Source organism: Streptomyces sp. NPDC028419 (assembly GCF_055565515.1).
This window is the reverse complement of record NZ_JBVHUE010000002.1, coordinates 134946-191206: the sequence shown is the minus strand read 5'-3', so window position 1 is coordinate 191206 and position 56261 is coordinate 134946. Positions and strand designations below refer to the sequence as shown.

50 protein-coding genes (1 of these 50 only partly in view) are annotated in these 56261 nt (G+C 74.7%); 29 read left to right on the top strand and 21 right to left on the bottom strand.

Translation table 11 applies throughout. The annotated features are described in order from the left end of the window. A protein-coding gene (locus ACZ4UB_RS03225) for a phosphonate degradation HD-domain oxygenase (protein ID WP_468067917.1) crosses the window boundary here: on the top strand, positions 1 to 90 show its 3' portion. 486 nt of this gene lie to the left of the window's left edge; only the last 90 of its 576 coding nucleotides appear in the window; its start codon lies off the left edge, out of view; the stop codon is at positions 88 to 90. A 25-nt stretch (positions 91 to 115) separates the two neighbouring features. Here the strand turns inward: ACZ4UB_RS03225 and ACZ4UB_RS03220 are convergent, their stop codons facing one another. The 7 genes from ACZ4UB_RS03220 to ACZ4UB_RS03190 all read right to left on the bottom strand — a co-directional run bounded on the left by ACZ4UB_RS03220 (position 116) and on the right by ACZ4UB_RS03190 (position 7357). Then, the gene (locus ACZ4UB_RS03220; protein ID WP_468067916.1) at positions 116 to 868 is read right to left on the bottom strand and encodes a GntR family transcriptional regulator; all 753 of its coding nucleotides are present in this window, start codon (positions 866 to 868) and stop codon (positions 116 to 118) included. A 58-nt stretch (positions 869 to 926) separates the two neighbouring features. Beyond that, positions 927 to 1568 (bottom strand): HAD family hydrolase, encoded by a 642-nt coding sequence (locus ACZ4UB_RS03215; RefSeq protein ID WP_468067915.1) that lies wholly within the window; start codon positions 1566 to 1568, stop codon positions 927 to 929. Then, positions 1565 to 2689 (bottom strand): ABC transporter ATP-binding protein, encoded by a 1125-nt coding sequence (locus ACZ4UB_RS03210; protein ID WP_468067914.1) that lies wholly within the window; start codon positions 2687 to 2689, stop codon positions 1565 to 1567. The genes ACZ4UB_RS03215 and ACZ4UB_RS03210 overlap by 4 nt, the downstream gene beginning before the upstream one ends. Continuing rightward, a complete protein-coding gene (locus ACZ4UB_RS03205; RefSeq protein ID WP_468067912.1) occupies positions 2689 to 3555 on the bottom strand; it encodes an ABC transporter permease in 867 nt (288 codons plus the stop codon). The genes ACZ4UB_RS03210 and ACZ4UB_RS03205 overlap by 1 nt, the downstream gene beginning before the upstream one ends. After that, positions 3543 to 4532, bottom strand: a complete 990-nt coding sequence (locus ACZ4UB_RS03200; RefSeq protein ID WP_468067911.1) for an ABC transporter permease — start codon at positions 4530 to 4532, stop codon at positions 3543 to 3545. The genes ACZ4UB_RS03205 and ACZ4UB_RS03200 overlap by 13 nt, the downstream gene beginning before the upstream one ends. 7 nt (positions 4533 to 4539) lie before the next feature. After that, positions 4540 to 5697, bottom strand: a complete 1158-nt coding sequence (locus tag ACZ4UB_RS03195; RefSeq protein WP_468067910.1) for an ABC transporter substrate-binding protein — start codon at positions 5695 to 5697, stop codon at positions 4540 to 4542. Positions 5698 to 5827: 130 nt separating this feature from the next. Continuing rightward, the gene (locus tag ACZ4UB_RS03190) at positions 5828 to 7357 is read right to left on the bottom strand and encodes a vWA domain-containing protein (RefSeq protein ID WP_468067909.1); all 1530 of its coding nucleotides are present in this window, start codon (positions 7355 to 7357) and stop codon (positions 5828 to 5830) included. Positions 7358 to 7667: 310 nt separating this feature from the next. Here ACZ4UB_RS03190 and ACZ4UB_RS03185 point away from each other — a divergent pair, with 310 nt between their 5' ends. From ACZ4UB_RS03185 to ACZ4UB_RS03125, 13 genes are all read left to right on the top strand, one after another. Then, positions 7668 to 8633, top strand: coding sequence for an urea transporter (locus ACZ4UB_RS03185; RefSeq protein WP_468067908.1), 966 nt, complete (start codon positions 7668 to 7670; stop codon positions 8631 to 8633). A gap of 70 nt (positions 8634 to 8703) precedes the next feature. Continuing rightward, positions 8704 to 9009 (top strand): urease subunit gamma, encoded by a 306-nt coding sequence (locus ACZ4UB_RS03180; RefSeq protein WP_399257094.1) that lies wholly within the window; start codon positions 8704 to 8706, stop codon positions 9007 to 9009. Between the two features lie 2 nt (positions 9010 to 9011). Then, on the top strand, positions 9012 to 9845 hold the full coding sequence (locus ACZ4UB_RS03175) for a sirohydrochlorin chelatase (RefSeq protein ID WP_468067907.1): 834 nt from the start codon (positions 9012 to 9014) through the stop codon (positions 9843 to 9845). 14 nt (positions 9846 to 9859) lie between these two features. Further along, complete coding sequence (locus tag ACZ4UB_RS03170; RefSeq protein ID WP_468067906.1) at positions 9860 to 10369, top strand: urease subunit beta; 510 nt, start codon at positions 9860 to 9862, stop codon at positions 10367 to 10369. Further along, the gene (gene ureC / locus ACZ4UB_RS03165) at positions 10369 to 12093 is read left to right on the top strand and encodes an urease subunit alpha (protein ID WP_467956287.1); all 1725 of its coding nucleotides are present in this window, start codon (positions 10369 to 10371) and stop codon (positions 12091 to 12093) included. The genes ACZ4UB_RS03170 and ureC overlap by 1 nt, the downstream gene beginning before the upstream one ends. Then, positions 12090 to 12848 carry an urease accessory protein UreF gene (locus ACZ4UB_RS03160; protein WP_468067905.1) on the top strand — a complete coding sequence of 253 codons (759 nt, stop codon included), beginning with the start codon at positions 12090 to 12092 and terminating at the stop codon, positions 12846 to 12848. The genes ureC and ACZ4UB_RS03160 overlap by 4 nt, the downstream gene beginning before the upstream one ends. 32 nt (positions 12849 to 12880) lie before the next feature. Continuing rightward, complete coding sequence (gene ureG, locus ACZ4UB_RS03155; protein WP_385784049.1) at positions 12881 to 13504, top strand: urease accessory protein UreG; 624 nt, start codon at positions 12881 to 12883, stop codon at positions 13502 to 13504. A 107-nt stretch (positions 13505 to 13611) separates the two neighbouring features. Further along, positions 13612 to 14529, top strand: coding sequence for an urease accessory protein UreD (locus ACZ4UB_RS03150; RefSeq protein WP_468068176.1), 918 nt, complete (start codon positions 13612 to 13614; stop codon positions 14527 to 14529). Between the two features lie 60 nt (positions 14530 to 14589). Then, entirely contained in the window at positions 14590 to 15990 is a 1401-nt protein-coding gene (locus ACZ4UB_RS03145) for an ammonium transporter (protein WP_468067904.1), read from the top strand. Further along, positions 15987 to 17321 carry an ammonium transporter gene (locus tag ACZ4UB_RS03140; RefSeq protein ID WP_468067903.1) on the top strand — a complete coding sequence of 445 codons (1335 nt, stop codon included), beginning with the start codon at positions 15987 to 15989 and terminating at the stop codon, positions 17319 to 17321. Before ACZ4UB_RS03145 ends, ACZ4UB_RS03140 begins: the two co-directional genes overlap by 4 nt. Positions 17322 to 17406: 85 nt before the next feature. Then, positions 17407 to 17775: a PadR family transcriptional regulator gene (locus tag ACZ4UB_RS03135; protein ID WP_468067902.1), complete on the top strand. Its 369-nt coding sequence runs from the start codon at positions 17407 to 17409 to the stop codon at positions 17773 to 17775. Continuing rightward, positions 17772 to 18371 (top strand): HAAS signaling domain-containing protein, encoded by a 600-nt coding sequence (locus ACZ4UB_RS03130; protein WP_468067901.1) that lies wholly within the window; start codon positions 17772 to 17774, stop codon positions 18369 to 18371. Before ACZ4UB_RS03135 ends, ACZ4UB_RS03130 begins: the two co-directional genes overlap by 4 nt. 147 nt (positions 18372 to 18518) lie before the next feature. Beyond that, positions 18519 to 19154 (top strand): GNAT family N-acetyltransferase, encoded by a 636-nt coding sequence (locus ACZ4UB_RS03125; protein WP_468067900.1) that lies wholly within the window; start codon positions 18519 to 18521, stop codon positions 19152 to 19154. 31 nt (positions 19155 to 19185) lie between these two features. Here the strand turns inward: ACZ4UB_RS03125 and ACZ4UB_RS03120 are convergent, their stop codons facing one another. Continuing rightward, positions 19186 to 20625 carry a cellulose binding domain-containing protein gene (locus tag ACZ4UB_RS03120; RefSeq protein ID WP_468067899.1) on the bottom strand — a complete coding sequence of 480 codons (1440 nt, stop codon included), beginning with the start codon at positions 20623 to 20625 and terminating at the stop codon, positions 19186 to 19188. Positions 20626 to 20685: 60 nt separating this feature from the next. After that, positions 20686 to 22260: a beta-N-acetylhexosaminidase gene (locus ACZ4UB_RS03115; protein WP_468067897.1), complete on the bottom strand. Its 1575-nt coding sequence runs from the start codon at positions 22258 to 22260 to the stop codon at positions 20686 to 20688. Between the two features lie 190 nt (positions 22261 to 22450). Between ACZ4UB_RS03115 and ACZ4UB_RS03110 the strand changes: the two genes are divergently transcribed. Further along, positions 22451 to 23281 (top strand): GntR family transcriptional regulator, encoded by an 831-nt coding sequence (locus tag ACZ4UB_RS03110; protein WP_468067896.1) that lies wholly within the window; start codon positions 22451 to 22453, stop codon positions 23279 to 23281. Positions 23282 to 23299: 18 nt separating this feature from the next. Here the strand turns inward: ACZ4UB_RS03110 and ACZ4UB_RS03105 are convergent, their stop codons facing one another. After that, positions 23300 to 24871 carry an IucA/IucC family protein gene (locus tag ACZ4UB_RS03105; RefSeq protein WP_468067895.1) on the bottom strand — a complete coding sequence of 524 codons (1572 nt, stop codon included), beginning with the start codon at positions 24869 to 24871 and terminating at the stop codon, positions 23300 to 23302. Between the two features lie 81 nt (positions 24872 to 24952). Between ACZ4UB_RS03105 and ACZ4UB_RS03100 the strand changes: the two genes are divergently transcribed. The 3 genes from ACZ4UB_RS03100 (at position 24953) to ACZ4UB_RS03090 (ending at position 29242) form a co-directional block, all read left to right on the top strand. Further along, the gene (locus ACZ4UB_RS03100; RefSeq protein WP_468068175.1) at positions 24953 to 26644 is read left to right on the top strand and encodes an IucA/IucC family protein; all 1692 of its coding nucleotides are present in this window, start codon (positions 24953 to 24955) and stop codon (positions 26642 to 26644) included. A 106-nt stretch (positions 26645 to 26750) separates the two neighbouring features. Continuing rightward, a complete protein-coding gene (locus tag ACZ4UB_RS03095; RefSeq protein ID WP_468067894.1) occupies positions 26751 to 28283 on the top strand; it encodes an FAD-binding oxidoreductase in 1533 nt (510 codons plus the stop codon). A gap of 56 nt (positions 28284 to 28339) precedes the next feature. Then, entirely contained in the window at positions 28340 to 29242 is a 903-nt protein-coding gene (locus ACZ4UB_RS03090; protein WP_468067893.1) for a serine protease family protein, read from the top strand. Here ACZ4UB_RS03090 and ACZ4UB_RS03085 read toward each other — a convergent pair. Then, positions 29202 to 29570, bottom strand: a complete 369-nt coding sequence (locus ACZ4UB_RS03085; RefSeq protein WP_468067892.1) for a hypothetical protein — start codon at positions 29568 to 29570, stop codon at positions 29202 to 29204. The genes ACZ4UB_RS03090 and ACZ4UB_RS03085 overlap by 41 nt on opposite strands. Positions 29571 to 29719: 149 nt before the next feature. Between ACZ4UB_RS03085 and ACZ4UB_RS03080 the strand changes: the two genes are divergently transcribed. Then, entirely contained in the window at positions 29720 to 30787 is a 1068-nt protein-coding gene (locus tag ACZ4UB_RS03080; protein ID WP_468067891.1) for an aminoglycoside phosphotransferase family protein, read from the top strand. 4 nt (positions 30788 to 30791) lie between these two features. Here the strand turns inward: ACZ4UB_RS03080 and ACZ4UB_RS03075 are convergent, their stop codons facing one another. Continuing rightward, positions 30792 to 31379, bottom strand: a complete 588-nt coding sequence (locus ACZ4UB_RS03075; RefSeq protein ID WP_468067889.1) for a hypothetical protein — start codon at positions 31377 to 31379, stop codon at positions 30792 to 30794. Between the two features lie 148 nt (positions 31380 to 31527). Here ACZ4UB_RS03075 and ACZ4UB_RS03070 point away from each other — a divergent pair, with 148 nt between their 5' ends. After that, positions 31528 to 32364 (top strand): undecaprenyl-diphosphate phosphatase, encoded by an 837-nt coding sequence (locus ACZ4UB_RS03070; protein ID WP_468067888.1) that lies wholly within the window; start codon positions 31528 to 31530, stop codon positions 32362 to 32364. 15 nt (positions 32365 to 32379) lie between these two features. Here the strand turns inward: ACZ4UB_RS03070 and ACZ4UB_RS03065 are convergent, their stop codons facing one another. Continuing rightward, positions 32380 to 33369, bottom strand: coding sequence for an AEC family transporter (locus ACZ4UB_RS03065; RefSeq protein WP_468067887.1), 990 nt, complete (start codon positions 33367 to 33369; stop codon positions 32380 to 32382). Positions 33370 to 33497: 128 nt separating this feature from the next. Here ACZ4UB_RS03065 and ACZ4UB_RS03060 point away from each other — a divergent pair, with 128 nt between their 5' ends. Then, the gene (locus ACZ4UB_RS03060; protein WP_468067886.1) at positions 33498 to 34790 is read left to right on the top strand and encodes a sensor histidine kinase; all 1293 of its coding nucleotides are present in this window, start codon (positions 33498 to 33500) and stop codon (positions 34788 to 34790) included. Further along, the gene (locus ACZ4UB_RS03055) at positions 34787 to 35467 is read left to right on the top strand and encodes a response regulator (protein WP_399257049.1); all 681 of its coding nucleotides are present in this window, start codon (positions 34787 to 34789) and stop codon (positions 35465 to 35467) included. Before ACZ4UB_RS03060 ends, ACZ4UB_RS03055 begins: the two co-directional genes overlap by 4 nt. 24 nt (positions 35468 to 35491) lie before the next feature. Here ACZ4UB_RS03055 and ACZ4UB_RS03050 read toward each other — a convergent pair whose 3' ends face one another. Next, on the bottom strand, positions 35492 to 36226 hold the full coding sequence (locus tag ACZ4UB_RS03050; RefSeq protein WP_468067884.1) for a DUF6193 family natural product biosynthesis protein: 735 nt from the start codon (positions 36224 to 36226) through the stop codon (positions 35492 to 35494). A 182-nt stretch (positions 36227 to 36408) separates the two neighbouring features. On the opposite strand from ACZ4UB_RS03050, the gene ACZ4UB_RS03045 reads away from it, so the two are divergent. Then, positions 36409 to 37440 (top strand): alpha/beta hydrolase, encoded by a 1032-nt coding sequence (locus ACZ4UB_RS03045; protein WP_468067883.1) that lies wholly within the window; start codon positions 36409 to 36411, stop codon positions 37438 to 37440. After that, a complete protein-coding gene (locus tag ACZ4UB_RS03040; protein ID WP_468067881.1) occupies positions 37437 to 38681 on the top strand; it encodes an acyltransferase family protein in 1245 nt (414 codons plus the stop codon). Before ACZ4UB_RS03045 ends, ACZ4UB_RS03040 begins: the two co-directional genes overlap by 4 nt. An 11-nt stretch (positions 38682 to 38692) precedes the next feature. Here ACZ4UB_RS03040 and ACZ4UB_RS03035 read toward each other — a convergent pair whose 3' ends face one another. Further along, entirely contained in the window at positions 38693 to 39115 is a 423-nt protein-coding gene (locus ACZ4UB_RS03035) for a DUF350 domain-containing protein (protein WP_468067880.1), read from the bottom strand. 103 nt (positions 39116 to 39218) lie between these two features. Between ACZ4UB_RS03035 and ACZ4UB_RS03030 the strand changes: the two genes are divergently transcribed. Next, positions 39219 to 41039 carry a GNAT family N-acetyltransferase gene (locus ACZ4UB_RS03030; protein WP_468067879.1) on the top strand — a complete coding sequence of 607 codons (1821 nt, stop codon included), beginning with the start codon at positions 39219 to 39221 and terminating at the stop codon, positions 41037 to 41039. Here the strand turns inward: ACZ4UB_RS03030 and ACZ4UB_RS03025 are convergent. Further along, on the bottom strand, positions 40994 to 43012 hold the full coding sequence (locus ACZ4UB_RS03025; RefSeq protein ID WP_468067878.1) for an AMP-binding protein: 2019 nt from the start codon (positions 43010 to 43012) through the stop codon (positions 40994 to 40996). The two genes, ACZ4UB_RS03030 and ACZ4UB_RS03025, sit on opposite strands and share 46 nt — an antisense overlap. Before the next feature lie 104 nt (positions 43013 to 43116). Here ACZ4UB_RS03025 and ACZ4UB_RS03020 point away from each other — a divergent pair, with 104 nt between their 5' ends. Next, positions 43117 to 45009, top strand: a complete 1893-nt coding sequence (locus ACZ4UB_RS03020; RefSeq protein ID WP_468067876.1) for an ABC transporter ATP-binding protein — start codon at positions 43117 to 43119, stop codon at positions 45007 to 45009. A 69-nt stretch (positions 45010 to 45078) separates the two neighbouring features. Here the strand turns inward: ACZ4UB_RS03020 and ACZ4UB_RS03015 are convergent, their stop codons facing one another. The 4 genes from ACZ4UB_RS03015 to ACZ4UB_RS03000 all read right to left on the bottom strand — a co-directional run bounded on the left by ACZ4UB_RS03015 (position 45079) and on the right by ACZ4UB_RS03000 (position 50055). After that, the gene (locus ACZ4UB_RS03015) at positions 45079 to 45723 is read right to left on the bottom strand and encodes a hypothetical protein (protein WP_468067875.1); all 645 of its coding nucleotides are present in this window, start codon (positions 45721 to 45723) and stop codon (positions 45079 to 45081) included. 233 nt (positions 45724 to 45956) lie between these two features. After that, entirely contained in the window at positions 45957 to 48173 is a 2217-nt protein-coding gene (locus ACZ4UB_RS03010) for an ATP-binding protein (RefSeq protein WP_468067874.1), read from the bottom strand. A gap of 101 nt (positions 48174 to 48274) precedes the next feature. After that, on the bottom strand, positions 48275 to 49165 hold the full coding sequence (locus ACZ4UB_RS03005) for a hypothetical protein (RefSeq protein WP_468067873.1): 891 nt from the start codon (positions 49163 to 49165) through the stop codon (positions 48275 to 48277). Between the two features lie 179 nt (positions 49166 to 49344). Beyond that, the gene (locus ACZ4UB_RS03000) at positions 49345 to 50055 is read right to left on the bottom strand and encodes a FadR/GntR family transcriptional regulator (protein ID WP_468067872.1); all 711 of its coding nucleotides are present in this window, start codon (positions 50053 to 50055) and stop codon (positions 49345 to 49347) included. Positions 50056 to 50227: 172 nt separating this feature from the next. On the opposite strand from ACZ4UB_RS03000, the gene ACZ4UB_RS02995 reads away from it, so the two are divergent. The 3 genes from ACZ4UB_RS02995 (at position 50228) to ACZ4UB_RS02985 (ending at position 55198) form a co-directional block, all read left to right on the top strand. Further along, positions 50228 to 50767, top strand: coding sequence for a gluconokinase (locus tag ACZ4UB_RS02995; RefSeq protein ID WP_467956317.1), 540 nt, complete (start codon positions 50228 to 50230; stop codon positions 50765 to 50767). A 12-nt stretch (positions 50768 to 50779) separates the two neighbouring features. Beyond that, a complete protein-coding gene (locus ACZ4UB_RS02990; protein WP_468067871.1) occupies positions 50780 to 52180 on the top strand; it encodes a GntT/GntP/DsdX family permease in 1401 nt (466 codons plus the stop codon). 102 nt (positions 52181 to 52282) lie between these two features. Beyond that, on the top strand, positions 52283 to 55198 hold the full coding sequence (locus ACZ4UB_RS02985; RefSeq protein WP_468067870.1) for a tetratricopeptide repeat protein: 2916 nt from the start codon (positions 52283 to 52285) through the stop codon (positions 55196 to 55198). Between the two features lie 50 nt (positions 55199 to 55248). Here ACZ4UB_RS02985 and ACZ4UB_RS02980 read toward each other — a convergent pair whose 3' ends face one another. Further along, positions 55249 to 56040 (bottom strand): serine hydrolase, encoded by a 792-nt coding sequence (locus ACZ4UB_RS02980; RefSeq protein ID WP_468067869.1) that lies wholly within the window; start codon positions 56038 to 56040, stop codon positions 55249 to 55251. Positions 56041 to 56261 lie beyond the last annotated feature (221 nt).

The following is a 56261-nucleotide window of genomic DNA, read 5'->3' as shown; positions in this document are numbered from 1 at the left end:
TGGGACGACCTCGCGAAGGATCCGGAGCGGGCCACCCCGGACTTCGAGCACTTCCGGCCGCTGCTCGCGGCGCTGCTCCTGGCCCCCTGAGCCGCCCGGCGCGGCCGCCGCCCGGTCAGGGACCGAGGCGGCGGCCCAGGGCGCTGGCCGCCGTCGTGTGCACCGTGAACGACACCGTTCCCGGCAGGTAGCGGTCCTGCGACCACTCCACCGGGGCCCCCGCCGGGTCGGTGGAGCGCCGCCGCTCGCGCAGCAGCGCCTCCCCGGCCCGGCAGCCGAGCAGCTCCGCGTCGTCGGCGTCCGCCCGCGCGAGGTCGATGGTGTGGTGGCCGTCCATGAACAGCACGCCGTGCCGGGCGAGTTCCTCGGAGTACGAGACGGTGTCCAGCGGCATGCCGGCGACGAGGGCGCCGACGGCCTCCGGGTACGTGGTGCGTTCCACCATCACCGGCGCCCCGGCCAGCGTGCGCAGCCGCCGCACCCGGTAGACGGGGCCCCCGGGGGCGATCCGCAGGTGCTCGGCCTCTTCGGCGTCGGCCGCCACCCGCTCGACCGCGACCGTCCGCCCGCCCGGTTCCCGGCCCAGCGAGCGCGCCCACCGGGTGAAGCTGCGCAGTTCCGCGGAGCCCGCGTCGCCCGGGGCGGCCAGCACCACGCGGCGGGTGCCGCGGCGCGAGGTGATCAGTCCGTCGGCGCGCAGCGCGGCGAGCGCCTGACGGACCGTGCCCCGGGACACGCCGTGGCGGCGGGCGAGTTCGTCCTCCGCGGGCAGCCTGGCCCCGGATCCGTACTCGCCCGCCGTGATGGCGGTCCGCAGGTCGGCGGCGACGCGGAGGTACAACGGGGTCCTGCGCGATGCCTCGTTCACGGACCCAGCTTGTCATGTTCGCCCGCGCCGACCACCGCGGGCCGGTGCTCCGGCCCGCTCAGGCGCACAGCGCGTGCAGCAGGTCGGGATCCGCGTCGACGAGCGAGTCGAGCAGGGTCAACCCGGGTGCGGGGAGCAGGGGTTCGGTGGAGGGGACCCCGAGCACCCGACAGCCCGCGGCGAGCGCCGAGGCGACGCCCGTGGGGCTGTCCTCCACCGCGACGCAGCGCTCGGGCGCCGCGCCGAGCGCGAGCGCGGCGGCGAGGTACGGGTCCGGCTCGGGCTTGGTCCGTACGGTGTCCTCCGCGCCGAACAGGACGTCGAAGCGGTGCCCGTCCAGGGTGCCCGCGACCTGGTCGACCACGGCCCGCGGCGAGGCGGAGACCAGCCCGGTGGGGACGGACTCGGCGCGCAGCGCGGCCAGCAGCCGCAGGGCGCCGGGGCGCGGGACGGTTCCGGCGGCGAGCCGCGCGGCGAAGCCCCGCCCCAGCTCGGCGGCGAGCTCCGCCTGCGCCGCGTCCAGGTGCCGCGCCAGCAGCGCGGCGGCGTCCTCGACGGAGCGCCCGGTCACCGCGGTGCGGCGGACGGGGTCCAGCGCGCGCCCCCGGCGTACGGCGGCGGCCTCGACGACCTCCAGCCAGACGCCCTCGGTGTCGACCAGCGTGCCGTCCATGTCGAAGAGGACCGCTTGCAGGCTCATGCCGGTCCGTCCTGGGGCGCGAGCAGCACGGGACGCGGCTGCGGCCGTACCGCGACGCGCGCGCCCGGCAGCAGGGCGGCGGCCGCGTGCGTGGGGACGTCCGCCTTGACCTCGCTCACCCGGCCCGCGGCGTCGGTCAGCGCGATGCGCACCCGGACGGTCGGGCCGTGGAAGGCGGTGCCGAGGACGCGGCCCGGGCCGTCGTCCTCGGCGGTGACCTCCAGCCCCTCGGGGCGCAGCAGCGCCTCGACCGGCCCGGGGGCCGGCGCCGGGCCGTCGACGGGCAGTCGGACGCCGAGCACGTCGACGGTCCCGTCGGCGGTGGCCAGCGCGGGGACCCGGTTCATCGCGCCGATGAAGTCGGCGACGAATCCGGTGGCGGGGCGGGCGTACAACTCGGTCGGGGTGGCGCACTGTTCGAGGCGCCCGCCGCGCATGACCGCGACCCGGTCGGCCATCGAGAGGGCCTCCTCCTGGTCGTGGGTGACGAAGACGGTGGTGATGCCGAGCTCCAGCTGGAGGCGGCGGATCTCCTCGCGCAGGGTCACGCGCACCTGGGCGTCGAGGGCGGAGAGCGGTTCGTCGAGGAGGAGCAGCCGGGGCCGCAGGGCGAGCGCCCGGGCGAGGGCGACGCGCTGCTGCTGGCCGCCGGAGAGCTGGTGCGGGTAGCGGTCGCCGTGGCCGGGCAGGCCGACCAGTTCCAGGAGTTCGGCGGCGCGGGTGCGCCGTTCGGCGGCGGGCGCCCCGCGCATGCGCAGGCCGAAGCCGACGTTGTCGGCGGCGTTCAGGTGCGGGAAGAGGCTGTACGACTGGAACACCATGGCGGTGTCACGGCGGTTGGCCGGGACCGCCGCGATGTCCTTGCCGTCGAGCAGGACCTGCCCGGCGTCGGGCCGTTCGAAGCCGGCGAGGACGCGCAGGGCGGTGGTCTTGCCGCAGCCCGACGGGCCGAGCAGGGCCAGGAGTTCGCCCGGGGCCACGTCGAGGTCGAGCCCGTCGAGGGCCACGGCCGAGCCGAACTCGCGGCGCAGGCCGCGCAGTTCGAGGCTGGCTCCGGCGCCGCGGGCGTCGGGCAGCGCGCGCGTCGGGTGCGGCGCGGTGGTCGCGGTGGTCGCGTTCATCAGGGGGTGACTCCTACGGCCTTCGGGCGGGAGGTGCGGTGGTGGCGCTTGCGGCCGGCCACCGTCAGGACGAGCAGCAGGGCCCAGGTCAGCAACAGGCTCAGCAGGGAGACGGCGACGGACAGCCGGGCATCGGATCCGGAGGCCTGGACGACCCACACGGTGAACGGTTCGAAGCCGAGCAGCTGGGCGACCGTGAACTCGCCCAGGACCAGGGCCAGGGCGAGGAAGGACGCGTTCAGCAGGGCGCCGCGCAGATTGGGCAGGACGGCGAGGACCAGCGCCCGGGGCCAGGACGCCCCGAGGTCGCGGGCCGCCTCGACGAGGGTCCGTACGTCCACCGCGCGCAGGCCGGCGTCGAGCGCGCGGTAGACGAACGGCAGGGCCATCACGGCGTAGGCCAGGACCAGGACCAGCGGGAAGGCGGGGTTCTGGACGGCCACGAAGGTCTGGTAGAGCGGGGTCGCGGCGAGTTGCTCCGGGCCCCAGCGCAGCACCGTGGTGATCCCGGCGGTCAGCGCGACCGGCGGCACCACCAGCGGCAGGGTGCACACGACCTCCAGCACGGCGCGCAGCCGGGGCGCCCCGAGCCGCACGGCCACGGCGGCCGGGACGGTGACCAGCAGCACCAGGGCCACGGTGGCCGCGGCCAGGCCGACGGAGAGGCCCAGGGCGGCGAGGAAGCCGTCGGCGTGCACGATCCGGGTGTAGGCGGAGAGGGTCCAACCCTGGCCCGGGATGTCGAGGGTGAAGACCGCCGAGGCCAGCAGCGGGACGAGGAAGTACGTCGCGGCCAGCAGCAGCACGATCGTGCGGCCCGGGCGGAGGGTTCCCGGGGTCCGGGTGCCGGCGATCAGGCGAGCCATCGGGCGCTCCTTCGCTGGAGGGGCAGGTGGACGGCCATCACCAGCAGCGCGACCAGCACCATGTCGAGGCTGAGCGCGAGCGCCACGTTCTCCTGGCCGATCAGCACGTTGCCGGACAGCGCGTCGGCGATCTGCAGGGTGACGAGGGGGACGGAGCTGCCGACCATCGACGCGGCGGTGGCGTAGGCGGCGAAGGCGCTGCCGAAGAGCAGCACGAACCCGCCGAGCAGGGTGGGCAGCAGGACGGGGATCCCGATGTGCCGCCAGTACCCCCAGGTGGAGGCGCCGCAGTCCTGGGCGGCCTCGCGCCATTGCGGGCGCAGCCCCTCCAACGCGGGGGCCACGGTGAGCACCATCAGCGGCACCAGGAAGTAGAGGTAGGTCAGCGACAGGCCCCAGAAGCCGTACAGCGACCAGCCGTGGGCGTCGAGGCCGAGGCCGGTGGTGAGGACGCCCGCGTTGCCGAGGGTGGCGACGAAGGCGAAGGCGAGCGGGACGCCGCCGAAGTTGGCGAGCACCCCGGAGGCGGTCAGCACGGCCTCGCGCAGCACGCGGCTGCGGGAGCTGACGACGGCCTGGGCGACGAGGAGCCCGAGCAGGGCGCCCGCGGCGGCGGTGAGCGCGGACAGCTTCACGCTGCCGATGAGGGCGGTGCGGTAGGCGCCGTCGACCGAGCGGGCGAGGTTGTCCACGCCGTACGCGGTGGTGGCGGTGACCGGGTCCTTGACGCTGAAGGCGCCGAAGACCATGGCCAGGGCCGGCAGGCCGAAGGCCAGGGCGACCAGCAGGAGCAGCGGCAGGGCGGCGAGCCAGGCGCCGCGGCCGCGGCGCGCTCCGCGCCCGGGCCGGGACCGGGGCCGGTCCCCGGGGGCGGTCGCGGGGCGCTGCCCGGGCGGGGCCGGGCGCGTGGGGGCGGGGGCCGCCGCCGCACCGGGCGCGGTGCCCGGCGCGGCGGCGGTCGATGCGTGGGGGGTCATCTGCGCGTCAGCCGGCGATCGCCTTGGCCCAGCCGCCGGCCAGGGTTTCCTTGGCCTTGGCGGTCTGCTCCTGGCTCGGGAACTTCGGGGTGCCGGTGACCGGGGGCAGCGCGGCGGCGGCGGCCTTGTCGAGGGTGCCGTCGGCCTCCATCACGGGCATCAGCACGGGGCGGGCGTGGCCCTTCAGCCACAGGTTCTGGCCCTCGGCGCTGTAGAGGTACTCCTGCCACAGGCGGGCGGCCGCCGGGTGGGGGGCGTCCTTGTTGATGGCCTGGGAGTAGTACTGCGCGAACTGGCCGTCGGCGGGTACGGCGACCTTCCAGTCGATGCCCTTGGGCTTGAACTGCTCGGCGTAGCCGGCGTTCAGGTAGTCCCAGTCGATGCTGATGGGCGTCTCGCCCTTCTCGACGGTGGCGGGGGTGGACTCGACGGGGTTGTAGTTCCCGTTCTTCTTGAGCTTGCCGAAGAAGTCGAGGCCGGGCTGGATGTCGTCGAAGGAGCCACCGCTGGCGAGGGAGGCGGCGAAGACGCCCGCGTAGGCGGAGCCGGACTTGGTGGGGTTGCCGTTGAGGGCGACCTGGCCCTTGTACTCGGGCTTCAGGAGGTCCGCGAAGGTCTGCGGGCAGACCGTGACGCGCTTGGCGTCGCAGCCGATGGAGACGTAGCCGCCGTAGTCGTTGGACCAGCGCCCCTGCGGGTCGCGCTGGGCCTCGGGGATCTTGTCGAAGGCGGCCACCTTGTAGGGGGCGAGGAGGTTCTCGGCGGCCGCGGACTGGGCGAAGGCAGCGCCCAGGTCGAGGACGTCGGGGGCGCGGTCCTGACCCTTGCGGGACTTCACCGCGTTGATCTCGTCCTGGCTGGAACCGTCCGGGTTCTCCACCTTGACCTGGATCCCGTACTTCTTGGTGAAGCCGTCGATCAGGGCGCCGTAGTTCGCCCAGTCGCGCGGGATGGCGATGGCGTTGAGGGTGCCCTCCTTCTTCGCCGCGGCGACCAGGGCGTCCATGCCGCCGAGGTCGGCGGCGGAGGCCGCGGTGGCCAGGTTCTTGCCGTTCGCACTGGTGGTGACCGCCTTGTCGGGGGCGGCGCCACAGGCGGACAGGGCCAGGGTGGAGAGGACGAGACCGGCGGCGAGGGTGACGGTCCGGGTGTGAACGGTGATCACGTGGGGGCTCCAAGTTGTATGGACAACTGAGCCCATTACCGGAGTCCTGGATGTCGCTACGGTGAATGGAGCGAGGCATCCGGACAGCGAGTGGCGGTCGTTTCCGGCCACCCCTCGCCGATGCGCTCCGTCACCCCACGAGCCGCGCGGCCTGTCGGACGGTGTCGGCGAGCCCGCGCACGTCCGGGTCCCGGGTCATGTCCGCCACCCCCGAGGCCCGCTCGGCGAGCCCGTCGAGCGGGAGCGCGCCGGGTACGGGCTCCCAGCCGCCCCCGCGCTCGCGCAGTGCGGAGGCGAAGTACGCGGCCACGGCGGTGACCTGGAAGCGGGCGTCGGCCTCGGTCCACGTCCGGGCCGTCAGCGCGGCCACCTCGACGGCGGCCGATTCCTCGTGCGGGGCCCGGGTGGTGGGGTCGAGCCAGCGGACGGTGGCCGTCGCCACGTGACCGGCGGCCCCGGGACGCGTGCGGACGGCGTACAGGGCGGTGACGCTGTGGCCGGGGCCGACCTCGCCGCCGTCCACCGCGTCGTCGCGGAAGTCCTGGTCGGCGACGCGCCGGTTCTCGTAGCCGACCAGTCGGAACGTCTCCACGGTCCGCGGGTCGAAGGCGACCTGGGCCTTGGCGTCGCGGGCCCGCAGGTCTATCTGGGCGGGCAGGTCGTCGCAGAAGACCTTCCGCGCCTGTTCGGGATCGGAGACGTAGGTGGTGTGCCCGTCCCCGCGGTCGGCGAGGGTCTCCATGAGCTGGTCGCCGTAGTCGCTGCCGACCCCGACGCCGAAGAGGGTGATGCCGTTGTCCTTGCGGGCCTTCGCGACCCGCTCCAGGATCCCGTCGGCCGAGGTGTCGCCGGAGTTGGCGAGGCCGTCCGAGAGGACCACGACCCGGTTGGTGGCCTCCGCCCGCAGGCCCTTGACCGCTTCGTCATAGCCGCGGGTCACCCCGGCCTCGACGTTGGTGGAACTGTCGGGCCGCAGCGCGGAGATCGCCTCGCGGACGCGGGTGCGCTGACCGCCGAGCCGGGTCATCGGGATCCGGGTCCTGGCCTCGTCGCTGAAGGTCACCAGCGCGATCGAGTCGTCGTCGCGCAGCCGGTCGGTCATCAGCTCCATGGAGGTGCGGACGAGGTCCAGGCGCCCCGGCTCGGCCATGGAGCCGGAGATGTCGACGACGAAGGTGAGCGCGGCCGGCTTGCGGACCGATTCCGGGGCGGGGGCCGCGGTGGTGAGGCCGACCCGCATCAGCGACCACCCGTCGGCTGAGGTCCGGGCGCCGTCGGCGGTGACGGAGAAGCCGTTGCCCTCCGGGCTCCGGTAGTCCTGGCGGAAGCTGTTGATGAACTCCTCGGGCCGGACGGTCTTCGGGTCGGGCAGCCGGCCCGACCCGATCGTGCGGCGGGCGAAGCCGTAGCTCGCGGTGTCGACGTCCAGGGCGAAGGTCGAGAGGTAGTCGGCCGGCGGGGCGGTCCGCCGGACCCCGTCGCTCTCCCCCTCCCCCTGGCCGGCCGTCCGACCCCCGCCGTCGGGGGCGACGTTGCGGGTTCCGGAACCGTCCTTGCTCCGGTTGCTCGCGTGCTCGCCCGCACCGCACCCGGTCAGCAGCAGGCCGCCCGCCGCGAGCGCGACGACCGCCCTCGTGTAATTCCTCGCGCGAAGTCTCATGCCGTACCCCTCCGTTGGCCGTTCTCCCATGCGCTACTGGAGAATGTGACGCCCCGGCGGGCCTTTCGGACGAGTCGGAGCCGTTGCGAATGCGTCTCGAAGCGACAACGGCAGGCGGAACATCAAGGTCTGGGCTCGATACGGGCACGAACGCCTCACGAAGGGCAACCTCCGCGGCGTCGATTCAACGAAATCCCTCTGTGCGCCGCCCTCGATATTCCCGCTGGCGCGATCCGGGTCGGCGCGAATGTCCCGTGCAACACCCGGCCGGATCCCAGGCAATGGCGCGTCCGACGGCTAGGGTCGGCGCATGAACGGTTCGCTTACCGAGCCCCCAGCACCAGCTCCCGCTCAACCCGCGAGCTTTGTTCAGGAAGTATTACGGGGAATCGCCCAGGTCGATTTCATGCCCCATGCGGTCACGGGCATCTTCTTCCTCGCCGCCCTGGCCGCGGCCGGCTGGGAATTCGCGCTCTACGGCCTGCTCGGCAGCGTGGTCGGCACCGCCACCGCTTATGCCTTCGGTATCGACCGCGGCCTCATCTCGGTCGGCCTGCGCGGATTCAACGGCACGCTCGTCGCCCTGTCCTTCGCCGTCTTCCTCGGCGCCGGTCACCTCTCGACGGTGCTGCTGGCCATCGGCGGCTGCATCACGGTCGTCGTGGTCACCTCGGCCCTCGCGACCATTCTGGGCACCTGGAACATCCCCACCTTCACGATGCCCTTCTGCATCATGGCGAGCGTCATGACGGTCGCCGCGCCCAGTTTCTCCCGCGTCTGGCACACCGGCCCCGGCCTCGCCGCACTGCCCAAGTCCGTGGCGGACACGACCTCGCTGGGCTGGGAACAGCTCTGGCACGGCTTCTTCGCCAATGTCGGCCAGATCTTCTTCATGCCGCAGTGGTACGTGGGCCTGATCTTCCTCGCCGGGATCACCGTCGCCAGCCGGCTCGCCGGGGCGATGGCCTGCGTCGGCAGCGCCGTGGCCCTCTTCGTCGCCTGGAGCATGGGCTCGCCCGCCCGGGGCATCTCCGAGGGGCTCATGGGCTACAACAGCGTGCTCGTGGCCATGGCCCTGTGCGGGGTGTTCCTCGTGGCCGGGAGCTGGAGCTTCGGCTACGCCGTCCTCGGCGCCGCCGCCGCGACCGGTCTGACGGCCGCCATGACCTCCTTCTTCGCGCCCTTCGGCGGTCACACCTTCACCTGGCCGTTCGTGCTGACCGCACTCGTGTTCGTCGCCGCGGTACCGGCGATCCCCCGGCTGCGCCGCACCTGAGATCCCCCGGCGTCGCGGCACCCGAGCGTGGCCGCCACCGGAACCGCCCCCGCCCGAAAGTGAGTGAACGATGAATCTCGCTCCCCGTGAGATGGACAAGCTCTGGATCTACGTCGTCGCCGACCTCGCCCGCAAGCGGCGCGACCGGGGCGTCAAGCTCAACTACAGCGAGGCCTGCGCGCTCATCAGCGAGGGCATCCTGGAGGGCGCCCGGGACGGCAGGACCGTCGCGGAGTGCATGGAACTCGGCAAGCAGGTCGTCGCCGCGGGCGACGTGATGGCCGGCGTGCGCGAGATGCTGCCCCTGCTCCAGGTCGAGGCCGCCTTCGTCGACGGCACCAAGCTGGTCTCCTGCCACGACCCCGTCGGGGCCTGAGCGTGAGCGCGGCCGCGGCCGAACGGACCGGGCCGACCGAACGGACCCGGCCCGCGGCCGCCGGCGGCCCGCCCGCCGCGGTGGTCCTGGGCGCGGGGCACGAGGGCGGGGCCGCCGTCGGTGGGGTGCCGGCCGGGCGGCCGCTGACCGAGGCGGTCACCGCGGCGCTCGCCGCCTCCACCGGCCCGGTGTGCGTGGTCCCCATGACCCTGGGGCGCGACCCGAAGCTGATCGCCGACTGCGCCCGGGCGCTGCGCTGGCTCGCGCGCGCCGAGGGGCCGGGCGAGCCGGGCCGACTGGTGCTGGCGCCGCCCTTCGCCACCGCCGCCCACCTGACCGCCTGGCTGCGCACGGCCGCGCTGCGGGCGGTGCGCTCGGCTCCGCGGACCTCGGCGGTGCTGGTGACCGCGCCGGCCGCGGGTCCCTTCGAGGACGCCGACCTCTTCCGGGTGGCCCGGCTGGTGCGGCAGTACGGCGCGCACCGCTGGGTCGAGGTCGCCTTCGACGGGGGCGACCCGGACCTCGCCGAGGGCGTGGAGCGGTGCCGCCGCCTCGGCGCCCGGCACGTCGCGCTCGTCCGCGCGGCCTTCACCTCCCCGAAGGACGCGACCGACGCGACCGACGCGGACGTCGTCGACACCGGGCCGCTGCTCGGCGCGGCCGCGGTCGAGGAGGTCCTGCGGTCCCGGGTCGCGCACGCCCTGCACGGCCTGGCCCACGGGGACGACGGCACCGGCGCCGGGCTGGACGCGGAACACGGCCACGGCTACGCGCACGCGCACGGCCCGGCCGGCGGTCACGACCACGCGCACGGCCCCGCACACCACCACCACTGAAGGGAAGTACCACCATGTCCGGTGGCGCCACCTACCTCTACGGCGAAGGCACCGTGGAGATCAACGCAGGCCGCCGCAAGGCCACGCTCTCCGTGTCCAACACCGGTGACCGCGCGATCCAAGTCGGTTCGCACTACCACTTCTTCGAGGCGAACCGGGCCCTGGACTTCGACCGCAACGCCGCCTACGGCATGCACCTGGACCTGCCCGCGGGCACCGCGGTGCGCTTCGAGCCGGGCGACACCCGCGAGGTGGAGCTGACGGCCTTCGCCGGCCACGGCCGCCTCATCGGTTTCAGCTCGCTGGTCGACGGGGGCCTCGGGTCCACCGACACCCGCAACCGCGCGCTGCGCCGGGCGGTCGAACTCGGCTTCCTGGGCGCCCGGATCGAGGAACCGGACCACCCCGCGCGCGACGGGGACGCGGCGGCGGCCGACGGAGCCGGAGCCGACGCCGGTCACGACGGCAGCCACGACGGCGGCCGCAAGAAGAAGAACAAGAGCCACAAGAAGGGCGAGAACTGATGGCCGTCCTGAGCCGCAAGCAGTACACCGACCTGTTCGGGCCGACCGTCGGCGACCGCTTCCACCTGGCCGACACCAACCTGGTCGTCGAGGTCGAGAAGGACCACAACGAGGGGCACTACGGCGACGAGGCCGTCTACGGCGGCGGCAAGGGCATCCGCGACGGCATGGCCCAGGACCCGCAGGCCACCAACCTCCAGGGCGCCCTCGACCTCGTGATCACCAACGTGGTGGTGCTGGACGCGGTCCTCGGCGTGGTCAAGGGGGACCTGGGCGTCAAGGACGGGATGATCGCGGGCCTGGGCAAGGCGGGCAACCCGCACACCCAGTCCGGGGTGCACCCCCGGCTGGTGATCGGACCCGGCACCGAGGTCATCTCCGGCGAGCACCTGATCGCCACGGCGGGCGGGATCGACACCCACATCCACTTCATCGCCCCGCAGCAGGCCGAGCACGGCCTCTCCAACGGCATCACCACCATGATCGGCGGCGGCACCGGCCCCTCCGACGGCACCAACGGCACCACCTGCACCCCCGGCCCCTGGAACATCGGCCGGATGTACCAGGCGGTCGAGGACATGCCCGTCAACGTCGGTCTGCTGGGCAAGGGCAACGGCTCGCTGCCGGACGCCCTGATCGAGCAGGTCGAGGCGGGCGTCTGCGGGCTGAAGGTGCACGAGGACTGGGGCACCACCCCGGCCGCGCTCAGCAAGGCCCTCGACGTCGCCGACGACTACGACGTCCAGGTCGCCGTGCACACCGACACCCTCAACGAGTCCGGTTTCTTCGAGGACACCCGCTCCGCCATCGACGGCCGCACCATCCACACCTTCCACACCGAGGGCGCGGGCGGCGGCCACGCCCCCGACATCATGCGGATCGCGGGCGAGCCCAACGTCCTGCCGTCCTCCACCAACCCGACGCTGCCCTACACGGTCAACTCGGTGGACGAGCTGCTGGACATGGTGATGGTCTGCCACCACCTCTCCCACGACATCCCCGAGGACGTCTCCTTCGCCGACTCCCGCGTGCGGGCCGAGACGATCGCGGCCGAGACCGTCCTGCACGACGAGGGCGTCATCTCGATCTTCTCCTCCGACTCCCAGGCCATGGGCCGGATCGGCGAGTCCTGGACGCGGGCCTTCCAGACCGCGCACCACTGCAAGGACCAGCGCGGCAAGCTGGCCGGGGACACCGAGCGCAACGACAACTTCCGGGTGCTGCGCTACCTCGCCAAGATGACCATCAACCCGGCCCTGGCCACCGGCACCGCCGAGCACATCGGCTCGCTGGAGACCGGCAAGCTCGCCGACATCGTGCTGTGGCCGATCCACTCCTTCGCGGCGAAGCCCAAGATGGTCATCAAGGGCGGGCTGATCAACTGGGCGCTGATGGGCGACCCGAACGCCTCGCTGCCGACCCCGCAACCGGTGTACTACCGGCCGATGTTCGGGGCGTACGGCAAGGCGAAGCAGAGCACCCGGGTCTCCTTCATGTCGCAGGCCGCGATCGCGCTCGGCGTGCCGGAGCGGCTGGGCCTGGACAGCAGGGTGCTGCCGGTGCGGCACTGCCGGACGGTCGGCAAGCAGCACATGCTCCACAACGACGCGCTGCCCGAGATCACCGTCGACCCGGAGACCTACAAGGTCAGCCTGGACGGGGTCCCGGCCACCATCGAGCCGGCCCGCGAACTGCCGCTGAACCACCTGTTCTTCCTGGCATGAGCGCCCTGCCGGACGCGAGCGCCGACCCCGCGGCGGACCCCACCGCCGCAGCAGCCGCCGCCGAGGGCATCGGCACCGCGGCCCTCCTGGTCAGCCTCCAGCTGACCGACTCCTCCTTCCCCAGCGGCTTCTACACGCTCTCGCACGGCCTGGAGGGCTACGCCCAGGCGAAGGCCGTGGCGCCCGAGGGCGTGCCGGGGCTGCTGGCCGACCTCCTGCGGCACTCGGTGGGCCCCTCCGACGCCACCGCGCTGGCGCTCGCCCACCGGGCCGCATCGGCCGGTGACTGGGCGGGGCTCGGCGAGATCGACCGCAGGCTGTGCGCGGCCAAGCTGGGCGAGGGGCTGCGGCGCGCGGCCACCCGTACCGGGCGCCAGTTGCTGGACATCGCCCGCGAGTGCGTCGGCGGCGAGGCGCTGGAGCGCTACGCCGAACTGGTCGGCGCCAAGCGGGCGCCCGGCACGCAGGCGGTGGCCGCCGGGGTCGCGTACGCCGCGGCGGGCGTCCCGGTGCGGGCGGCCGTCGTCAGCGACCTGTTCGCCTTCTCGGCGAGCTTCACCGGGGCCGCGCTGCGGCTGCGGCTCACGGACCACCGCCGGGCCCAGGTCGTGCTCCGCGACACCGCCCCCGTCATCGAAGAGGTGGCGCGGGCGGCCCTGCGGCGCGAGCTCGCCGACCTCGGCGGGTGCGTGCCCCTGGCCGATGTGATGTCGGCCCGGCACGAGCGGGCCGAGGCCCGCTTGTTCGCCACCTGATCCGTCCCCCCTGCGAAAGACGAGAGCGACACATGAGAGACGACCACGTCCTGCGGGTCGGCATCGGCGGCCCCGTCGGCTCCGGCAAGACCGCGCTGATCGAGGCGCTGGTGCCGGTGCTCATCGAGCGCGGTCACCGGCCCGCCGTGATCACCAACGACATCTACACCCAGGAGGACGCCCAGCACGTGCGCCGCACCCTGGCCGGGGTACTGGACCCCGAGCGGGTGGTCGGCGTGGAGACCGGGGCCTGTCCGCACACGGCGGTGCGCGACGACCCGACCATGAACCTGGCCGCGGGCGCCGAGATGCTGGAGCGCTTCCCCGATGTGGACACGCTCCTGTACGAGTCGGGCGGGGACAACCTCACCCTCACCTTCAGCCCGGTCCTGGTGGACCTGTTCCTGTTCGTGCTGGACACCGCGGAGGGCGAGAAGATGCCCCGCAAGCGGGGGCCGGGCATCACCGAGTCCGATCTGCTGGTCATCAACAAGATCGACATCGCCCAGTACGTCCGCGCCGACCTCGGCGTGATGGAGCGCGACGCCCACCACGTCCGCGAGGGGCGCCCGGTGGTGCTGACCAACTGCCTGACCGGACACGGCCTGGAGGAGATCGCGACCTTCGTCGAGTCCTTCCGCCGGGTGCCCGCGTGAGCGTCGTGGCCGACCCGCCGACCGTCGTGCCGGGGCCGGCTCCGGGTGCGGGGGCCGGCCCCGCGCCCGAGGTCCGCCGCGCGACGCCCGCCCGGCCTCCCGGGCGGCTGGAGCCGGAGCACTACGAGCCGGCGCGCGTTCCCCCCGAGGTGCGCCGCCACTCGGCCGTCCCCGACACCCTCGGGGTCGGCCGCCCGGGCAAGGTGGGCCTGTTGGAGCTGGGCTTCGAACGGCGCGGCGGCCGCACCGAGCTGGTGCGGCACTACCAGAAGTCCCCGCTCCAGATCATGCGCCCGCTGTACTTCGACCCGCACCGCCCGGACCTGCCGGTGACCTTCCTGCTGTCCACGGGCGGCGGCGTCGTCCAGGCGGACCGGCTGCGCCAGGACCTCTCCTTCGGCCCCGGTACGGCGGCGCACGTCACCACCCAGGCCGCGACGAAGGTCTACCGGATGGAGTACGACTACGCCGTCGCGCAGACCCACCTGAGCGTCGGGGCCGACGCGTACGTCGAGTACCTGCCGGATCCGGTGATCCCGTACGTCGACTCCCGCTTCTACCAGCGCACCGTGATCACCGCGGACCCCTCGGCCACCGTGCTGGTCTCCGAGAGCGTGCTGGCGGGGCGGCTCGCGCGCGGGGAGCGGCACGCGTACGCCGTCTTCGCCTCCGACCTGGAGGTGCGGCGGCCCGACGGGGACCTGGTGGCGTTGGACGCCGTACGGCTGGAGCCGGGCGGCGGCGGGGTGGGCGGACCGGCCGTCCTGGGCGGGTACGCGGTGATGGCCGGCTTCTTCGTCCTGACCCCGCTGGCTCCCGCCCGCGAGGTGGCCGACCTCCTGCACGCGGCGCTGGCGGACAGCGCTCTGGCGCACGGCGTCAGCGTGCTGCCGCAGGAGAGCGGTGCCTGGGTGCGGGTGCTGGGCGACCGGAGCCAGGAGGTCTCGCGGGCCCTGGCCCGCGCCTGGAACGCCGTACGCCTGCGCCTCATCGGCGTGCCGGCGCCCGACCTGCGCAAGACCTGACGGGCCGCGCGCCCGTCCCCCACGGCACAGAAGCCGCCGACCCGAAGGATCCGCACCCCCATGCCCACTGGCTACGACACGGGTAACACCGCCTGGATGATGGCGAGCACCGCGATGGTGCTGCTGATGACCCCCGGCCTCGCCTTCTTCTACGGGGGGATGGTGAAGACCACACACGTGCTGGTGATGTTGAAGATGAGCTTCGCCTGCCTGTCGTTGGTCACCGTCCTCTGGCTCGCGGTCGGCTACTCGCTCGCCTTCGGCGAGGACGCCGGAGGCGGCCTGATCGGCGGTCTGGAGCACGCCTTCTTCCGCGGGGTCGGGATGACCACCCTGCACGGCTCGATCCCGACCGTGATCTTCGCCTGCTTCCAGATGTCGTTCGCGATCATCACGGTGGCGCTGATCAGCGGTTCGATCGCCGGCCGGGCCACGATGAAGGGCTGGCTCGTCTTCGTCGTCGCCTGGACCCTGATCGTGTACGTGCCCACCGCGCACTGGGTGTTCGCGCCCGACGGGTGGATCGTGAAGTCCCTGGGCGCCCTCGACTACGCGGGCGGCCTGCCGGTGGAGCTCGGTTCGGGCGCGTCCGGGCTGGCGGTGGCCATCGTGCTGCGGGGGCGCCGGGACTTCGAGCGCGACCCGATCCGGCCGCACAACCTGCCGCTCGTGGTGATCGGTCTGGCCCTGTTGTGGTTCGGCTGGTTCGGCTTCAACGCCGGATCGGCGCTCCAGGTCGAGGGCAGTGCTCCGACCACCTTCTTCAACACGCAGCTCGCGGCCGCCGGCGCGATGATCGGCTGGCCGATCATCGAGAAGTGGCGGCTCGGGCACGTGGAGATGCTGGGCGTGGCCTCGGCGGCCGTCGCGGGCATGGTCGCGATCACCCCGGCCTGCGGTGAGGTCTCCCCGGTCGGCGCCCTGATCATCGGCTTCGTCGCGGGCGTGGTCTGCTGCTTCGCCATCAACATGAAGTACAAGATCGGCGTGGACGACACCCTCGACGTGGTGGGCGTGCACGGCTGGGGCGGCATCGTGGGGATGCTCTCCGTCGGCCTCTTCGCGACGGCCGCGATGAGCGGCAGGAAGGGCCTCTTCTACGGGGGCGGGCTCGACCAGCTGTGGCGCCAGGCCCTCGCCATCCTGGCCGTCGGCGGCTTCGCCTTCGCGATGACCTGGCTCATCGCCCAGGCCATCGACAAGAGCGTCGGCTTCCGCACCTCCGAGGAGTACGAGAACGTGCCCGGGCGCGAGGAGGAGGTCGCCTACGACTCCGAGACGCTGGACCAGATCCGCGACCGGATGGGCGAGCAGGGCGGGGAGGGCGGTCGCGCCCCCGCCCGCGCGGGGACCGGGGTCGGCGGGGCCGCCTCCGCCGCCGGGGCCGACCCGGCCGCGCAGGACGCCGCACTGCTGGCCGAGGTCCTCTCGGTCCTGGAACGACGGGAGCGGGACAAGTGACGACGATCGGGGACTCGGGCAACGCGTCGTGGCTGATGATGGCCACGGCCCTGGTCCTGCTGATGGCGCCCGGACTGGCCTTCTTCTACGGCGGGATGGTCCGCACCGGCCAGATCATCGCCATGCTCAAGATGTGCTTCTTCTGCGTGGTGATCGTCACGGTGCTCTGGTTCGCCGTCGGCTACTCGCTGGCCTTCGGGCCGGACGCGGGCGGCCTCGGGGTGATCGGCACCCTCGACCACGCCTTCCTGCGCGGCGTCGGGGTCGACTCGCTCACCGGTGACGTGCCGACCGTGACCTTCGCGGTCTTCCACATGTCCTTCGCCATCGTCACGGTGGCCCTGATCAGCGGCTCCATCGCGGGCCGGGCCACGATGAACGGCTGGATCGCCTTCGTCTGCGCCTGGACCCTGCTGGTCTACATCCCGATGGCCCACTGGGTGTTCGACCCGCGGGGATGGGTCGCCGAGCAGCTGGGAGCCGTCGACTTCGCCGGCGGCACGGTGGTCGAGATCGGCTCCGGAGCCGCGGGCCTCGCGCTCGCGATCGTCGCCGGCAAGCGCGCCGACTTCGACCGCCAGGGCATCCGCCCGCACAACCTGCCGCTGGTCGTCATCGGCCTGTCGCTGATGTGGTTCGGCTGGTTCGGCTTCAACACCGGTTCCTCCCTGGGCACTCCGGGGGGCGCCGCGATGGCGTTCCTGAACAGCCAGCTCGCGGCGGGGGCCGCGATGGCCGGGTGGGCCGTCACCAGCTGGTGGCGGACCCGGCAGGTCGGCCTGCTGGACATGTGCATGGGCGCGGTGACCGGCCTGGTCGCCACGACCCCGCTGGCCGGCGGGATCACCCCGGTGTGGGCCGGCGTCACCGGCTTCGTCGCGGGACTGACCTGTGCGCTCGCGATCAGCTGGAAGTACCGGCTGGGGGTGGACGACACCCTCGACGTGGTCGGGATCCACGGCTGGGGCGGGATCGTCGGCATGGTGATGGCCGGGTTGACCGCGACCGGTGCGCTCACCGGCAAGAAGGGCCTGTTCTACGGCGGTTCGTGGGACCTGCTCGGCAAGCAGCTCACCGCGGTGGTCGTCCTCGGCCTGTACGCCTTCGTCATGACCGCGCTCATCGGCAAGGCGATCGGAGCCACCATCGGCCTGCGCCAGCCCGGCGGGATGATCGAGCACGAGCAGGCCTACGCGGAGGTGCTCTCCGACCACCTCAAGCAGCTGTCCGCGGACGACACCGGGCCGGCGCCGCGGGCGGAGCCGGAGAGCGCCTCCGCGCTGGTCGCGCGGCTGCGGGAGGTCCTGATGACGGGCCGACCGGACAACTGACCGGCGGACGGCGGCCGTTCCTCGCTCGGCTCCCCCCTCTCGGGGACCGGTGGGGAACGGCCTTTCCTGTGGTAGCTTGCTTTGCATGGTACCTGGCAATGCAAGCCAATCCGGAGCCGACGGCCACGTGGCCAGTCAGCTGCGCAAGGGCGTCCTGGAGTACTGCGTCCTGGCACTGCTGCGCGACGGCCCGCGCTACGGGGTGGAACTGTTGGAGGAGCTGGCCCGGGTCGAGGTGATGGCGACCAGCCAGGGAACGATGTACCCCCTGCTGTCCCGCCTGCGCCGGACCGGACTCGCCGACACCCACCTGCGCGATTCCGACAGCGGACCGCCGCGCAGGTACTACACGCTGACCGACGCGGGCCACAGCGCCCTGGAGGAGTTCGCCGCCCACTGGCCCTCCTTCCGCACCGCCGTGGACCACTTCCTCACTCCTGGAGAGCCGACGTGAACGACACCCTGCCCCACCCCCTGGTCCGCACCTTCCTCTCCGCCGTCGCCGAGCGGACCCGCACCCTGCCCGACGAGCGGCGCCGGGAACTGCTCGCGGACCTCGGCGAGCACATCGAGGTGACCCTCGCCGGCTCGCACCCCGCGGACGAGACGACCGTGCGCGGGGTGCTGGACCGGCTCGGGTCGCCGCAGGCCATCGCGGACGCCGCGCTGGCGGAGGAGGGCAGCGGCCCGCCGCACCCCGAGGCGGAGGGCACGGCGCGCACGGCTCTCACGCTGGCCCTCCTCGGCCTGCCCTTCCCGCTCGCCTTCGTGCCGGTGGCCGGCCCGGTGCTGGCCCTGATCTCCCTGGTCATCGGGCTGGTCAGGCTGTGGAAGTCGACCCAGTGGGCGCGCCGCGAGCAGTGGCGGTCGACCGTGCTGCTGCTCTCCCCGGTGGTCACGGCGCCCGTGCTCGCGGGCGCGTTGATGCTGGCGACCAGCGGACTGGGCCCGAACGCCGTGATCGCGGCGCTCGCGCTGACCTGGATCCTGCCCGTCGTCGCCGTCGTGCGACTGGCCCGGTCGGCCGCCCGGCTCCGTTCGGCGCTCTGAGCCCGCCCCTCGGATCATGCCCGGCCACGCCGTCGGCAGGTCGGCGGCCTTCACGTACAGTGCGCGAACGGGGGAAACCGCACGGCCGCCACACGCCGGGGGCGGACTCCCCTCCTCATGTAGGTGTGCGGATGACGGGGTGGACTGATGGTGCGGACGGCGCGGTCGTGGGTCGAGGGATGGGCCGTCGCCCGGCGGATGCCGGAGCCGGTGGACGTGCCGTGGGGACTGCGGATCGACATCGGACGGCCGGACCAGGTGGTCCGGCACGTCCTGCTCGACGCCGACCCCGACGTCGCCCGGGAGCTGGTCGGCACGATCACCGAACCCACCACGTGCGTCAAGGCGTTCCTGCCGGCGGCCGAGATGCGGCCCTGGTTCCCGGCAGCCGGCTGGGAGCCCGTCGACGCCTGCTTCCTGATGGCCGTCGACCTGCGACCGGCGCCCGTCCGGGCACCCGACGGGTACACCGTCAGCGTCGAGACCCGTGACGGCGTCACCTCCGTGCGCGTCCTGGGCCCCGACGGGGAACCGGCCGCGTCCGGCCTGACCGGACGGACCGGATCCGCCTGCGTCTTCGACCAGATCGTCACCGAGCCGGCCCACCGGCGCCGCGGCCTCGGGACGGTGGTGATGGGCACGCTCACCCACACGGCCGTCGACGCCGGCGTGTCCACCGGCATCCTGGGCGCGACCGTCCAGGGCCGGGCCCTCTACGAGGCGCTCGACTGGAAGGTCCTCGCACCGCTGAACGGCTTCGTCCGGGTACCCGACGCCCCGTGACCGCGATCGGCGGTGGCGGTGTCCGTGGCGGTCAGCCCGCCGGGACGGTGTCCTCGAAGGACGTGCGCGCCGCGCGGTAGGCGTTCACCTTGGCCGCGACCTGGGCCGGGGTGAGCACCTGGTCCTTGACGTGCAGGACGTAGTCGACCTGCTGGTCGTAGGCGCGCGCGGTGGTGCCGCTCTGGCCGTTCAGGTCGATCAGCCACTGGTTGAAGTTGATCGACATGGGCCGCTCGGGCAGGTAGCGGGCATCGTGCGTACCGAAGACCTGCCCGTCGACGTAGTAGGTGATGGCGTGGTCGTCGATGGTCACGACGAGGTCGTGCCAGCCCGCGTAGCCGGTACGGGCCTCGGTGTGCTGGTTGACCGCCTCCCACGGGTCGGGGCGGTAGGTCTCCCATGACGTCGTGTAGAGGATGTTCCCGGGCTCGCCCCAGCCCCCGTTGGGCAGGTACTCGAAGTCGTACTCGGCGTAGTCGTCGGCCATCGGGGCCTTGAGGTCGTTGATGGTGAAGAAGGTCTGGACGAGGTGGTCGCCGTCCGGGCCGTACTTCGGGGCGTCGGAGAATCGGACCCGGGCCGCGTAGGTGCCGTTCTGGAACTTCGTCGCCTTCGTCAGCACTTCGGTCTGCTGGGTGTTCTGCGCCGCACCCGCGGTGGAGGTCTCCAGGTTCATGACGGTGTTGCCGCCGGCCGCGGCGAAGGTGACGTTCTCGGGGGCCCAGGTGGCGCCGGGGACGCCCGGCCCGCCGGAGTTGGAGCGGACGTTCCAGCCGTGGGCGGCGAGGGCCGGGTCGCCGGACGAGGTGTAGGAGAAGTCGTCGAAGAGGGTCGCCCCGGTGGGCGGCGGGTCGGTCGGCGTGGGGGTGGGGTCCGTCGGCGTGGGGGTCGGGTCGGCGCCGTTCCCGGCGGGGGCGGTTCCCCAGACGGCGGCGCCGCCGAGCCGCGCCGTGACCTTGTCCCAGTCGGCGTACGCGCTGTGCCCCGCGCCGAAGGAGTAGTCGTCGGCCTGGTTCAGGGTCTGCCAGTCGACCCGGTGGAAGCGCAGCTGCATGTCCCCGGTGTCGGCGCCCGGGGCGAGGGATCCGGCGCCCGCGGTGAAGCCGATCTCCAGGTAGCGGTCGGCGGTGGCGGTGGGGTGCTCCAGGGTTCCGAAGGAAGCGGTGACGTGGGCGCAGCCGGTGACCGCCCAGGAGCAGGCGAAGCGGTACTGGAGCCCCGGGCCGTCCGCCTTGAAGTAGTAGCGGAAGGTCACCCGGCTCAGGTCGACGGTCGTCGAACCGTTGTTGACCACCTTGAACCAGGGCTCCGCCTGATCGGCGGTGGCCCCGTTCGCGCTGGTGCGGTACTGGACCTTGACGGAATCGGCCGCGGCGTTCGCGCTCTGGGCGGCGAGGGAGGTGGCGGCGAGCCCGGCGGTGGCGGCCAGGGCGAGGGCGATCGCGGCGCGGGTACGCGTGGTGCGGCGCATCGGGGGTCCTCTCGGGTGGGGGCGAGCGGGGGATGACGGTGCGGGCGAAGGGGCGCGAGGTCAGGTTCCGTCGCGGTGCGGGGGCCGGGCACGCACGCCGAGCGCGGCGAGCCGGTCGTGGTGGTGGTCCAGCCGGCGCCGGAAGTCGGGCCAGTCGCGGTGGGCGGACCAGGCGGTGTCGGCCAGGGCGCAGAGCCGGGGGAAGGCGAGGTATTCCAGTTGGGCGGGGGTGCTCGCGTACTCGGTCCACAACTGCGCCTGGGTGCCGAGGATCCGGCGGGTGGCTTCCGGTTCCCAGTGGGGCGGGGCGGGTTCGTTGTCGTAGACCCCGCGCAGGTCGACCACGCCGCCGTCCTGCCCGCGCGGTTCGGCGGGGTCGGCGGACTGCGGGTAGTCCAGGTAGGTGGAGCGGTGGGGCGTCATGATCACGTCGTGGCCGCGCAGCGCCGCGGTCCGCCCGTGGTCCGGGTCGAGCCAGGCGGCGACCGTGAACGCGCCGGGGAGTTCGGCGCCGTTCCCGGTCCAGCCCAGGGGCTGGCGGCCGCGCGCGACGACGTGGTCGGCGACGGTCCGCATGAACCACCCGTGGAGCGCTTCCGGGCCGCTCAGTCCCTCGCGGGCGGCGCGTTCCCGGGCCGCCGCCGAGGCGTGCCATTCGGTGGCGGGGCACTCGTCGCCCCCGATGTGCACGTAGGGCCCGGGGAAGACGTCCATGACCTCGTCGAGGACGGCGCGGCAGAAGTCGAGCACCTCGTCGTGGACGCCGAGGATGTTCTCGCAGATCCCCCAGCGGGTCCACGGCTCCAGGGTGACGTCGGGGCGGTTGCCCAGGTGGGGGTAGGCGGCGAGGGCGGCGCGGGTGTGGCCGGGCATCTCGATCTCGGGGACGATCGTCACCCCGCGGCGGGCCGCGTAGTCGACGAGCCCGGTGAGCTCGGCCCGGGTGTACGCGCCCTCGTGCGGGGTGCCGTCGCCCTCGCTCTCGCGGCGGCGGGCGCCGGTCCCGGTGAGCCGCGGGTAGCCGGGTACGGGGATCCGCCAGCCCTGGTCGTCGGTGAGGTGCAGGTGCAGGACATTGAGCTTGTGCAGGGCGAGCAGGTCCACGAACCGGCGTACGTACGACGCCGGTTGGAAGTGGCGGGCCACGTCCAGCATGGCCCCGCGCCACGCGAACCGCGGGCCGTCGGTGATCCTCAGGCAGGGCAGGGACAGCCCGGGCAGCGGCCCCGCCCCCGCGTCGAGGGCCGCGGGCGGGAGCAGTTGGCGCAGGGTCTGGACCCCGTGCAGCAGCCCCTCGTGCCGGGCCGCGCGCAGCTGGACGGAGTCCGGGCCGATGGTCAGGGCGTAGCCCTCGGCCCCGAGATCGGCGGGGTCGGCGGGGTCGGCGGGGTCGCTTTCCAGGAGCAGTACGATCCGCCCGCCCGGAGCGCCGGGCTCCCGGGCCCCGGCCCGCGCCGGGTCCAGGGGGCCGCCGGTGAGCGGGGCGAACAGTTCGCGCAGCAGGGCGGCGGCGGCCCCGGCGCCGGGGCCGGCGCGCAGTGCGGTGTCGGGGCCGAGGGGGAAGCGGCCCGGGCGGGGGGTGAGGGTGCGGGGGCGGGGGACGAGCTGCGGGAGGGCGGCGCGGCGGGCGGACATGACGCGGTGGTTCCTCCAAATGCCTTACCAATTGGTCAACTGGATAGCTGCGTGGCACGAAGGTGACATGAGCGGGTCACAACGTCAACCCTGCGCGAGACCAAGGGATTTGCTGACGATCCGGCGCCGAAGTGGTTAGATGTGCCTGACCAGTTGGACAGCATGGGCACACGGGGAGGAGCAGCGGAGCGTGACGACGAGCGGCTCGGGACCGGTGTTGAAGCGGGAGCGGGTCCGCGAGTACCTGCTCGGCCTGATCGACACCCGACGACCGGGTGACGCCATCCCCTCCGAGCGCACCCTGTGCGCCGCGCTGGAGGTGTCGCGCCCCACCCTGCGCGCGGCCGTCGACGAGTTGGTGGCCACGGGCGCACTCGTCCGCGAACACGGCCGCGGCATGTTCGTCGCACCCGCCAAGATCACCCAGGAACTGGCCCCCGACGAGGCCTCCTTCGCGCTGCGGCGGGCGGCGGGCCACTGGTCGAGCCGGGTGCTGGAGCACGCGGTGATCCCGGCGGACGCCCGGATCGGGCGCCGGCTGCGCATCTCCCCCGGCGCGGGGCTGCTCTACGTGGCACGGCTGCGCCTGGTGGACGGCGCCCCGATGGCGATCGAGCACCTGCACATCCCGGCGGACCTGGTGCCCGCGCTGACCCCGGCCGAGCTGGAGGCCGGCGACCTGTACGAGCACCTGCGCGAGCGGCACGGGCTGTTCGTGCACGAGGCCCGGCAGTCGATCGAGCCCACCGTGGTCAACGCGGCCGAGGCCGCGCTGCTGGAGGTGCCCCTGCACTCCCCCGCCCTGCTGATCGAGCGCCTCACCACGGACTCCACCGACCGCCCGGTCGAGTACGTGCACTCCGTCTACCGCGGCGACCGCTACCGCATCGTCTCCCGCCTCGCGCTGGGCGCCGCCGCCGCCCGGAGCACGGGCCACCATCCGGGCATCCCGCCGGGCGACCTGGGCCGGCGCGAGATCATCACCTCGACCACCACCGGGGACGTCCACACCGTGAACTGAGCCCCCGGCGGCCCCGGTTCAGGAGCCGTCCGGCCCGCGCAGCGGATTCGGCAGCGGCAGGTAGCGGGCGGCGGCGCCGTCGGCGCGGGTCCAGCGCAACAGCAGGTTGGTCTTGCCCGGGAGCGTCGGGGCGCTCAGCAGCTCCCGGACCTCGGGCAGCCCGTGCTCCGCGTCGTAGCGGCGGAACTCCTCCCGCGCGGCCGGCCACAGTCCCGCGGCGACGCCCGGGTGGTGGTCGGCGAGCGCGCCGGCGATCTCCGTCAGGTGGTTGACGACCAGGCAGTACACCAACCGCTGCCAGCCCTCCTCGCGGCCCGTCTCCGGGAGCAGCTTGACGCCCTCCGCGTCCCGGAAGAGCGCCTGTACCGGGGTCCCGGCTCCGTCGACCGCGATCAGGGTGTTCTGCAGGTGGGCCTCCAACACGACTCCGTGGCGCGCGAAGAGTTCCAGCGCCGGGGGCACCACCTGGCGCAGGTACGCGCGCCACCAGGCGGCCGGATCGGCGGTCCGCTCCAGCGGCCCGGGCTCGGAGCCCTCGGCGAGCGCGGCGGCCAACAGCGGGGTGGCGCCCGGCAGGAGGTGCGCGCGCAGCCCCTCGCGGACCAGCACGGCCAGCTCCTCGAAGGCGAAGGTCGCGGTGCGGTAGCCCAGGTCGGCCGTCCAGGCCGCCGTGGTCCCCGTGCGGGCGCGAACCGCCGCGAAGGCGGCGCTGACCGCCGCGTCGGTGCGCCGGAGCTTCAGCAGGTCGTGCCGCCACAGCCGGCGCACGTCGTTGGTGATCCGGACGTCCAGGCTGAATTTCGCGAAGAGGTCGCTCCGCGGACCCGGCAGGTACACGGTCCGCACGGAGGCCGTGGGCCAACCGGGCCGGGTGCCGCCGGCGAGCCGCAGCAGCCGCCCGTCGGCGAGGGCCGCGCTCAGCGCCGGGTGCGCGCAGGTCAGCTCCCACTGCCAGGGGTGGGCGGGCAGCAGGACGTGGCCGGGCGGCACCGGCGGCGCGCCGGCGGCGTCGGCGAGTTCCTCGAACAGTCGCGCGGCGGCCGCGCCGCCCTCCTCGTGCACCTGGTCGGCGCGCAGCGCGAGGAAGGTCAGCGGGAAGCGGCCGTGCGCCTCGGGGGCGTAGGGCAGCCAGGACCGGGCCGGCGCCCCGCCGCGGGCCTTGGGCGCGGGGTGGTACGGGTGGCCCATCAGCAGGGCCTGTTCGGAGCGGACGTAGGGGTCGTCCGGCGGCGTGGCCGAGGCGCGGGCCGCGAGGATCGCGCCGATCGCGGCGCGGCTGTCGGCGATCTCGGCGGGCAGCTCGTCATTGGCCGCGCCGGTGTAGCGGCGCAGCTCGTCGGAGGTGAGCTTGATGAGGTCGGTGTGGCTCAGCGGGTACCAGCCGTCGGCGCCCCGCAGCTCGGGACGGCCGGGGCGGCGCCCGGCCCGGACCCGTAGGAGGCGCCCGCTGCCGAGCAGTCGGTGGACCCCCTCGGCGGCGTCCCCTTCGGGTGCGGACGCCTCCCGCAGGAGGCAGTTCAGGAGCGGCGCCGCGGCGTAATCGTCGGCGGCGGCGGTGACGGCGGACGTCACGGCGGCGTTGGGTTCCAAGGGTCCACGGACTTCCCTCTAGGGCCGGCAGTGATCTTCAGTATCGGCGATGCGGGCCGTCGCCGCGGCGTTCGGGCGATGATGATCCGACGAGAATACGAACGGGACTCCCGACGCGGCGCTCGCGCGACGAGCCGCTCGCCCGGTGCCGTGCCCGACCGAAAGGATTCCGCCCTGTACCGCAGTGGTCATGCCCCCGGATCCGCCGCCGAGGACGCCGTCGCCGCCCGGCTGGACGACGTACGACCGACCCTCGGCCCGGCCTACGCGGCGGCGCTGCCCGGCGCACGGGCGGCCGTCCTGACCCGGCTCTGGCGGGCGCTGGCCCACGAACCGCTGCCCTGGGTGGTGCGCCGTTCGGTGTCGGGCGACGCGATGACCGTGCTGCTCGCCGACGGCGCCCGGCTGCACGGACCGCTCCCCGACCCGTACGCGCACGACGCCCGCGTCCAGGAGCTGCACCTCGACGGTACGGCGCACGCGCGGGCCGCGGATCTGATGGCGGCGCTGCGGGTACCGCACGGCGCCGGCTTCGCGGCCGAGCTGGACGGCAGTACGGCCTCCCTCGCGCTCTCCCGGGCGGGGCAGTCGGCGCACGGGGGGCCGGAGCGCCCGGTCGAGGTCTGGGAGTGGGAGCAGCGGGTGGTCGACGGGCATCCCTACCACCCCAACTGCCGCTACCGCCCCGGCTTCTCGGTGGCCGAGGAGCTGGCGTACGCGCCGGAGCACCGGCCGGTCGTCACCCTCGGCCTGCGGGCCGTACGGGCGGACGCGAGCCTGGTGACGGGCGCCTGGCCGGCGGCGCTGCGGGACGGGGCGCGGATCCTGATCCCGGTGCACCCCTGGCAGGCCGCGCACGTACCGCGCCTGCCCGGGGCGGCCGTGGCGGGCGGGGCCGGCCCGGCGGGCCTGGCGGGCCTGGCGGCGCATCCGCTGATGGCGCTGCGTTCGCTGGCCCCGGTCGCGGGCGGCCCGCTGGACGGCTGGGCCCCCGGGGGCACGGCCCCGCAGGTCAAGACGGCGCTGAGCACGCGGCTGACCTCCTCCGTGCGGGACGTCTCGCAGTACTCGATCGAGACCGCGCAGGCGGTGTCGGCCTTCGCCGCGTCGCTGGCCGCCCGACTCGACGGGCGGCTGCACGTCACCCGGACCCTGGGCGCCGCCACCGCGCACAGCCCGGACCTGGCGGCCGTGCTGCGCGAGCCGCCGGAGCGGTACGCCGACGCCGGCGCGGGCGAACGGGTCGTGCCGGTCGGGGCGCTCGGGGGCACCGAGTGGGCCCGCTCGCCCGCCTGGCGGGCCGATTTCGCCCGGCTCGCGCTCTCGGTGTGCCTGCGCGTGCTCGACCTCGGCGTGGCCCTGGAGGCGCACGGCCAGAACCTGCTCGTCGTCCTCTCCCCCGCCGGGGAACCGCTGCGGCTGGTCTACCGGGACCTCGCCGACATCCGCATCAGCCCGGCCCGGCTCGCCGCGCACGGGATCCCGGCGCCGCCGCTGGCGGGGCGGCTGGTCACGGACGACGAGGTACTGCTGCGCCGCAAGCTGTTCGGTTCGCTGGTGACCGGGGCCCTGGGGGCGCTGGCGGGCTCGGTCGGGGCACTGGCCGAGGACCTGGCCGCCGCCGCGCCCGCGCTGGAGCGCACCCCGGACGCGGTGGCCCTGTTGAGCGAACCGCTGCCCGCCAAGGCGCTCACCCTGATGCGGCTCAGCCCGGCCACCCCGGGCGACCAGTGGACGACCCTGGGCCGACCGTCGGGGCTCGCGCTGCGGTAGCTCGGCGCCCCCGAGGGCGGGCCGGGGTGGGCCGTTCGGGGGGAGCCGGGCCCGTGCGCGGCCCTGTCCCCCGGGCGATCGGGGGCGGCGATGGCACTAGTGGGACATGAGCCTCGATCGCCGTCACCTCCTCGCCGGCGCCGCCGCGGCCGTTCTCGCCTCCGTCGGGGCGGCGCGGCCACCGGGAAACCGGGACCGGCGGCGCGCCGCCGATTTCGAGGCGCTCGCCCGGGACCTCGACGGACAGGTGGTCCTCCCCGGGCAACGGGACTACGCCGAGGCCCGCCGGCTCTTCCAGCCGCGCTACGACACGATCGCACCCGGCGCCGTCGCCTACCCCGCGCACGCCCGTGACGTCGCGACCTGCGTGGCCTTCGCCCGCCGCGCGGCGGTGGCCATCGTGCCCCGCGGCGGCGGGCACAGCTACGCCGGCTACTCGACCGGAGCCGGCCTGGTCGTCGACGTCGGTGCCATGGCGGCCGTCGAGACCGGGACCGGGGAGGCCCGGATCGGCGCCGGGGCGCGGCTCGGCGACGTGAACGCGCGGCTGGCGGAGCGGGGCGTGGCCGTGCCCACCGGCCTCTGCCCCTCCGTGGGGATCGCGGGGCTCGCGCTCGGCGGTGGCCTCGGCGTCTCCAGCCGGGCCTTCGGGACGACCAGCGACCAGCTCACCGGAGTCCGGATCGTCACCCCCGACGCGGTCGTGCGCGAGGTGGACGCGCGCACCGACCCGGACCTCTTCTGGGCGCTGCGCGGGGGCGGCGGCGGGAACTTCGGGGTCGTCACCGAATTCCGGCTGCGCACCCGCCCGGTCGGGGCCTGCGCCTTCGCGGAACTGCACTGGTCCTGGCGGGACTGCGGCGCGCTGCTGCGCGGTTGGCAGCGGTGGCTCGGCTCGCTGGCGGACCCCTTCTGGAGCCAGGTCGAGTTCGTGGTCGAGCCCGGTGCGGCGCCGGGGCCGGCAGCGGTGCGGGTGCTCTGCCTGGACGGCCGCCGCGCGCTGGAGGAGCAGCTCACCCGGCTGGCGGACGCGGTCGGGGTCCGGCCCCGGGACAGCCACGTGGAGGTGGGGACCTACGGCGACACCATGCGCACCCTGTCCGGCTGCCGGGAGGAGTCGGCGGCCCGGTGCCACCTGCCCGGGCGGCTGCCGGGGCACGATCCGCAGGGGCGCCTCGGCCGGGACGACTACGCGGCCCGCTCGGACTTCTGGCCCGCCGCGGGCCTGCCCGAGGACGCCGTCGCGGCCGTGCTGGACGGCGTACGGCGCTACGCCTCGGCGGTGCCCCCGGGCGGGCTCGGCGTGGTGCAGTTCGACGGGGTGTGCGGGGGCGCGGTGGGCCGGGTGGACCCGGCGGCGACCGCGTTCGTCCACCGGGCCGCCGGTTTCCTCGCCCAGTACCTCGCGTACTGGCCGTCGGGGTCCTCGCCCGCCGACGTCGGGCGCCATCAGGCCTGGTTGGACGGGCTCTGGCAGCGGCTGCGGCCGTGGGCGGGCGGGCGCGCGTACCAGAACTACACGGATCCGAAGCTCCAGAACTGGGGCGAGGCGTACTACGGCGGCAATCTCGCTCGTTTGAAGGAGGTCAAGCATGCCTATGACCCCAGCCGTCTCTTCGACTTCCCCCAGGGGGTCTAGTGCCTGAGCCGTCCGGTCAACAGTGGGAAGAGGAGTTCAGCATGCGGTGTGGTGCGATGCTGCGTCGGACGCTCGTCGTGGTGGCCGCGGCCTCCGTGGTGGTCGGCATCGGGCAGGTGCCCGCCGGCGCCGGCTCCGCCGGGACCCGGGCGCCGGGCGGCGGCCACTGGACCGCCCGGGACGCGCAGGCCTTCTGGACCACGGACCGGATGGCCTCCGCCACGGTCATGGGCGGCGACGCGGGCGTCCCGGCGGCGGCCGGGCCCGGTGACGGGCAGGACTTCGACGGGGTGCCGGTGGTCGGCCGGCTCTTCGTGATGAAGGACGGCGGGGCGTACTTCTGTACCGCCAGCGTGGTCGCCTCCCCGTACAAGGACCTGGTGCTCGGGGCGGCGCACTGCCTGCTGGGCGCCGACACCCGGCAGGTCGCGTTCGTACCGCACTACACGGCCAAGACCCCCCGCCCGTACGGGATGTTCCCCGTGCTCAAGGTGTGGGTCGACCCGCGCTACCAGCAGCAGGGGCCCGACCTCGCGGCCACGCTCGACGTGGCCTTCGCCCGGGTCGGACCGAACAGCCAGGGCACCGAGGTCGAGGACGCGGTCGGCGGGAACCGGCTGGTCACGGGCGACGGCTACGAGCACGACGAGGTGCGGCTGATCGGCTATCCGGCCTCGGCCGCCCGGCCCCGGCTGTGCGTCAACCGGACGACCCGGTTCACCAGTACCGATCCGGCCAGCCCCGGATCGTTCCTGCGGATCGACTGCACCGGCTACCCCGGTGGGACCAGCGGCGGCCCGTTCCTGAAGAACTTCGACCGGTTCACCAACACCGGGGACGTCATCGGGGTCATCGGGGGCTGGAAGACGGGCGGTCCCGGCCCGGACACCTCGTACAGCTCCTACTTCGGCACGGACGTCAGGAGCCTGTACCAGACGGCGGTCGACGCGGCGCGATGAGCCCGTGCGGGCGCCGGGTGCGCCGCGGGTTCCCCACCGTCCGCGGGGTCTGCGGCACGCCCGGCGCGATGACGGTGTCCGCCGGGGGCAGTTCGAGCCGCCGGCGCAGGTCGGCGAGGGCCGCGTGCACGGGCCCGAGGATGACCTCGGCCCGCGGGTGGACGTTCGCCAGGGCGTGCGCGGTGGTCTCGATGGTCTCGGCGGCGTCCTCGGCCGCGGTCCGGCTCCAGCCGCCGAGGAAGGCGGCGTCGTACAGGTGACAGGCCGCGTCGGCGGCCGCGTCGGCCCGCTCGCCGACCCCGGGCGCCGCGACGGACGGCAGTTCCACGCCAGTTTCCATACCGGTCTCAACGAGGCTCCCCCGCGCGGGGGAACGCACGGGGCCGCGCGGCGCACGCGGAAATCCGTTGGCCCGGGAGCACGGGGGTGTGGTGGTGTGGGGCCGTTCTGCGCGGTGGCGGAGGCGGAAGGGGCGCGATGACGGAGCGGTTGCCGTTCGGGGACGGACTGCGGGACCGGTTGGGGCCGCCGGGGCGGGCGGAACGGCTGGAGAGCAGCCCGCGTTCGCGGGTGTGGCGGGTCGAACTGGCCGGGGGGCCGGCCGTCCTCAAGCAGCTCGTCGCCGGTCCCGGCGCGCAGGACCGGTACGCGCGGGAGGTCACCGCCCTGCGGCTGGCCGGCCGGCGCCCCGCCGGACCCCTGGCGCCCGCGCTGCTCGCCGCCGATCCGGCCGAGCGGGTCCTCGTGCTGGAACTCCTGGAGCACCGGCGGCCCGGGCCCGAGTGGATCGTGGAGTACGCGGTGGCACTGGCCCGGCTGCACGCCTGCGGGGCCGCGCTGTCCGCAGGACAAGCATCGGGGCTGCCGCGGTGGCGGGGTCCGGGCGAGGAGGACGTCCTGGCGTTCCTCGGCCTGGCCGGGGAGCTGGGGGCCGCGGTACCGGCCGGGGCGCGGGCGCAGTTGTCGGCCCTGGTGGAGCGGCTCGACGCGGCCCCGGTGGACTCGCTGCTGCACGGCGATCCGTGTCCCGGCAACGACCTGCACACCCCGGCGGGGATCCGGTTCGTCGACTTCGAACAGGCGGCCATGGGCAGCGGTCTCACCGAACTGGCCTACCTGCGGATCGGGTTCCCCTCCTGCGCGTGGGTGACGGCCGCGGCGCCGCCGCTGCTCGCCCGCGCCGAGGCCGCCTACCGTGCGGCGTGGCGGGAGGAGCGGGGCGAGGACCTCCCCGACGGCCTCGCCGACGCCTGCGCGGGCTGGTTGCTGCGCGGGGACGCGCTGGTGCCGCGGGCCCAGCGGGAGGCCGGGGACCACCTGGCCCGGGCGGCGCGCGAGGACTGGACCTGGGGCACGGCCACGGCCCGCCAACGGCTGGCCCACCGCCTCGGCGTGGTCTGCGCCCTGGGCGCCGACCACCCGGACCTGTCGGACCTGTCCCGCCTGGCGGCCCGGATGCGCGAAGGCATCCGCACCCGCTGGCCGGCCCTGCGCCCCCTCCCGTCGACCCGCCCGGACCCGGAAGCCTCCACCCCGGCCCCGTAGACCGTCAGCGGACGAAGGCCGCCCAGACCTCGCGGGCCAACCGGGCGGGCTCCCCGCGCGCGTCGATCACCAGGTCACAGGAGGCGCGGAGCGATTCGACGTGGCGTTCGTGCGCGTCGCGCCGGTGGTCGAGGTAGTTCGTCAGCAGGACGTCGAGGGGAAAGCCCTCGCGCAGGCACTTGCGCCGGATCTTGCGCACCAGCCGCAGGTCGGCCGGGAGGTCGACGAACACGTCGAAGCGGGCGCAGGCCACCGGCGGGCCGATCCGGCGCGCGAACAGGCCCTCGACGATCACCACGGGGGCCGAGCCGAGCGCGCGGGCCGTGTCCCCGGTCAGCCGCTCGGCATCGACGGAGCGGGGGTCGCCGGTGTCCAGCCGCGGGACGCCCGTGGCATCGGGCCGCCAGATCCCGTGCCCCGCACCGCCCTCGTCGTGGGCGGCGTGGTAGTAGTCGTCCCCGTGGAGCACGCGCACCGGCGCCCCGACCGCGGTGGCCGCCAGCGCATCGGCCAGCGTCGTCTTCCCCGCACCCGCGCCACCGGTCAAGGTCAGCAGCACCGGCAGCGTCCGGGACGCCGGGCCCGTCACCATGCGATCCGCCTCCACCTCTCCGCTGCGCACCCTAGCCCCACGGCGTGTTGGTCGCCCCGGCGTGGATCCTCTACAGTCACCCTCGTCTTCTACACGCTTGTAGACGGCCAGGGGTCACCCGCGCGAACCAACCTCAGGGACGGGGCAATTGAGCACCATCGGCATAGGCCAGGCAGTCGTTCTCGGCGTCGTCGAAGGAGTCACCGAATTCCTGCCGGTCTCCTCCACCGGCCATCTGAAGATCACCGAGGGCCTGATGGGGATTCCGGTGGACGACAAGGCCGTCGTCGCCTTCACCGCCGTGATCCAGGTGGGGGCCATCGCGGCGGTCCTCGTGTACTTCTTCAAGGACATCGTGCGGATCGTCTCCGCGTGGGGGCGGGGATTGGCCCACCGCGAGGAGCGTCACCACCACGACTACAAGTTCGCCTGGTGGGTCATCTACGCCACGATCCCCATCGTCGTCGTCGGACTGGCCGCCAAGCCCCTGATCGAGGGCCCCCTCGCCTCGCTGTGGGTGGTCGCCGGCTCCCTGATCGTCGGCAGCGGCCTCATGTGGGCCGCCGACCAGATGGGCCGGCACCGGCGCGGCGAACAGGACACGCGGCTCAAGGACGCGATGCTCGTGGGGTCCTCGCAGATCCTCGCCCTGCTCTTCCCCGGCTTCTCCCGCTCCGGCGCCACCATGTCCACCGGCCTGATCCTCGACCTCGAGCGGGTCGCCGCCACCCGCCTGTCCTTCTTCCTCGGCATCCCCGCCCTGACCGGCGCCGGCCTCTACGAACTCAAGGACGCGGTCGGCGCCGGGGTGGACCTCGCGCCCCTGGCCGTCGGCACCCTGGTGTCCTTCGTGGTCGCCTACGCCTCGATCGCCTGGCTGCTGAAGTTCGTCGCGAAGCACTCCTTCAACGCCTTCGTCATCTACCGGATCGCCATCGGCGTGCTGCTCTTCGGCCTGCTCGGGACCGGTGTGCTGAGCGCCTGACGGCCGTCCGTCGACTCAGGCCGCCGCCCACTGGATCCACAGCGGGAGCAGCAGCAGCGCGGCGACCGAACTCTTGATCACCAGGGCGGCGGAGAGGTCCACGCCGACGTCGTAGCGCTGGGCGAAGATGAAGAGGTTCTGCGGGGTGGGCATCGCGGCGATCAGCACCAGGTACTTCAGCCAGTCCCCCGTGACGCCGAACAGGGCGCCGCAGACGCCCCAGGCGAGCAGCGGGAAGGCCAGGCACTTGAAGGCGATCAGCGCGATCTCCTCGCGGGTCGTGCCCCGGACGTCGAGGCCGAGACCGCCGAGGTGGAGGCCGAGGGCGAAGAGCGCGACCGGCGAGGCGCTGTCGCCGACGAAGGCGAAGCCGTCGAGCACCACCTTCGGGACGGGCAGCGAGAGCAGGTTGAGCAGGATGCCCGCGTTGCAGGCGAGCACGAGCGGCGTGGTCAGCGAGGCGACGACGGCCCGGGCGAGCCGGACGGGCCGCGAGGCCCCGCCGACGGCGGCCGCTGCGTCGCCGGCCGCGCCGCCCTCGGCCGCGTCGTCGGCGCGGCCGAGCTCCATGATGGAGATGACCACGAGGGACAGCACGCAGACCTGGAACAGCAACACCGGGAAGATCGGCGCCGCGTCGCCGAACACGGTGATGAAGACGGGCACCGCGAAGTAGGCGGTGTTGACCTGGACGCCCGCCATGATCCGCAGGGCCACTCCGCGCGGCTCCCGCACCCCCCGGGCCCGGGCGGCGAGACCGACCAGCAGGACGGCGAGCGCGGCGGTGGCCGCGTAGCCCGACAGCGCGCGCCAGTTGAACAGGGCGCCGAGGTCGCTCGCGTAGATGTTGCCGAAGAGGTAGCAGGGGACGGCGAAGAGGAAGGCGTAGTCCGCGAAGGCCTTGGACGCCTCGGCGGGGACGACCTTGCGCTTGGCGAGCACCGCCCCGCAGCCGAAGGCCAGCAGGACCGGCAGCAGCTTCTCCAACGTGGCCACCGAACCCATGCCCCGACCCCCGACGCTCGCGCTGTCCCTGGTGACGTCGTCCCCCGGCGCCACCGAGACCCTATCCCCACGCAAGATCCACCCGGCACGGCCGGCGGACGCCGGACACCCCCTAGGCTGGACGGATCATGCGAAGCGAAGAGACGTCCGGTCCCCCGCCCGGGCTGACCGCGGTGCTGCGGACCCCGGCCAGAGCCGCGGAGCCGTTGTTCGCGCAGGCCCCGAAGCGGTGGCAGCGCCGGCTGCCCTACGCGGTCGTCGCGGTCGCCGTGCTCACCCTGTTGCCCGTGACGATCAGCGTCCTCACCGACGACTACAAGGCGGGGGGCGGCTGGGCGGGCGCGCTGGGCGTGGCGCAGACCGTGCCGCTGCTGCTCGCGGTGACCCGGCCGCTGGCCGCGTGGGCGCTGGTGCTCGCGGCCGACATCGTGGGCGCCCTCGTACTGGTCCACGCCGACCGGATCGCCGGGCAGGCCTGGCCGTGGACGCCCATGGTCATCATCGGCTACCTGCTGCTGATGGCCTGCCTGGGGCTGCGCGAGTCGATCCGGACCCTGATCGGAGTGTGGCTGGTGACCGGGGCGGTCGGGGTGCTGCTCGGTCTCCTCCCACGGGACGGGGTGACGATCACGCACGCGCTCCTGTTCGTGCTGGCCGGCGTCATGCTGGTGGTGACCGGGGCGCTGCGCGGGGTGGGCGACGCGCAGCGGCGGGTGGCCGAGCAGGAGAGCATCAGCGAGGCCGAGCGCGCCGGGCGCACCCTGTTGGAGGAGCGGGCCAGGATCGCCCGTGAGCTGCACGACGTGGTGGCCCATCACATGTCGGTGATCACCGTGCAGGCGGACTCGGCGCCGTACCGGCTGCCGGACGTGTCCGAGGAGGTGCGCCAGGAGTTCACCGCGATCGCGGCGAGCGCCCGGGAGTCGCTGGGCGAGATGCGGCGGCTGCTGCTGGTGCTCCGGGGCGACGGGGTGGACGGCGAGCGGGCTCCGCAGCCGGGGCTCGCGCGGGTGCAGCAGCTGGTGGAGGCGACGGTACGGGCGGGTCTGCCGGTGGAGCTGTCGATGACGGCGCAGGCGGCGAAGGCCGCCGAGGCCGTGCCCGCGGTGGACCTGTCGGCGTACCGGATCGTGCAGGAGGCACTGGCCAATGTGGTGCGGCACGCGCCGGGGGCGACGACCCGGGTGTCGGTGCGCCATGACGCGGGCGCCGCGGGCGAGGTGCTGGTGCTCGTGGTCAACGGGCGGGCCCGCAGCGCGCCGGTGCGTTTGGAGGGGCCGGGCACCGGTCACGGTCTGATCGGCATGCGCGAGCGCGTACGGTTGACGGGCGGGACGCTGGACACCGGCCCGCTTCCCGACGGCGGCTTCCGGGTCGCCGCCCGCCTGCCGTTGCACCCCCCTGCCGAGGACGCCAGTTGACCATCCGCGTGATCATCGTCGACGACCAGGCCATGGTGCGGGCGGGGTTCGCCGCACTGCTGTCGGCGCAGGCCGACATCGACGTCGTGGGCGAGGCTCCCGACGGCCGGCGCGGCATCGAGGTGGCGCGGGCCGCGCACCCCGACGTGGTGCTGATGGACGTACGGATGCCGGAGATGGACGGCCTGACGGCGGCGCGCGCCCTGCTCGGACCGGCGCCCGGTGTGGTGCACCGGCCGAAGGTGTTGATGCTGACCACCTTCGACATCGACGACTACGTGTACGAGGCGCTGCGCGCGGGCGCCTCCGGCTTCCTGCTCAAGGACGCGCCCCCGGCCGACCTGATCGCGGCGGTCCGGGTGGTCGCCTCGGGCGAGGCCCTGCTGGCGCCGTCGGTGACGCGACGGCTGATCGCGGACTTCGTGCAGCGCCGGCCCGCGCCCCGCAAGGATCCGGCGCTCCGGCTGAACGGGCTGACCCCGCGGGAGACCGAGGTGCTGGAGCTGATCGCGCGCGGGCTGTCGAACCAGGAGATCGCCGGGCACCTGGTGCTGGCCGAGCAGACGGTCAAGACGCACATCGGGCGGGTCCTGGGCAAGTTGGACCTGCGGGACCGGGCGCAGGCCGTCATCTTCGCCTACGAGGCGGGGCTGGTGCGCCCGGGCGACGGCGCCTGACGCCGCGCCCCGTCGCGCGCGGGGTCATGGGTGCGGGACGGCGTCCTCGGGGAGGCCGGCGAGGACGAGGGCGACGGCCCCCGCCGCATCGTCCACGTCCTGGAGCCGGCCGTCGGCGAAGCGGATCCGGTAGCCGCCGCCCTTGACCGGCATGGTCCGCGGCAGGTCGTGGCAGATCGGTGGCGCGGCCCTGCGGCTGAAGGTGAGCCAGTGCAGGCTCCGCCCCGGCGACAGGACCCGCAGCCTCGGCTCGGCGAAGGCGGCCGCCAGGAGCTCCGACATCGCGGTGTCGCCCCGCTGTGCGGCGGAGCCGCGCAGGGAGCGCCAGCGCGCCGGTACCGCGTCGCCCCGCTCGTAGGCCTCGGCCAGCTCCCAGGTCCGCAGGAACGGCCACCGCGCGACGAGTTCCCGCAGGCGGTGTCCCCGCGTCCAGGAGTGCAGCGCCCCGACGACCTCGGACAGGTCCTCGGTCCGGCCGGTGGCCATGCTGACGTCGGCGGCCCGGCAGTGAACGGAGAAGGAGCGGTCGCCGATGCTCATGAGGACCTGCGCCGCGCGGCCGTCGGCCGTCACCTGCGCGGCCGTGACGCGCCAGCCCGGTGCGGACGTCAGCTCGACGGCGAGCGGGAGGCCCGCTCGATCGGCCGCTTCCTGAAGGGCGTCGCGCAGCGAACCGGACGCGAGGACCTCGGGGTAGTGCGTCAGGTACGCGGGGATCGGATCCTCCGGCGGCCGGTTCGCGGACGGTGTGTCGGACATGTCGTCAAGTCTGCCAGGGCCGCCCGTTGAGGGGCGTCGCGCGCCGAGCCACCGGCCGCCACGACCGGAGCCCTCCTCCACCCCCTACCCAGGTATGACAGCGCACTTGGCTCCCTGGTGCGATGTCCGCTTCGACACCTTCTTCCTACCTTCCTCCTCGACACGAGGAGAGGAGAAGGGGCATGCGCCGCTTCGGGAGGACGCTGGTGGCCGCCGTACTGACGGCGGCCGTCATCACGGGGACCGCCGGCTGGGCGTCCGCCGACGCCCAGCCGGCGGTCACCGGGCCGCTCCCCGGGACCACGGCCTGGCTGGCGGTGCCGGGGCTGCCCGATCCGGCCACGGCCGCACCGGACGCGGTGGCCCGCTTCTTCGCCGCGCTGGCCCCGGAAGAGGCGCAGGCCCTGGGGCGCCGGCACCCGCTGGTCGTCGGCAATCTGGACGGCGTACCCGTGGCGCTGCGGTACCAGGCGAACCGGATCTCGATCCTGGCCTCCGGTGACGGCCGGTACCTCTCGCTCGCCGGGTCCGGGCGGCAGGTCCTCGCCTTCGACCCGCGCGGGCGCGGGCAGGTCGTCGAGGTCTTCGGGGACCTGGCGCACGCGGAGCACGTGGCCGTGGTCGTGCCCGGTTCCGACAACGACGCGCGGACGCACGACCGTGCGCGCGCGGCGTACAGCGGCCCCGTCGGAATGGCCCGCGCCCTGCGCGCCGCCAGCGGCGACACCACCGCCGTGGTGGCCTGGACGGGCTACACCACCCCCGTCGGGGTGGGGCTCGACGCCGCCCGCGTCCGGCTCGCGGAGGCCGGCGCGATCCGCTTGACCCGCTTCCTCGCGGGCCTCGACGCCGTCGGTGCGGCGCGGCCGGCGCTGTTCTGCCACAGCTACGGCTCGGTGGTCTGCGCGCTGGCCGCCCGCCACGCGGACGCGCGGGACATCGTGGTGCTGGGCTCCCCCGGCATGCACGCGCGGAGCGCGGCCGCGCTGGGGACCCGGGCCCGGGTGTGGGCCGCCAAGGGCCCTTCCGACTGGATCGACGACGTGCCGAACGTCGAGTTCGCCGGGCTCGGGCACGGCGCCGACCCGACGTCGGCCGCGTTCGGCGCCCGGCGGGTCCCGGCCGCCGACGCCGAGGGCCACACCGGCTACTTCGTCCCCGGGACGCGGTCCCTGGCGGCCTTCGCCGCGATCACGACGGGAGCGGCCCGATGAGCGGCGCGAGGCAGGGCGTGACCCGCACCGGCCCGTCCGTCGGGGGGCTGCGCCGCCTCGCCCGGCGCATCGACCGGGACACCCCGGCCCACCGTGACCGCGCGATCGACGCGCTGCGCGCGATCGCGCTGCTGGCCGTCCCCGCCGGCCACTGGATGCTGGGCGGTTTCACCCTGGACGGCGCGGGCGCGCTGCACAACGCGAGCCCGCTGTCCTCCTTCGCCGCGCTCGCGCCCGCCAGTTGGGTGCTCCAGATGCTCGGCATCTTCTTCCTGGTCGGCGGGTACGCCTCGGTGCTGTCCTACCACCGCCGCGCGGGCTCGGCGGGGGCCTGGCTGCGGGGCCGGATCGCCCGGCTGGGCCGCCCGGTGCTCGGCGTCACCGCCGTGTGGGCCGTGCTCGCGCCGGTGTTGTACGCGGCGGGGGTGCCAGTGACGACCCTGCGGACCGGGGCGACGCTGGTGGTCCAACCCCTGTGGTTCGTGGGGGTGTACGCGGTGGTGACCGCCCTGACCCCGTACTGCGTGCGCGCGGCGCGCCGGCTCGGCGGCTGGGCGGCGGCGCCGCTGCTCGCTTCGGTGGCCGTGGTGGACTTCCTGCGCTACGGGCCGTACGCGGAGGCCGTGCCGTCCTGGGTGGCCCTGGTGAACGTCCTGCCGGGCTGGCTGTTCGCCTATCAGCTCGGCGTCTCCTGGGGCGAGGGCCGGATCGGGCGGCGCGGCGCGGCACTGCTGTGCGCGGGCGGCACGGCGCTCTTCGCGGTCCTGTTGCTGCTCTTCCACTACCCGGCGTCCATGGTCGGCGTACCGGGCGCGGCCCGTACCAACTCGCACCCGCCGTCGCTGCTGGTCCTGGCGCTGGCCGCGGCCCAGTCCGGGGCGGCGATCCTGGTCCGGGACCGGCTCGCGCGGTGGCTGGCGCGGCCGGCCCTGTGGGCTCCGGTGGTCGTCGTCAACCTGTCCGCGATGACCGTCCTGTGCTGGCACCAGAGCGCGATGCTGGCCGCGGCCGTGCCCGCCGCCGCCCTGGGCGGGCTCCCCGGGCTGACGACGGCCCCGGACACGGCGCTGTGGATCGTGCAGCGGCTCGCCTGGCTGCCGGTGTTCGCGGCGCTGCTCGTGCTCATCGCCCGGTACGCACGGCGCTTCGAGGCACCGTGGGCCCGGTCGACCGCGGCGCGGCGCACCGCGGCCGGCCTGCTGTCGGCGGGATTCGCCGTCTTCGCCCTGGGCCTGGCCTGAGGGGTGTGGGGTCAGGAGATCGAGGCCGCCACGATGGCCGCGACCGCGAGGTTGCAGGAGGCGGTGACCCAGACGGCCGGGTGCGGCTGCGGGTCGACCACGATCGCGCCGAGCTTGCCGGGGGTGAAGACGTCCAGGACCAGGAAGGCCAGCCCCATCAGGACCAGGCCGAGCACGCCGAAGGCGGCGGTGTTCAGCAGACCCTTGCCGAAGTCGTCGTAGGTGGTCCAGATCGAGGTGAACACGATCCCGCCGACGCCGAGCAGGGCCGAGCTGAGCTGCAGGGCCGCGTTGCGGTTGCGCTCCTCCCAGATCTGCTTGCGGAGCGCACCGGGGGTCAGCACGTCCACCAGGACGATGCCGAGGATCAGCAGCACCAGGCCGAGGGCGCCGAAGGCGCTGGTGCGGCCGAGTCCGTTGATGATGTCGCTCATTGAGGGGCCTGTTCTCCGCGTGGGTGGAAAGGGGATGCGAGGAGCCGCGTGGGGAAGGGAAAACTATCGCACGGCCGTTCCGGCCGGGGACGGGGAGGCACGAATGGTTCGGGAGGTGGTGCGGGTGCGGGTACGGGCCGCCCGGCCGGACGAGGCGGCGGCGCTCGGCGCGCTGGCGCTGCGGTCGAAGGCGCACTGGGGGTACGACCAGGAGTTCCTGGCCTCCTGCGCGTCGGAGTTGGCGATCCGGGCCGAGGAGGTCGGGGCGCGCCGGGTCGTGGTCGCCGAGGCGACCGGGTCACGCCCGGAGCTGCTCGGCGTCGCCACGCTCGAAGGGAGCCCGCCCGTGGCCGAGCTGGGGCTGCTCTTCGTGGAACCGTCGGCCATCGGCCGCGGGGTGGGCCGGCTGCTGTACCGGGACGCGGTGCGCCGGGCCCGCGAACTGGGCTGCCGGGCACTGGTGATCGAGGCCGACCCGCACGCCGCCGGGTTCTACCGGGCGATGGGGGCCCGTCCGGCCGGTGGCGCACCGGCGGCGGGGCTGGTGCGCTTCGAGGTGCGGCTCGACGGGGCCGCGCCCTGGGTGGCGGTCTGGACCGGGGACCGGCCCGCGGTGCACCTCGGCAACGTGGCCGAGTACAACGCGCAGTTCGGTGACGCCTCCCTGGACCGCGAGCAGCTCGCCGCGCACCACTACGCCGCTCTCGCCGCCTTCTACGGTCCCCGCCCCGCCGCGCTGGTCCTGCCCCGGCCGGTGCCCGCCTGGTGGGTGGAGCAGGTCGCGCGGCAACTGGACTGGCCGCGGGTGGCGGTCCACGACGGGCTGGCGCCCGACCACCGCTCGCTGTCGGCCGCCGTGGGGGCGCGGCCCGCGCTCGCCGCCCAGTTGACCGGATCGGGGGCGGTGCTGGTGCCGTGGGGGCAGAGCCCGGACTTCGCCCGGCTGGCCGGGGGCGGGCCGTGGCGCCCCGAGGTGCTGCGCTACGAATCGAAGGCGGCCTCGCACGCCTTGTTCACCGGGATCGTGCGGGCGGGCGGTCACCCGGACGTGCTGGTCCCCCGGCAGTGGCGGCCGCGCAACCGATGGGCCGCGGCCCGCCTGGTGGCGGCGCGGGCCCGGGCCGGTCTCGCCACCGTGCTCAAGTCGGAGCACGGGGTGGGGGGTTCGGGCACGCGGGTGCTCACGCCGGAGCGCGTGCGCGCGGCGGGCGGGGCCCTGGCGGCGCTGCGCGGGCTGCCGCGCGGACCGCTGCTCGCCGAGGAGTACGCGCACGACCCGCGGGCGCCGGTGCGCGACCTGACGTACGACGCCTTCGTGGACGCCGCGGGCCGCGTCCACCCGGTGGGCGCGGCGGTGATGGACGTGGTGGACACCGGCTACCGCGGGGCCACGGTCGGGCCGGGAGTGGTCCCCGACAGGGCACGGGAGGCGCTGTCGGCCTTCGGAGGCGCGGTGGGCCGCGAGCTGGCCGCGGCGGGGTACCGGGGCTGGTTCGACGTGGACTTCGTCGGCGCCGGGCAGGGGCGCCTCGCGCCGACCGAGACGAACCTGCGGCTGACGGGACCCTCCGCGGCCTTCGTCGTCAAGGCCCGGCTCGACGAACTGCGCGGCGGGGACCACCTGGTACGGATCATGGACCGGGTCGAGCTGGGGGCCCGGCTGCCCGAGGCCATGGCCGGGGAGCTGTGTGCCGCGCTGGCCCGCGGCTGCGCGGACCTCGACGCCGTCTTCGTCCCGGCCATCGCGACCGCGGCCTTCGACCCGGTCCCCTGGCTGGGGGTCCTGGTGGCCGCGCACACCCGGGAGGCGCTGGACGCGGCCGAGGCACTGGTGCGCGCCCGGGCGGCGGCCGTCGGGGCGATGTTCGGCGAAGGCGCTCAGGAGCCGGCGGCCCCCTCCGCGCGGGGTCGGCGGACGGCGTAGAGGGCGACGATCCCGGCGGCGATCATCAGCGGGACGTTGAAGGCGTAGACGAGGGCGGCCTGTCGGGGCCAGTCCTGCTTGGCGGCGAGCCGGTACAGGTTGTCCTGGGGCCACCAGGACACCAGCAGGTAGGTGATCGCCAGGTGCGCGGCCGTCCCGAGGGCGCGGCCCCGCCCCTGTCCGAGCGTCCGGCGACGACCCGCGAGGAGGAACACCACGCCGAAGCCGAAGGACAGCCATTCGAAGACGTACAGGACGAAGAACAGGTTCGCGTAACCGCCGGGGACCCCGCTGAGGTCGGTCGAGCCGGGCCAGAGGATCCCGGTCAGGGACGCGGCGATCAGGGCGAGGGGCACGGCCGCGCAGCCGACCGCGCACGAGGGGGTCACCTCGCCGCCGGAAGCGGTGTACTTGCCCGAGCCGCGGGCGGTCCGCGCGGAGCCCGGTGCCACCGGCAGCGGGAGGGCCCCGCGGTCCTCCCGGCCCGAGCGGTCGCGGGGCAGGGCGCGCAGCCGGACCACCGTGCGGGGTATCTCCTGCGCGGGCAGCGCTTCGGCCAGGTGCCGGCCGACGGCCACGGCATCCGGCAGCTCCTCGTCGGCCTCCCCCAGGGCCTCGGCGTAGGCCGGCGGGGCGACGTACGCGACGAGACGACCCGGCACGGAGCCGTGGCGCTTCTCGCCGGGCTTCCCGCCGGGTGCCGCGTCGAGCGCCCCGTCCGGTATCTCCCGCACCAGCGCCCCGCCGATCCGGGGATGGCCGCGCAGGAGGGACTCGATCCGGTAGGTGTCCAGGGTCCGGCGGCCGATCACCACCCGGTCCCGCTGTCGGCCGGCGAATTCCAGCAGCCCGTCCTCACGGAGCCGGGCGAGGTCCCCGGTGGCGACGGCCGCGCCACCGTCCGGCGGGGTGAGCCGGACCTCGCCGGCCACCAGCTCCACCCGGCAGCCGGGAAAGGGGACGCCGAGCAGGCTGAGGCCCTCGGGCCCGACCACCGGGCGCGCCAGCATGGGGAGCTCGAACCACGTGCCGACCCCCGCGGTCTCGGCCGTGCCGTAGACGTTGAACAGGCGGGCGCCCGGGCGCAGCAGGGCGTGCAGGGAGGTCTGTTCATCGAGGTAGAGCCGGTCCCCGGTGACCGTGACCAGGCGGACGGACCACGTGTCGGGGTCGGGCGCGCGGCCCGGGTTGCGCGCGCCGTCCCCGGCGGTGAACACCCGGTGCGCGGACCCGGGGTCGGTGTGGACGACGGAGACCCGCTCGTCGCGGATCAGGCGGCGCAGCTCCTCCCGGGACGCGGACGAGCGGTCCGGCAGCACCAGGGCTCCACCGGAACACAGCGCCCGGGTCCAACCGGTGGCGAACCCGCCGAGGTCGGGGCGGGCGGTGATCAGGTGCCGGTCCTCGGGAGTGAAGCCGGCGATCTCGGCCCAGCCGTCGTGGGCGGCGAGCAGCCGGGCGTGGTCGATCCGCACCGCGCGCGCCCGCGCACCCCCGGTCAGGACGAACGCGGCCGGGTCGGCGCCGGCGGGGTCGCCCGCAGCAGCCGTCTCCACCGGCCGAGCGGCGATCCGCGGCGCCTCGGTGTCGAGACAGATGACGCGCCGGCCGCTCCCCTCGTCGAGGAAGGCCAGCTGCGCGCTGCGCGTGAGCAGCAGGAAGGGCGGGGCCTGCGCCAGCTGGCGCCGCGCCGCGGCGGGCTCGTCCGGATCGAGGAGGACGTAGGCGCCGCCCGCCTTGAGCACGGCGAGCAGCGCGGTCACGGCCTCCGGCCGGTCCGCGGTGGCGATGGCCACGACGCTCCCGGGCTCCAGGCCGGCGGCGAGCAGGTGGCCCGCCAGGCGGCCGGAGTCGCGGTCCAACGCCCCGTAGTCGAGGACGGCCGTGCCACTGACGACGGCGGGCGCCCCGGGGGCCTCCCCCGCCCATCGGCGAAAGCGGTGGAGCACGCTGACCGCGGGATCCGGATTCATGTCCCGATGATGCCACCGGGCACCGACAGCCCACGGGGGTACGGAACAACGGCTCTCCACCGGTCATTGACCTCAAGTTTGATTGAGGTCCTAGAGTTCCTCGCATGTCTATGGAAATGACCGCCTGGTCCTCGCTGCACAACGCGCTCAACGCCCAGCAGGAGCGCCGGGCACCCACCCGCGAGAGCCTGCGGCGGGTCGTCGCCTTCGCCCGGCCGCACCGTCGCGGGCTGCTGCTCTTCCTGGTGCTGAGCATCGTCACGGCACTGCTCGCGGTGGCCACCCCGGTGCTCGCCAGCCGGGTCGTCGAGGCCATCGTCGGCGGCCGGGAGAGCGCCACGGTCACCCGGCTCGCCCTGCTCATCGCCACCATCGCGGTGGTGGAGGCGGCCCTCGGCCTCTTCACCCGGAAGCTGTCGGCCACCCTCGGCGAGGGGCTGATCCTGGACCTGCGCACGGCGGTCTTCGACCACGTGCAACGGATGCCGGTCGCCTTCTTCACCCGGACGAGGACCGGGGCCCTGGTCAGCCGCCTCAACAACGACGTCATCGGCGCGCAGCGGGCGTTCAGCAACACCCTCTCCGGGGTGGTCGGCAACACCGTGACCCTCCTGCTGACCTTGGCCGTCATGCTGAGCATCTCCTGGCAGATCACCCTGCTCGCACTGGTGCTGCTGCCGCTCTTCGTGATCCCGGCGCGGCGCACGGGCGCCCGCATGGCGCGGATGCAGCGCGAGGCCGCCGCCCTGAACGCCTCGATGGGCACCCAGATGACGGAGCGGTTCTCCGCACCCGGCGCGACCCTGGTCAAGCTCTTCGGGCGGCCCGCCGACGAGTCGGCCGAGTTCGCGGCCCGGGCGGCGCGGGTGCGCGACATCGGGATCCGTACCGCGGTCGCCCAGTCCGCCTTCATCACCGCCCTCACCCTGGTCTCGGCGCTCGCGCTGGCCCTGGTCTACGGGCTCGGCGGGTACTACGCGCTGCGCGGCACCCTGAACGCCGGTTCCGTGGTGGCGCTGGCCCTCCTGCTGACCCGGCTGTACGCACCACTGACCGCGCTCGCCGGAGCGCGGGTCGAGGTGATGAGCGCACTGGTCAGCTTCGAACGGGTCTTCGAGATCCTCGACCTCGAACCGCTGATCGCCGAGAAGCCCGACGCCCGGGAGGTGCCGCGGGGCCCGGTGACGGTGGAGTTCGACAAGGTCTCCTTCGGCTACCCGTCCGCCGACAAGGTCTCGCTCGCCTCCCTGGAGGAGGTGGCGACCCTGGACACCCGGGGCGGCACCCAGGTGCTGCACGAGATCTCCTTCCGCGCCGAGGCGGGACAGATGATCGCCCTGGTGGGCTCGTCCGGCGCCGGGAAGTCCACCATCGCGCAGCTGCTGCCGCGGCTGTACGACGCCGAGGCGGGCGCGGTCCGACTGAACGGGGTCGACGTGCGCGACCTGAGCGCCGACTCGATCCGCGACACCCTCGGCATGGTCACCCAGGACGGGCACCTCTTCCACGAATCGGTGCGGGCGAACCTGCTGCTGGCCCGGCCGCAGGCCACCGAGGAGGAGGTCTGGGAGGCGCTGCGCCGCTCCCGGCTGGACGGGCTGGTCGCCTCCCTGCCGGACGGCCTGGACACCGTGGTCGGTGAGCGCGGCTACCGGCTCTCCGGTGGTGAGCGCCAACGCCTGACCATCGCACGGCTGTTGCTGGCCCGCCAGCGGGTGGTGATCCTCGACGAGGCGACGGCGCACCTGGACTCCACCTCCGAGGCGGCCGTGCAGGAGGCGCTGGGCGAGGCGCTCGCGGGGCGGACGGCCGTGGTGATCGCGCACCGGTTGTCCACCGTCCAGGCGGCGGACCAGATCCTGGTCGTCGAGGAGGGCCGGATCGTGGAACGCGGCACCCATGCCGAGCTGTTGGCCGTGGGCGGGCGCTACGAGGAGCTGTACCGGACCCAGTTCGCCACGGCGGCCAGCGGCGCGGGCGAGACCAAGGGGTCCTGACACCGGAGGCCGCCCCCGCACCTCCGACCCGCACGCCCGACCCCGCACGCCGGGGCCGGGCTTCGGCCGTCACCCCTCGGTCGGCAACCCGGCCGCCACCAGGAGCTGTTGTTCCGCGGGGCCGCCGATCAGCCCTACGGGCGGCTCGTCCAGCCAGGCGTTCGGCGAGAGCCACCACATCGCGGCGCCCCAGGGGTCGTGGTCCGCGTCCAGCAGTCGGTTCACCTCGCGGACCACGGCGACGGGCTGCCCGTCGGCGGCGAACTGGAAGACCGGCAGCCGGACCGAGCCGCCCGCCGCGCGCAGCCGGATGAGGCCCGGCGCGTAGGGGTCGCAGCCGCCCTCCAGCACCTCCGCGTCGCCGATGGCCGGCTCGGCGAGCAGTCGGTCGCGCAGTTCGCCCAGGACCGGACCGACCATGCGGTGCCCGTCGAGGACGAGGACGGCCAGGTCGTCCGCGATGAAACCGCGGTGTCCGGCGCTCGAAGCGGAGGCGGCCGGGGCCAGTCGGCTCTCGCCGGGGAAGCGGTCCGGCAGCTGCTCACCCAGCAGCCGGGCGGCCAGCAGGGCCGCACGCTCGGCCACTTCGCCACTGGCCAGGCGTAACGAGGCCAGCAGGAGCGCGAGTTGGCGTAACGCCACGGGTGCCAGGCGGGGATGGAGGTCGTCCCACTCGGCAGCGGCGACGGCCAGCCGCGTATAGGGGTTCGTCACGTGGGCATCCGTTCACTGATCGTTGGTCGCGGACCGGAGCGGGGGGAGTCACCGGGTCGCGCGGTCGGACGGTCCGGGCGGTCGGCCGCGCTTCCTTCACGGGCCGCGCCCCACGATCGGGCGGCACGGCGAGCGCCTTGGCGGAAGGATCGCACCGCACGCGCACCCGGACAAGGCACACGCGCGCGGGGTCCGACGCCGTGGCCGGGAACGATTGTTCGGCCTGGAAGAGCTCAGGTTTCGCGCCGGTGCGGTCGGGCCCGCAGGGACTGGCCGTGCCGGACGCCTTCCAGGAAGGCGTCCTCGTAGGCCCGGTCGCCCAGGGCCCCGCGCGCGGTGCGCTCGTACTCCTCGCGCACGGCCTTGAGCTCGGGCGTGCCGCGCTGCGGGTGGCCGACCGCCTGCCAGTAGGCGTGGCCGGTGCCGTAGGCCCGGGCGGCGCCGAGGCCGTCGCCCTGGGCCGCGCGGGCGGCGGCGAGCAGGTCCAGGCCGAGCGCGGTGCCGAAGCTGTCGCCCAGTTCGCGTTTGCTCTCCAGCATCGCGCGGGCGTGCGCGGCGGATTCGTCCGGACGGCTCTCCAGCAGGCAGATCAGGGAGAGTTGGTAGTCGGCGTAGGCCCGGGTCCAGTGCTCCTCCCGGGCGGCGCACCCGGCGCGCAGCAGTTCCGCCTCGGCTCGGGCATCGGTGAACAGGCCCATCCCGGTGAGGGCGAAGACGCGGACGAGGTGGCAGCGCAGGCGGGCCGGGGAGTCGAAGGGGGTGCCGGGGGCCGCGTCGAGGGCGTTCTCGGCGACGATGCGCGCCGCGAGCGGCCGACCGTCCAGGAGGTGGCTCAGACCCAGCAGGTACGCGGCGTCCAGGGCGAGGCGCGGATCGCCGTCCGGATCCTCCTCCGGGGCGCCGTGGAGTTCACCCGGTGCCATGGCCAGGGCTTCGCAGCCGACGGCGAGTTGGTGCGCGGCCTCCTTCTCGCCCTGCAGCAGCAGGACGACCCCGAGGGCCCACAGGGCGCGCACCCGCACCGCACGGCTGACCGCTTCGGGGCGCGCGGCGGCCAGGGTGCGCTCCAGATAGGCGCGGGCGGCGTGCAGGTACCCGCAGCAGGCCCAGAAGAAGCCGACCCGACCCGCCAGGTCGAGGGCCCGGGCCGGCTCGGCGACCAGGGAGTAGTCCAGGGCCGCGCAGACGTCCCCGTGCGCCGCGCCGACCCGCCGGTAGCCGGCGCGCTGGCCGGGTCCGAGCCAGTCGCGCTCGGCCCGGCGCACCAGGGCGAGGAAGTGGACGGCGTGCCGGGTCCGCAGCACGTCCTGTTCGCCGACCTCCTCCAGCCACATCGCGCCGTACTCGCGGATCGCGTCGAGCATCCGGTACGAGCCGTCGCCGCCGCGCCGTACGACGGACTTGGCGACCAGTGCGTCGAGCAGCGGCGCCACGTCCGCCTCGGTGAGCGGTTCGGCGGAGCAGACGGCGCGGGCCGCCGCCTCGTCGAAGGGCCCGCCGAAGACGGACAGCCGCAGCCAGAGCAGGCGTTCGCGCGGCTCGCACCACTCGTGGCTCCAGCCGATGGCCGTGCGCAGCGCGCGGTGGCGCGGCGGCTGGACGGGGCGGCCGGTGGCCAGGGCGCCGATCCGACGGGCCAGCCGGTCGGCGAGTTCCTCGACGGTGTGGTCGGTCAGCTGGGCCGCGGCGAGTTCCAGCGCGAGGGGTACCCCCTGGAGGCGCACGCAGATGGACCGGGCGGCGGCGAGCCGGCCCTCGGACCAGGGGGTGGCGGCGGCGCGGGGCGCGGCCTCGGCGGCCCGGGCCAGGAAGAGGGCGAGCGCGTCCTCGGCCCCCTCGGCGTACGGGAGCGGGCCGATCTCCATGACGTGTTCCGCGGGCAGCCCGAGCGGCTGGCGACTGGTGAGCAGCAGCACGACGTGCGGGGCGGCGGCGAGGAATTCGCGGGCGAGGGTGCGTACGGCGGGCACCAGGTGTTCGCAGCAGTCGAGTACGAGCAGCAGGCGGCGCTCGCCGATCCACTCGCCGACGGCGTCGACGAGGGAGCGGGAGGTGTGGTCGGCCAGGCCGAGCGCGTCGGCGACGGCGTCGGCGAGCAACAGCGCGTCGGCGACGGGGGACAGATCGGCCCAGTGCACCCCGTCCGGGAAGTCCCCCGCCCCGCCGCCGTCCACCGCGGTGGTGGGCGACGGGCCGGGCGGGACGGCGGAACGGATGGAACGCCGGCGTCCGCGCCGGCCGCCGGCGGGCGCGTCCGCGGCCCCGCCGGCGTCCCGCCCGCTACGGCGCGCCAGGACCTGCCGGGCCAGGCGGCTCTTGCCGACGCCACCCGGTCCGGTCAGGGTCACCAACCGGTGCACGCCCAGAGCGCGTTCGAGCGCGGCCAGTTCACTGTGTCGTCCGACGAAGGAAGCGGGCCCGCCCTGGGGCCCATCGGCTTGTGCCAGCACGGGGAACAGTGTGACCCACCGCGGGACCCGGCGGGACCGCGAACGACCGGGCGGCCCGCGGTCCCCCCGGCCCGGCGCCGGGGCCGGGCCGGGGCGGACCGTCAGGCGGCCCGGCCCGGCGAGGGCTGCGGGAAGACCGCGGCCCAGGCGGCCCGGCAGTTGACGGTCCGCCCGTTGGTCTCGCAGTGCGTGTGGTAGAGCGTGCCGTCCTCCGTCAGCGCCTTGATCTTCAGGTCATTGCCGTTGATGGCCAGGGACACCGCACACACGTTCGCCGGGTAACCGGTGACCGGCGCCACCGTCAGGTCCGTCCACGCGAAGTCGCCCCAGGCACCCGTCTCGTCCCGGCCGCGCCGCCCGAGGTAGGTCTTGGCGTCCTTCAGCACGAGGGCGAACTCCTCGGAGTTGTTGGGCATCTGGGAGTCCACCGCGCGGCACGGCCCCATGGGCCCCGCGATCCCTTGCGGACCCACCGGACCCAGCGGACCCACCGGCCCGCGGGGCCCGGGCGGACCCTGGAGGCCGGGCGGGCCGGCCAGGCCCTGCGGCCCGCCGGCGCCGGGGAAGCCCGGCAGCCCCTGACGACCCGGAGGTCCCGCGGGACCGGCCGGGCCCTGCTGGCCCTGCGGCCCGGCCGGGCCGCCGTCGCCGGGGCGCCCGGGATCGCCCTTCGGCCCCGGGTCGCCCGTGCGGCCGAGCGCGCCGGCCGCTCCTGTCGCGCCGGTGGCGCCCTTGGGACCGGGGAGACCCGGAGCCCCCCGATCACCCTTGGCGCCCTTGGCGCCCGGCGGACCCTGAGGGCCCTGGGGGCCCATCGGACCCGGGCAGTGGCGGTCGGTGCCGGGCTGGGCCGCGGCGCTGCGGGGGTGCTTGTCGCACGTGGCCGCCGCGGCGACCGCGGGCGCCGTGAACCCCCCGAGCGCGACGGCCACCGGCAGCACGAGGCCACCGGCCAGGCGGGCCCTTCGTCCGGATCTCGCTGTGGACCTCATGTGCGTACCCCTTTGCCGAACGGAACGATCATGTGCTTCGGCCGAAGCCAGGGGAGCATCTCCCGGGCGAGGGGGCAATCAAGATCGAAAACGGGAATGTCGCCGCCGGATCAGCGAGTTGGGCCAACGACACGCGGTGCCGGTACGCCGATCAGCGGTGCGGACGGGCCCCCTCCGACTCAGGGGGCGAGCACGTCCAGCTCCTCCAGCGCCCCGACGGCGATCTCCCGGGTCAGCGCCTCGGCGCGGGCCGCGTCCCGCTCCCGTACCGCCTCGGCCACCCGCACGTGCAGGGTGACGGCGGCCGGGTCCGGGTCGGGGAACATCACCGCGTGCTCGGTGCGCCCGGTCAGCACCTCGGCGACGACGTCGCCCAGCCGCGCGAACATCTCGTTGCCGGAGGCGTTCAGCACGATCCGGTGGAACGCGACGTCGTGGTGGAGGTAGCCGTCCAGCTGGTGTCCGCGCGAGGTGCGGACCATGCCGAGGGCCGCTTCGGTGAGCGCCGCGCACTGCTCGGGCGTGGCCCGCACGGCGGCGAGACCCGCGGCCACGGGCTCGACCGCCGAGCGCAGCACGGTCAGCGACCGCAGCTGGCGGGGCCGGTCGGCGCCCGCGAGGCGCCAGCGGATCACCCGCGGGTCGTAGACGTTCCACTCCTCGGTCGGGCGGACGGTGACGCCGACGCGGCGGCGGGACTCGACCAGGGCCATGGATTCCAGCACCCGGACCACCTCGCGGACGACGGTGCGCGAGGCGCCGAACTCCCGGGCCACCTCGTCGGTGCGCAGGACGCTGCCCGGAGGGTGCTCACCCGCGGTGATGGCGAGGCCGAGGGCGTCGAGCACATGTGCGTGGAGCCCCTGCGCGGGGCCGCCCTCGGTTGTCATGGCCCAAGCGTACGGGGTGCCCCGGGGCGCCCACCGCCGTGACCAGGGGTTTCAAAAGATGTGATGTTTTACCGATGAACCCTTGAATAAGTACTACTTAATAGGTTTCAGTGGGGGCAGATGTCGATGAGGACATCGCCGAGAACAGCGAGGTACCCCCATGGGCTACGGAGTGAGCACCGCGCGCGTCATCGTGGTGATGGGCGTGGCCGGCACGGGCAAGACGACCGTGGGGCAGCTGCTCGCCACCGCGCTCGCCCTGCCCTACGCGGAGGGCGACGCCTTCCACCCGGCGGCCAACGTCGCGAAGATGGCGTCCGGCGTCCCCCTGGACGACGCCGACCGGTGGCCCTGGCTCGACGCCATCGGCGAATGGGCCCGCTGCCGCGGCGACCGGGGCGGGGTGGTCTCCGCCTCCTCGCTCAAGCGCGCCTACCGGGACCGGTTGCGCGCCGCCGCGCCCGGCGCCGTCTTCGTCCACCTCACCGGTGAACGCCCGCTGATCGAAAGCAGGATGGCCGCGCGCACCGGCCACTTCATGCCGACCACGCTGCTGGATTCGCAGTTCGCCACCCTCGAACCGCTCCAAGAGGACGAAGCGGGCGTCGCCGTCGACGTCTGCGGTTCCCCCGAGGAGATCACCGCGCGGGCGCTGGCCGCCCTGCGGTCGGTCCGTCCCGGCTCCCCCGCCCCCACCCGCCCCGAACACTAAGGAACCGTCACCGTGACCAGTCTCAGCGTCGAGACTCTGGCAGCGGCCGCCGCCCCGATCACCTCGGCGGGCAACGCGCGGCTGGGCATCGCCGTCCTCGCGGGCATCGCCCTGATCGTCCTGCTCATCACCCGCCTCAAGATGCACGCCTTCCTGGCGCTGACCATCGGGTCGCTGGCCCTCGGGGTCCTCGCGGGCGCCCCCCTCGACAAGACCATCACCAGCTTCACCGCGGGCCTCGGCTCCACCGTGGCGGGGGTCGGCGTACTGATCGCGCTCGGCGCGATCCTCGGCAAACTGCTCGCCGACTCCGGGGGCGCGGACGAGATCGTCGACACCATCCTCGCCCGGGCCAAGGGCCGGGCGATGCCCTGGGCCATGGTGCTGATCGCGTCCGTGATCGGGCTTCCGCTCTTCTTCGAGGTCGGCATCGTGCTGCTGATCCCGGTGGTGCTGCTGGTGGCCCGGCGGGGCAACTACTCCCTGATGCGGATCGGCATCCCGGCGCTGGCCGGGCTCTCGGTGATGCACGGTCTGATCCCGCCGCACCCCGGCCCGCTGGTCGCGATCGACGCGCTGCACGCCAACCTCGGCGTCACGCTCGCGCTCGGGGTGGTCGTCGCGATCCCGACCGTGATCATCGCCGGCCCGCTGTTCTCCCGGTACGCCGCCCGGTGGGTGGACATCCAGGCCCCCGAGCAGCTGACGACCGGGCCGTCCGCCGCCCCCGTGGACCGCGAGCACCGTCCGCGGTTCGGTGCGACGGTGGCCACCGTGCTGCTGCCGGTGGCCCTGATGCTGGTGAAGGCGCTCGTCGACATCGTGGTCGACGACAAGGCCAATGCCGTGCAGAAGGTCACCGACGTCATCGGCTCGCCGCTGATCGCCCTGCTCGCGGCCGTCATCGTGGGCATGTTCACCCTGGGCCGGGCGGCGGGCTTCACCCGGGCCCGACTGTCGGTGACCGTGGAGAAGTCCCTCGCACCGATCGCGGGCATCCTGCTCATCGTCGGCGCCGGCGGGGGCTTCAAGCAGACGCTCATCGACGCCGGCGTCGGTCAGATGATCCTGGACCTCTCGAAGAGCTGGTCGATCCCGACCCTGCTGCTGGCCTGGCTGATCGCCGTGGCCATCCGGTTGGCCACCGGCTCCGCGACGGTCGCGACGATCTCGGCCGCCGGTCTGGTCGCCCCCCTCGCCGCGGGGCTGCCCACCACCCAGACCGCCCTGCTGGTCCTGGCGATCGGCGCCGGCTCCCTCTTCTTCAGCCACGTCAACGACGCCGGGTTCTGGCTGGTGAAGGAGTACTTCGGGATGACCGTCGGCCAGACCGTCAAGACCTGGTCGGTGATGGAGACCATCATCTCCGTGGTCGGCCTGGTCCTCGTCCTGCTGCTGTCGTTGGTGCTCTGACCCCACCACCCCTACGACCGGACCCCCAGCACTCTCCCCGATGCCCTGCCGCGGCCGCCGCGGCAGGGCATCATGCCTCCAGGGACGCGAGGGCGGGGGCCGATGGACGAGCGGGCGGTCAGCAGGCAGGAGCTCATCCGGCAGCGCCGGCGGGGCGGATTCGTCGGACGGCGCCGGGAACTGGCGGTGTTCGAGGAGAACTTCGCCCGGCGCACGGACGACGCGTCCTACCAGTTCCTCTTCCACGTCCACGGTACGGCCGGTGTCGGCAAGACCTCGCTGCTGCGCCAGTGGGAGGCCACCGCCCGGCGCCACGGGGCGGCCACCGCCCTCCTCGGGGACGAGGTGCACGGCGTACTGGAGGCCATGGAGGCCGTCAGCGCCCGGCTGCTGCGCCAGGGTTTCCCCCTGAAGGGCTTCGACAAGCTGCTCGCCACCTACCACCTGCGCCGCCACGAAGCGGAGACGGCCGTGCCGGAGCACGGGCGCGAGCCCGGCCCCGGCGGGGCGGCCGGCCCGTCGATCGCCGGGGAACTGGTCGCCCGGGCCGGGATGGCGGGACTCGGCCTGGTGCCCGGCCTCGGACCGATCGCCGGGGCCGTCGACCCGCGCCAGGTGGCGGAGGGCGCCGACCGGCTGCGCCTGGCCCTCGGCGCGCGGCTGCGCAGCCGCGAGGACGTCCAACTGGTGCTCTCGCCCTTGCAGGTGCTCACCCCGGTCTTCCTCGCGGACCTCGCGGTGGTGGCGGGCCGGGTGCCGTGGGTGGTGCTCTTCTTCGACACCTACGAGCGCACCGCGCCGGTGCTGGACGAGTGGCTGCGGGACGTGCTGATCGCCGAGCGGTACGGGCCGGTGCCGGTCAGCGTCCAGGTGGTGCTCTGCGGTCAGGGGCGGCTCGCCCCCCGCTGGTGGGCCGACTCGCTGGAACTGATCGCGTCCGTGGGCCTGGACCTCTTCAGCGAGGAGGAGGCGCGGGCCCTGCTCGCGGCCCGCGGGGTGACCCGCGAGCCGGTGGTCGACCTGGTCCTGCGGCTGTCCGGGCGGCTCCCGGTCCTGGTCGACCTCCTGGCCCAGGCCCGGCCCACGCACCCGGACGCGGTCGAGGACCCGTCCGACACCGCGGTGGAACGCTTCCTCAAGTGGGAGGCGGATCCGCTGCGTCGGGCCACGGCCCTGGACTGCGCGCTGCCCCTGTACCTCGACGAGGACGTGTTCGCGGTGGCCGTGGGCGACCGCGCCGCGGCGCCGCGGCGCACGGCCGAGGAGTACGGCTGGCTGCGCGGCCTGTCCTTCGTCACCGACCAGGCCGGCCGCTGCCGCTACCACGACGTGGTGCGCGCGGCGATGCTGCGGGTCCGGCGGGCCCAGTCCCCCGCCCGCTGGCGGACGGACCAGCTGCGGCTGGCCGGTGCGCTGCGGCAGTGGCGCGAGGTCCGGGAGGGCGGGCGCCCCGGGGCGAGGGAGCTGTGGAAGGACCCGGTGTGGCGCGAACACCGGCTCGGCGAGATGTACCACCTGTTGTGCGCGGATCCCGTCGCGGCGCTCGCGGGGGCGCTGGACACGCTGGTGCACGCCTGCGACCCGGGCGGCACCGCGGCGCACCGGGCCGCCCTGACCGCGGAGCGCGCCGGACAGGACGCCGGCGATCCGGCGCTGGCCGCGCTCGGCCGATCCCTGCGCGAGGCGGCGGACGGCGAGGACGGGGGCGGCGGGGTCCGGGTGCTGACGCTGCTGCTGGGCGCCCGCGAACTGGCCGGGCCCTCGCGCGTACTGGCGCACGTCCTGCGGGGCCGTGAGCACCGCAACTCCGGGCAGGACGCGCGGGCGCTGGCCGACTACGACCGGGCCCTGGACCTCGACCCGGGCGCGCTGCGCGCGTACTACGGCCGGGGCACCACCCACCTGCTGGCGGGCCGCTACGAGGCGGCGCTGGTCGACCTGACCCGCTTCGTGGAGCGGGAGCCCGCGGCCACCCACGGCTGGGTGGAGCGCGGCAGGTGCCTCCACCACCTGGGCCGGGACGAGGAGGCGGTCGCCGACCTCGACCGGGCGCTGCTCGCCGCCCCGGAGGATCCGTGGGCGCTGTGCTTCCGCGGCCAGGCGCACCTCGCCCTCGGCCGGGCCGGGCGGGCCATGGCGGACTTCGACGCGGCGGTCGCGCGGAGCCCGGACGACGGATCGATCCGCGCCTGGCGGGGAGCCGCGCTGCACGCTCTGGGACGCTACGAGGAGGCGTTGGCCCACCTCGACCGCTGGTTGGCGGAGCGCCCCCGCTCCGTGTGGGGGCTGGCCCAGCGGGCGGGCACCCTGGCGTCGCTGGGCCGTTTCGAGGAGGCGCTCGCCGACCTGGGCGCGGCGCTGGGGCTGCGCCCGGACGCGCCGTGGCTGCTGGTCCGGCGCGGGCACCTGCTCCGCCGTACCCGGCGCCACACCGAGGCGCTGGCCGACTTCGACGCGGCCCTGGCCCTGGAACCCGCGAACGCCTGGGCCCGGGCGGGGCGCGGGGAGACGCTGCGGTGCCTGGGGCGCGCGGACCGGGCGCTGGCGGAACTCGACCGGGCGCACGCGCTGGACCCGGCGGACCCCTGGATCCTCGCCTGGCGCGGGCGGCTGCACCGGCGCACCGGGGACCTCGTCCGGGCGCTGGCCGACCTCGACGGGGCGCTCGCCCTGGCACCGGACAGCGCGTGGGACGTCTACGAACGCGCCCTGGTGCTGCGGCTGTCGGGCCGGGACGCGGACGCCGAGCTGAGCCGGGCCGCGGACCTGTTCGCCCGGGAGGCGGCGTCCCTCGGGGTGCACGGCGGCCGCTCCCGGGGGAACCTGCTCGTCGTCCTGTGCGCGCTCGGCGCGTGGCGGCGGGCCGCGGAGGAGACCACGGTCTTCCTCGCCGCCGGCCGCCCGGCGTGGCAGATCGAGGAGGTCCTGGCCGACCTGGCGGACCTGCGCGCGGCCGTCGATCCGGACCCGCGCCGCACCGGTGAACTGGCCGCCCGCCTGGGCGCCGCCCTCGGCTGAAGGCGACGGGCGACGGGCGGCTGACGGGTGCGGGTGCGGGTGCGGGTGGCTCAGTCGAAGGCGGCCGTGCGGAAGGCGGTGCGGGCCGGCGCGTCGGCGGTCGGTGCGAGCAGCAGCGCCCAGCGACCGCGCCGCGGGGAGACCCACAGGTCCGCGCCGCCCGGCCCGTGGTGCGTCCAGGTGTCCTGCCGGTGGTCGGTGCCGGGCGCCGGGTGCCAGAGCAGGCCGCGGGCGGGGGTGAGTTCACCGGTGCGGATCCGCAGTGATTCGGTGATCCAGGCGCGGGTGAGGGGTTGGTCCGGGCCGGCGAGCAGGTGGCGCAGGAAGCGGCCGAGGTCCTCCACCGTCGAGTGCAGCCGGCCGGAGCCGGTGAGCGCGGTGCGGAGCATGCCGAGCGGGTGCCAGACGCGGGTGGTGGCCAGGTCGGCGAGCGGGCGGCCCGTCAGGTGCTCGGCGATGCCGCCGAGGGTGGCGCAGGAGCCGTGGTCCGCCGCGTGGGTGAGCAGGTGGTGGGCGGTGGCTCCGCCGGTGGCCTCGTCGCAGTAGGCGGCGAGCGGGGTGTGCAGGCTCAGGGCGCCCTCGGCCACCAGGGTGCCGATGACGGGCCAGAGGGCGAGGACGGGCCCGAGCCCCTCGGCCTCGACGGGGTCCTCGGCGGGGCCCGAGCCCGCCAGGGTGCCGTCCCGGTCCCCGACGGCCCAGGTCGCGCCAGGTCCCGCGGCGGCCCCGGCGGCCGCCCGCAGCTCCGCGGCGGCGCCCTCCCGCCCTGGCGCGCTCACGGTGTGCCCGTTGGTCCGCTGGTCGGTCTGCGGCGTGTGCGGCGTCTGCGGCGTCGGATTCATCGCGGTTCCCGGCTTTCCGATCCTGGACGGCGGCGGTCCGGTCACGTTAGGCACGGCCCGGGTGCCGGTACGGGCGCGCCGCCCCGGTGCCCGGGCCGTGCCACCCGAATGCCCGTACCGGGGGGGGGGGGGGGGGGGGGGGGGGGGGGGGGAGCGCGGGGGGGGGGGGGGGGTGCGAGGGGGGGGGGGGGGGGGGGGACGCTTGTGTCGCGTTGGCGAGA

Coding starts and splice junctions, on each gene's coding strand:
- ACZ4UB_RS03120 (WP_468067899.1), bottom strand. CDS start 20,625: ATGCGCCGCACCACGCGTACCCGCGCCGCGATCGCCCTCGCCCTGGCC.
- ACZ4UB_RS03040 (WP_468067881.1), top strand. CDS start 37,437: ATGAGCGGCGCGAGGCAGGGCGTGACCCGCACCGGCCCGTCCGTCGGG.
- ACZ4UB_RS03180 (WP_399257094.1), top strand. CDS start 8,704: ATGAATCTCGCTCCCCGTGAGATGGACAAGCTCTGGATCTACGTCGTC.
- ACZ4UB_RS03025 (WP_468067878.1), bottom strand. CDS start 43,012: ATGAATCCGGATCCCGCGGTCAGCGTGCTCCACCGCTTTCGCCGATGG.
- ACZ4UB_RS03035 (WP_468067880.1), bottom strand. CDS start 39,115: ATGAGCGACATCATCAACGGACTCGGCCGCACCAGCGCCTTCGGCGCC.
- ACZ4UB_RS03020 (WP_468067876.1), top strand. CDS start 43,117: ATGTCTATGGAAATGACCGCCTGGTCCTCGCTGCACAACGCGCTCAAC.
- ACZ4UB_RS03200 (WP_468067911.1), bottom strand. CDS start 4,532: ATGACCCCCCACGCATCGACCGCCGCCGCGCCGGGCACCGCGCCCGGT.
- ACZ4UB_RS03045 (WP_468067883.1), top strand. CDS start 36,409: ATGCGCCGCTTCGGGAGGACGCTGGTGGCCGCCGTACTGACGGCGGCC.
- ACZ4UB_RS03060 (WP_468067886.1), top strand. CDS start 33,498: ATGCGAAGCGAAGAGACGTCCGGTCCCCCGCCCGGGCTGACCGCGGTG.
- ureC (WP_467956287.1), top strand. CDS start 10,369: ATGGCCGTCCTGAGCCGCAAGCAGTACACCGACCTGTTCGGGCCGACC.
- ACZ4UB_RS03095 (WP_468067894.1), top strand. CDS start 26,751: ATGAGCCTCGATCGCCGTCACCTCCTCGCCGGCGCCGCCGCGGCCGTT.
- ACZ4UB_RS03100 (WP_468068175.1), top strand. CDS start 24,953: ATGATCCGACGAGAATACGAACGGGACTCCCGACGCGGCGCTCGCGCG.
- ACZ4UB_RS03135 (WP_468067902.1), top strand. CDS start 17,407: ATGGTACCTGGCAATGCAAGCCAATCCGGAGCCGACGGCCACGTGGCC.
- ACZ4UB_RS03050 (WP_468067884.1), bottom strand. CDS start 36,226: ATGTCCGACACACCGTCCGCGAACCGGCCGCCGGAGGATCCGATCCCC.
- ACZ4UB_RS03160 (WP_468067905.1), top strand. CDS start 12,090: ATGAGCGCCCTGCCGGACGCGAGCGCCGACCCCGCGGCGGACCCCACC.
- ACZ4UB_RS03185 (WP_468067908.1), top strand. CDS start 7,668: ATGAACGGTTCGCTTACCGAGCCCCCAGCACCAGCTCCCGCTCAACCC.
- ACZ4UB_RS03000 (WP_468067872.1), bottom strand. CDS start 50,055: ATGACAACCGAGGGCGGCCCCGCGCAGGGGCTCCACGCACATGTGCTC.
- ACZ4UB_RS03190 (WP_468067909.1), bottom strand. CDS start 7,357: ATGAGACTTCGCGCGAGGAATTACACGAGGGCGGTCGTCGCGCTCGCG.
- ACZ4UB_RS03115 (WP_468067897.1), bottom strand. CDS start 22,260: ATGTCCGCCCGCCGCGCCGCCCTCCCGCAGCTCGTCCCCCGCCCCCGC.
- ACZ4UB_RS03030 (WP_468067879.1), top strand. CDS start 39,219: ATGGTTCGGGAGGTGGTGCGGGTGCGGGTACGGGCCGCCCGGCCGGAC.
- ACZ4UB_RS02985 (WP_468067870.1), top strand. CDS start 52,283: ATGGACGAGCGGGCGGTCAGCAGGCAGGAGCTCATCCGGCAGCGCCGG.
- ACZ4UB_RS03205 (WP_468067912.1), bottom strand. CDS start 3,555: ATGGCTCGCCTGATCGCCGGCACCCGGACCCCGGGAACCCTCCGCCCG.
- ACZ4UB_RS03090 (WP_468067893.1), top strand. CDS start 28,340: ATGCTGCGTCGGACGCTCGTCGTGGTGGCCGCGGCCTCCGTGGTGGTC.
- ACZ4UB_RS03005 (WP_468067873.1), bottom strand. CDS start 49,165: ATGAGGTCCACAGCGAGATCCGGACGAAGGGCCCGCCTGGCCGGTGGC.
- ACZ4UB_RS03080 (WP_468067891.1), top strand. CDS start 29,720: ATGACGGAGCGGTTGCCGTTCGGGGACGGACTGCGGGACCGGTTGGGG.
- ACZ4UB_RS03210 (WP_468067914.1), bottom strand. CDS start 2,689: ATGAACGCGACCACCGCGACCACCGCGCCGCACCCGACGCGCGCGCTG.
- ACZ4UB_RS03215 (WP_468067915.1), bottom strand. CDS start 1,568: ATGAGCCTGCAAGCGGTCCTCTTCGACATGGACGGCACGCTGGTCGAC.
- ACZ4UB_RS03065 (WP_468067887.1), bottom strand. CDS start 33,369: ATGGGTTCGGTGGCCACGTTGGAGAAGCTGCTGCCGGTCCTGCTGGCC.
- ACZ4UB_RS02980 (WP_468067869.1), bottom strand. CDS start 56,040: ATGAATCCGACGCCGCAGACGCCGCACACGCCGCAGACCGACCAGCGG.
- ACZ4UB_RS03125 (WP_468067900.1), top strand. CDS start 18,519: ATGGTGCGGACGGCGCGGTCGTGGGTCGAGGGATGGGCCGTCGCCCGG.
- ACZ4UB_RS03075 (WP_468067889.1), bottom strand. CDS start 31,379: ATGGTGACGGGCCCGGCGTCCCGGACGCTGCCGGTGCTGCTGACCTTG.
- ureG (WP_385784049.1), top strand. CDS start 12,881: ATGAGAGACGACCACGTCCTGCGGGTCGGCATCGGCGGCCCCGTCGGC.
- ACZ4UB_RS03145 (WP_468067904.1), top strand. CDS start 14,590: ATGCCCACTGGCTACGACACGGGTAACACCGCCTGGATGATGGCGAGC.
- ACZ4UB_RS03170 (WP_468067906.1), top strand. CDS start 9,860: ATGTCCGGTGGCGCCACCTACCTCTACGGCGAAGGCACCGTGGAGATC.